The following is a 57671-nucleotide window of genomic DNA, read 5'->3' on the forward strand; positions in this document are numbered from 1 at the left end:
TATGTTAGGAATCATTATTTCTTGCTTATTCTTGCTTCATACAGAACCACATATTCCGCTGTTTCTATGTGTTATCATGCTTTCAGCTGCCGGTTTATGGTTCGGTTTTTCCTGGAAGTCCTTAGAAAAAGGGATTACAGATGGGATCAAGAACAGCGTACAGCCAATTATCGTTCTGGCGCTGATCGGCATCTTAATCGGCGCTTGGATGTACAGCGGCGCAATACCGTCCGTAACGGTTTATGTCCTTTCCTTTATTGAACCCAGCCACCTTCTTTTGACTGCTTTGTTTTCCTGCATGATCATCAGCACGCTTGTCGGCTCAAGCCTGACAACTGTGAGCACGATTGGGGTCGCGCTGATCGGAGTGGCGAGCGCGGCCGGCGTTCCGCTTGAATGGACGGCAGGCGCGGTCATATGCGGCGCATGCTTTGGTGATAAAATGTCGCCGATGTCGGACACAACCAATTTTGCCGCCGGCATAGGCGAAATACCAATCTTTGAACACATTCGCCATATGATGGGCACTACTATTCCGGCTTTGCTCATCACCGTCGTACTGTTTTACTTTCTCGGTTTATCTGTGTCAGCGGACACTGCTTCAACCGATGATATTCAACATGTCATAACCGGAATCAAGGATGCCGCAAACGTAACGCCGTGGGCGCTTCTTTCACCGCTCTTAGTCGTTTTGCTGGCGGTTAGGCGTGTGCCCGTGATTCCCGTGCTGACTGCCGGAATTATTTCCTCGGGAATTTTGACTGCTATTTTTGTACCTGACAGCAGCCTGCAGGCGTTTATGACAGCTTTGCAAAATGGCACGACGTTCGAAACTGACAATGAGGCCGCCGCTAAAATTATCAACAGAGGCGGACTGCAATCCATGATGGGCTCAGTCTCGCTCATTATGATTGCTTTTGCACTCGGCGGGCTGATGGAGAAAATCGGATTGATTTCCGCGCTATTGGAAGGTGTTATGAAAGGCATCCGCTCAAAAGGCCAGCTGATTGCGGCAACTGTCTGTTCAAGCATCGGCATCAATTTGGCAACCGGAGAACAGTATCTTTCAATATTAATACCGGGACAATCATTTAAAACCTTATACGACAAACAAAACATCCAGCGAAAATTTCTTTCCAGATCCTTAGAGGACGGCGGGACATTAATGAATCCGTTGATCCCTTGGGGAGTATGCGGTGCTTTTATGGCGAGCGCACTTGGTGTTCCCGTCATAGACTATATCCCGTTTACGTTCTTCCTCTATATATCGCCGATGATCTCAATTTTGGTTGGATTTATTAAAAAATAAAAAGAGCTCCGCGTGCAAAGCGGGCTCTTTTTTTATGTTTCATTATGAAATGCTTGCTGAATGCTGAATGCTTTCTTGAAAAGCAGCCTGAAGCTGTTTTGTCACCGGTCCGGGTTCACCGCTTCCGACCGATTCTCCATCTAGCGTCACGACTGGAATGATCTCTGCCGTCGTTGACGAAATAAAGATCTCTTCCGCCTGTCTCAGTTCTTCCTCACTGACAGGCGTCTCTTCAAGCTCGATCCCGTTCTTTTTAATAAGCCCTAAAATATTCATCCGTGTAATTCCATTGAGAATGAGCCGATTAGCTGGATGCGTTCGCACCGTCCCATTGATCACAACATAAACGTTAGAGGATGTACCTTCCGTAACAGTGCCGTCTCTTAGTAAAATCGTTTCAAATGCTCCTGCTTCATAGGCTTTTTGCTTGGTCATAACATTATACAGTAAATTCAGACTCTTAATGTCGCATCTCAGCCAGCGAAGATCCTCATCTGTAATGGCTGCCACTCCGTATGCCTGCTCTTGCTCCGGTTTTTTCACGGTAAATGTGTAAGCAGTAGTCTGCGGCTTAAGTCCAGATTCATACTGGTGTTTTCGCGGCGCCACACCTCTTGTTGTCTGAATGTATACCGCTCCCTCACTAACCGCATTCTCCTGTACAAGCTTTTGCAGGTCCCACTCTAAATCTTCTATACTGAACGGCAGTGACATTCCGATTTCAGCCGCACTTCTGAAAAAACGCTCCGCATGCTCGCGCAAGCCAAACAATACCCCTTTGTACACCCTGATAACCTCATAGATACCGTCACCAAACTGATAACCGCGATCTTCCAAATCGATCGAAGCTTCGCTGCGTTCGATCAGCTGGCCGTTGACTAAAACCTTCATAATAGCCCTCCCTTTTCGAGATTTCCCTGATGTTTTTCTAGCTGTCATTGTCACTTATTCTACCATATTGGACTAGCTGAAAAACAGAAAGATCCAAGAGATCTATAGCGGGAAGGAGTTTATTTTTTCCTTAAAATCTGATATTTCGACAAATTTTCTATGTTCTTTCCAGTTTTATTCCTGTATACTTGACTGGTAATACATAGGTTGTAAACATATGGCATCTTCATAAGCTGCCTGCTGTACAGCAGTATGTAGAGATTTTATGCCAATGGAGAGATTGTTATGCGACAAACAAGAGGAGACGCTTCTCCTTCTGCAGTTTCGCTTGCTTTTAAATTTGCAAGTTTAGCAGTTTTATGTGTGCTGCTTTTGCTTATGGTGATTCTGGGGTATTCCAACAGCTCATCGAAAGCAAAGGAAGTCACTGTCACTACAAACGGCCAGCTTCGCAATGAGAAGGAAAGCCTGAAGCTGAAAAACGACTCCCCCGATCTTCTGATCAAACATCTGCAGACAAAGCAGAACATGGGAGATAAGACGGTTTACTTAACCTTCGATGATGGCCCGTCAGCCTATACAACCCGCTTGCTCGACGTACTGAAAAGCGCTGATGTAAAAGCGACATTTTTTATGCTGTCACCGCGGATGAACGAATTCAAACAAGCGGTGAAAAGGGCAGAAAAGGAAGGCCACGCCCTCGGTTTACACGGCGTCACCCATAATAACAAATTGTTCTATCAAACACCGACATCTCCGTTAAAAGAAATGCAGGAGGCGCGTGACACGCTGCAAGACATTACAGGATATAAAACCGATCTTGTCAGAACGCCATACGGGAGCAAGCCGTCACTGACCGCTTCACAAATCCGCAATCTTGAGAAAGACGGTTTTGTGTACTGGGATTGGACGATTGACAGCATGGACTGGAAATACCGGAATTCAAAATATGTGACGGCAGTATTACAGCAGCTTGAGAATATGGAACACAGCCATTCAAGCAGGCCGTATGTCATTCTCATGCATGATCTTCCCGCTACCGTAAACGCGCTGCCGGCATTAATCAATAAACTAAAAGAAAAAGGCTATTCCTTCGGAGTGTTAGAGGACACCATGGTTCCTGTTCATGAATAAAAAAGTGAGGCGCACGCATATGGCGGCCTCACTTTTTTATGCCCAAACTTTGGGCAAACTCCCCAATTTTTTGATGGATAACCATGTCAAACAAGCTGTCGCAATACGTCGGCTCGAGGTTAATGATGACTTTCTTCAGGCCGGGAATCCGGCTTGCGTCCTCAGGCACAAATCTCGCCGGAGCAACTTCGAGAGACGTGCCGATGACCAATAAAAGATCTGCTTGATCCAGCTTTTCATAAAGGGTGTCAAAGTGCAAGACGGCATCGCCAAAGAGAACAACATCGGTTTTTAATACCGTTCTGCAAATGTCACCATCTTTTCCGGGCGCCGTGCACTCTGGCACCTCCCGCTCCAGCAAATGAGGGAGCTCATAACGGGCGCCGCATGCCGGACAAGCTGCTGTCTGGATAGAGCCATGCAGTTCGTAAACATGTCTGCTCCCGGCTTTTTTATGGAGACCGTCAATGTTTTGCGTAAAAATATCGACCTGCTTCCCTTCTTTCTCCAACTCAGCTAAAAGCAAGTGCCCTTCATTCGGTTCAAAGCTGCCGCTCATTTTCATCTGGAACAATTCTTTGAATTTAGGCCAAAACAGACGCGGATGGTGTATAAAGTAATCAAGGCTCATCGCTTCCATTCTTGAGGCATCCTCCGTCCAAATGCCCCCGGCTGAACGAAAGTCGGGAATCCCTGATTCTGTGCTCATCCCCGCTCCGGTCAGCACGATAATTCGCTGCGCTTCATTTAAAATATTTCTGAATGCTTCCAACTCAACACCGCCTTTTTTCTCTTATTTTACCACGAAAAAAACTCCGCCTCTGTCAGACGAAGTCTTTCCCTTTTAAGCCCGTTCCTTTTCCTCTTTATTCAGATTGACTTGGAACGGATCGTTTTGGTGCTTTTGCTTTACAAAAACCATTTGGCCGGGGTATGCAAACTCAACACCTTCTGCGGCGAGAATTTCAATAATTTTATAGTTGATATCCTCTCTAACATCAAGGTTTTCAGCCCAAACCGTTGTTTTTGTATAGAAGTTGAAAAATAAATTGTAGTAGCTGTCGGCAAACGTATCAAAGTTGACCATGATCGTTTCATTATCAACGCCCTCATGTTCTAAGAGCATGGTTCTGAGAGAACGAATGGAGCGTTCAAGGTTCTCAATCGGCGTTGCATAGGACACATGGATGGAAAACGTGATCTGGCGTTTGGTCATTCTCGTCCAGTTCGTGATCGCTTCCATCGACAGCGTAGAGTTCGGCACCGTTACAAGCGCCCCCTGTGCTGTTCTGAATCTCGTGCTCCTGAAGGTAATATCTTCTACTGATCCGGTTACTGTCGACGTCTCCACCCAGTCACCGATGGTAAACGGCTTTTCAGTAATGATAATGATACCGCCGAAGAAGTTGCTGATGGTATCCTTCGCTGCAAGCGCAAAAGCCAGCCCGCCAAGACCTAGGCCCGCCACAAACCCGTTGACATCATAATTGAATTCCTGAGCGATCACACTGACACTGAGCGCAATGATGACAAAACGGAGCAATTTGGATAAAAACGGCGCCAGAATGTCATCCATGTCCAGCTCGAAGCGCTGATTCACCTTATGGAAAATAAACGACGACGCTGCGGTCAAATTACAAAGCCCCCAGCACAATAACGCAACAATCAGTGAGCGATATATTTTGCTGATGACCGGCATTTGTTCGTCTAAAAACGGTGAATACCGGATCGCTAAAAACAGCCCTAAGGCAACAAAAAACCATCTGGCCGGCTTTTCAAACGCCAGAACCACCTGTTTGAAAATTTCTGTTTTCGGCCGGTTTGTCAAATTAAAAAGCAGGTTAAAGAAATATCTTGTGAACAATTTTCTGAGTATAAGAAACACCAGCAAAATCGCCAAGCTGATGCCGATTTGTATGATTTTATCAAGCGTGAAATATTGCTGCAGATAATCTGGCATGACAGTCTCCCTTCTATTTAAATCGAATGTTTATTATACTAAAAGATTCGTAAAGATGCTCTTCTAAATGTCTTTTTACAGCACAAAACCCCGGCGTTCCGCCGGGGTCATTTCTCAATTCATCTATCAGCCAGATTCAATAGGGACAGTCACTTACTTTTTTTCGTTTGTGTCTGATCAAGGAGAGTTGCTTTTTGCATTTCAGCATCCGTTTCGGCTTTAATTCTTTCCTCCACTCTGATTCTCCCTTTTCCCATGATCTCGCCTCCTTTTTTGCTATTATAAAGTAACAGAATGTTTTGTGAATATGTCGAAAGGCCTAATTTCCTGGCGAAATATGTTCTGATGCGCTGAGTGTCTTTTTTTAGTTATACGCAGCCCTCAGCCCGGACCATTCCGATTATGGCAGAAAAAATTCACCAGTTTGTATCGCCGCGCATATATGGATTTGATACAATAACAGAAATGCCCATACGAGGAGCTGACTTAGCTTGTACACCATTGCCCATCGCGGAGCATCAGGTTACGCTCCGGAAAATACGTTTGCCGCATTTGACCTTGCGGCGAAAAAGAATGCAGATATGATCGAACTGGATGTCCAGCTTACAAAAGACAGGCAGATTGTTGTGATACACGATGACAGGGTTGACCGAACAACAAACGGCTCGGGTTTTGTTAAGGATTTTACATTGGAGGAATTGCAAAAGCTCGATGCAGGAAGCTGGTACGGCCCCGCTTTTCAGGGAGAGCGCATTCCAACCTTGGAAGCGGTACTTAGGCGCTACCATAAAAAAATCGGCCTTTTAATTGAATTAAAAGGCCATCCATCTCAAGTCGGAATTGAAGAAGAAGTGGGACAGCTGTTAGAGCAATTTTCTTTTTCTATCAACAATATTGTCCAATCCTTTCAATTCCGCTCCGTCCAGAGGTTCCGTGAGCTTTATCCATCGATTCCGACAGCAGTCATTACAAGGCCCAATTTTGGCATGCTGTCCAGAAATCAGCTGAAGGCCTGCCAATCTATCGCAAACTATGTCAATATAAAATACACACGACTCAACCGGCTGATGATCGCTTCCGCCCATAAAAATGGCTTAAAAGTATTCGCATGGACTGTCAAGAATCAAAAGATAGCAGCAAAATTACAAGCCATGGGTGTGGACGGCATCGTAACAGACTACCCGGATTTCATCAAAAAGGATGGAAAACATGAAAATATATAGCGCAGTTTTTATCGGAGGCGCGTTTGGCGCCTGCCTCCGATACGGATTAAACATGTGGATACACACCGATCAATTCCCGGCAGCAACCTGGCTGGAAAACGCGGCAGGCAGCCTTCTATTAGGCATTCTGACCGGTTTTTTTATGATCAGGGCAAAACGGCCTCTGCTGTCGGCTTTTTTAGGCACCGGCTTTTGCGGCGGATTTACGACAATGTCTACGTTTTCTAAAGAAACGGTGATGCTATTGCAAGCACAATCCTCACTGGCTGTTTTGTATATGGCAGTCTCACTGATATCGGGAATCGTTCTTGCACTGATTGGCGTTCTGGCGGGACGGCGCATAGCAGGCATTCTGCTAAGAAAGGGGCTGCAGGAAAGATGACACTAGCGGGTATCTTCATAGCGGGCGGTCTTGGCGCGATGCTGCGCTTCTGGGTTGGCAATGTCATAACCGCCAAATCCAAAGGTCTCAGCCTGCCCATCGGCATAGTAACAGTCAATATTCTCGGAGCTCTCGGGCTTGGAATATTCACAGGGCTTCACGTTACAAATGCTTCGGCCTCCCTCATCATCGGCACGGGTTTTTTTGGCGCCTTCACGACCTTTTCCACTTTCAGCGTTGAAAGTGTTCAGCTCCTGCTGGCCAAACGCGTAATGGAAAGCATCCTGTACATCGCCCTGACGATTTGCGGGTCGCTTTTGGCATTTTGGTGCGGCTGGACAATTGCAACGTAAAAAAACCTTGAGCTTATTTCTCGCTCAAGGTTGCACTGTTCAGCATCACAGGTTCGGGCATTGGCAGCGTGTGGTGCGCCGTAATCCCGGTTGTGTTGCCAGCTTCTTCTTTTATATCGATTTGTTTGATTAATCGGCCGTCCATCTTCAGCACCTTTATCGTATATGAACCGATGCGGATGGATTCACCAGCCTCAATATCGATGTTTTCTTTTAATATCAGTCCGCCGATCGTATCGACGTCCTCTTGAATGGATGCGCCAAGAAGGCTGTTCACCTGATCGATCCGAACCTTTCCGTCCATCACATAATGGCGGTCGCCAAGCTTTTGGATCAGCGGCTGTTCATCTTCGTCAAATTCATCTCTGATCTCGCCGACAATTTCCTCAAGAATATCCTCTGTCGTCACAAGTCCCGAGGTTCCTCCGTATTCATCAGACAATATGGCCATATGAATACGTTCGCGCTGCATTTTAATCAGCAAGTCATGAACCGGGATGGTTTCCATCACTTCGATTACGGGCCGCACATACGGATGGATCGTCATCTTCATTCGTTCCTCTTCTGTCATAAACAGCAAATCGGAAAACAAATGCTTCGTATTAACCAAACCGATGACACTGTCTTTGTCCCCATCTGTGACAGGCCAGCGCGTGTATTTTTCCTTCAGCATGACTTCAAGCATCTCGGCCATTGTCATCTCTGTTGACACAGCTGCCATTTCCTTCCGCGGTATCATAATTTCTTTGGCGATCCGATTATCAAATTCGAAAATTTTATTTACATATTTATATTCAGACGGATTAATCTCTCCGTTTTTTAAACTCTCAGACAACAGCATTCTGAGTTCTTCCTCAGAATGGGAACCGTCATGTTCTGACGCAGGCTTTAAACCGAACATGCCGCATAAAAACCGCGCCGATCCATTGAGGATCCAAATAAACGGAAACAGGAGCAAATAGAATAAACGCAATGGACCCGCTATCAGCAAGGTCAGCTGTTCAGCCTTTTGAATCGCGACCGTTTTCGGGGCAAGCTCACCTACAACAACGTGCAGGAATGTAATCAAGCCATATGCGACCGCAAATGAGATCGCATGAGAAACCGATTCCGGCAGGCCGAGCGGTTCAAACAATGGATGCAGCAGCCGTTCAAATGCCGGCTCCCCCAACACGCCAAGCCCGATTGATGTCAATGTAATGCCCAGCTGGGATGCGGATAAATATTCATCCAAATCTGTAATGACACGCTTTGCGAGTATCGCCCGTTTGTTTCCTTCCGTTATAAGCTGATCTATTCTGGATCTCCTTACTCTAACAATCGCAAACTCGCTCGCAACGAAAAACGCGGTTAAAGCAATGAGCACGCCAATTAAAATCAGACTGTCAATATCGTCCATTTAACCTTATCCCCCTCATGGAAAGGATAAGGAGTCACCTCCTGATATAATCATTTTTCCTTAACATTGAGGTACGCGGTGTATTGTAGCCTAAGCAGAGGGCCCCATCATACCACCTCCAAGTCAAAGTTTGATTATAATTTGTATATTTTATTGTAACACAACTCATTCCAAAAATGATTTTTAATTTTTAGACTTTTGTCAGGCACAGCCTGTCAATTCTATTGCCTGTTTGGATTGGAAGAGGAAGGGTTTTGTGAATAAAAAAGAAAACAGCATTTAAAGCCGTTTTCTTTTTCTTTGCTTTCCTAAGCAAAATCCCTATATAAGGATATGAAAATATCCCGTGAGTTTTTAATCTGCTCGGTCGGCACGCTGAAGGATAAACGGAAGTGCCCTTTCATTCCAAAACCGCTGCTCGGCACGATTAATAGTTTGTATTTTTGGGCGGCATGCACGCAAAATGCGACTTCATCCTCAATTGGCGATTTCGGAAAAACAAAGAAGCCACCCTTTGGCATTTCAAATTCAAAACCGGCTTCCTTTAAAATGCCGACCATTAAATCCCTGCGCTCTTTATAAGCGCTTGCGTCTACTCTTAAATCACCCATTCTTGCCACAGCCCGCTGCATCATGACAGGCGCATTCACAAATCCAAGCGTTCGATTACAGTACACAAAAGCGTTGATCAAAAGGCCGGCATCCGGCATCTTGCTGTCTAAACCGATATACCCGAGCCGCTCCCCGGCTATACCAAGATCCTTACTGAATGAGCTCGCCAAGATCACACGATGATACGATTGAAACGGATTTGCCAGCTCTTCATCATAGATTAATTGACTGTACGGTTCATCAAACAGCACATAAATCGTCTGGCCGCTCTTCTCTTCTGTTTCTTTTAATAAATCGCCTAAATCATCTATATTTTTCTGGCTGAGTACGGTACCTGTCGGGTTATGAGGTGTATTGAGAATCAGCCCTTTCGTCTTTGGAGTGATCGATTGCCTTACCGCTTCTATATCGATCTCGAACCGGGACGTCAACGGGCAGCTGACAGCCTTTCCTCCGTAGTTCTCAATATACAATTTATACTCGGCAAAATAAGGTGTGAGAATAATGACCTCTTCTCCCGGGTTTACGATACTTTTTAACGCGACATTTAATGCGCCGCCCGCGCCCACCGTCATGACGACGCGTTCCGCCGAGAACTCTGCTTCAAAACGGGAAGCCAGAAATTGCGCGACTTTTTCTCTCGCTGCCGGAAGCCCTTGGTTTTGTATGTATCCGTGATGGCCTTTTTCAGCTTCCTCTATTAACGCTCTTTTAAAAGCTTCAGGCGGTTCAACAATCGGGTTGCCGAGTGAAAAATCAAATACCTGGTCATCCCCGAACTCTTTCTTCAGCCTTGCGCCTTCATCAAACAGCTTGCGAATCCATGAGCCTTTATTTAAGTTTTCTTCAATTTCCCGGGATAACCCAGCCAATATCATCTGTCCCTTCCTCATATAAAAGTTTGAAAATTCTATCTTTCTATGTTACTTCAATCAGATGATGAATTCCACAACTTCCAGTTCCCGTCTGGAAAAAAACAATAAACTTGTGCAAGACACCATTCATATATTAAACTATTCTCATAACTATAACGTGATGGTTGGGAGGGATATAGATGGGGCTGAGACTTATCGCATCAGTGAACTAGCGGCACTTGCCGGAGTAACGAAACGAACAGTTGATTATTATACGAATATCGGTCTGCTTACGCCGGCCAGATCCTGTTCAAATTACCGTTACTACGACGAAAATGCACTCAAACGGCTTATATTTATTGTAGATTGTAAGAAGCAGCGATTGGCCCTGTCCGATATTAAAGATCGACTGGAGAACCAGTTTCCCTCTTCAGCTAAACTTGATGATGAAATTGGAAATCTGGCATTAGAAATTGATCATATGAATCAAAACATCTCCGGAATCTTGCATCGGTTTGAACGGCTGAAGCCCGAGGATCGTGACAAGCTGAAAAGCAAGCTCCCGCCCGAAAAGCTCGCCGTGTTCCAATCATTTATGCTGCTGTTAAGTTAAAACCATTCTATCTAACAGGAGGTGTTACCTTCATTCTCATTGCTAGAATGAAGGTTCTAATTGGACATAGTGAATTTGATTTTAGTTGCTGTTTTAATCGCCCTGACGGCATTTTTCGTGGCATCTGAGTTTGCCATTATCAGAATCAGAGGCTCACGGATCGATCAGCTGATCGCGGAAGGAAATAAAGCAGCAATAGCCGCAAAAAAAGTGACCACGCATCTTGATGAATATTTATCTGCGTGTCAGCTCGGAATTACATTGACTTCCATCGGATTAGGGGTTTTAGGTGAATCAACGATTGAAAGGATGCTTCACCCGCTTTTCGTACAATTGAACGTTCCAGGTTCCCTTTCACATGTCATATCGTTTATTTTTGCGTATGCCATTATCACGTTCCTGCACGTTGTTGTCGGAGAACTTGCACCTAAGACAGTCGCTATCCAAAAGGCGGAAGCAGTGTCTATGCTGTTTGCGAAACCGTTGATTTGGTTTTACCGCATTATGTTCCCGTTCATTTGGCTTTTGAACAATTCCGCACGGTTATTGACAAAAGCATTTGGCCTGGAGACCGTTTCAGAAAACGAACTCGCTCACTCTGAAGAAGAGCTGCGAATCATTCTGTCTGAAAGCTATAAAAGCGGTGAAATTAACCAGTCAGAGTTTAAATATGTGAATAAAATCTTTGAATTTGATGACAGGCTCGCGAAAGAAATTATGATTCCGCGGACCGAAATTGTCAGCCTTCCGCATGATATCAAGATTTCTGAAATGATGGACATCATTCAGATTGAAAAATATACCCGCTACCCTGTAGAAGAGGGCGATAAGGATAACATTATCGGGGTTATTAATATTAAAGAAGTGCTGACCGCCTGCATCAGCGGCGAGGTATCTGTTGATTCCACCATTTCTCAATTCGTCAACCCGATCATTCATGTCATTGAATCTGCGCCGATCCAAGATCTGCTTGTCAAAATGCAAAAAGAAAGGGTCCACATGGCCATCCTGTCTGATGAATACGGCGGGACTGCCGGGCTCGTGACGGTTGAAGACATTATCGAAGAAATCGTCGGCGAAATCCGCGATGAATTTGATATTGATGAAATCAACGAAATCCGCAAAATCGGCGAAGGCCATTATATTCTTGACGGAAAAGTGTTGATCGATCAAGTAAACGACCTGCTCGGCATCCATTTAGAGAACGAAGAAGTCGATACAATCGGCGGCTGGTTCCTTACCCAAAAATACGATGTTGAAAAAGGCGATTCTATCATCGAAGAAGGCTGCGAATTTATCATCAACGAAATTGACGGTCACCACGTCGCTTATATTGAAGTTAAAAAGCTTGCGGCTGAAGAGCTGGTCGAAGCTGGAGAACCGAAAGAAGCATAATGTGAAAAGACACCTTTTATTGAGGTGTCTTTTTTATTATGTTTTGTTTTAGCCTCCCCATTCTGCTCCTATGAAAACTGTTGCTAATAAAACGCTAATCCTCGGGAAGTCTAATCAGGGGGTTCGATCTCATTTAAAACAAGAAAAAGGAGTGAAAACATGAAAGTAGTGGTAACTGGGGCAGCAGGCAAAATAGGACGGTGGGCCGTAAGAACAATATTGGAGGCCGGCCACGATGTGACAGCGTCAGATCGATTATTAAGAGAAGAATCAGCATCGAAAAAATTTATTCAAGCAGATTTGCGGGATTATGGCCAGGTATGCCAGCTTATTATGGGCTGTGATGCTGTGGTCCACCTCGGGAATATCCCGACCGATGTCAGGAATACATCCCAGGCGATATTTGAAAATAATATGCTCGTTAATTTTAATGTCTTGGAAGCCTGTAAAGATTTTAAAATCCCTAAGCTGGTATGGGCCTCAAGTGAAACGGTGCTGGGATATCCGTTTGTCCCGAAAGAGCTCAGCTACCTTCCTGTAGACGAGGAGCACCCGACGATCGTAAAATCATCGTATGCCATGGCAAAACGGCTGACTGAAATTCTCTCAGATATGTATTCAAAGCTTACCAAAACACAAATTGTCACTCTCCGTTTTGCGAATATATATGAGCCTGATGAGTACGAAAAAATCCCTGGCATGCACTGGAACGAGCAGCAAAAAGAGATACAAAAGAAAAATGCATGGGCGTATTGCGATGTAAGAGATGCAGCACACGCTTGCCTCCTTGCAGTCGAAAAAAATAATCTCGGGAACGATGTCTTCCATATTACTGCGCCGGACACCATCATGAAAGAACCGAGTGAAGACTTAGTTAAGCGGTTTTTCCCGGATGTCTCTTTAAAAAGAGATATAAAAGGATATGAAACGCTGATGGCAATCGATAAAGCGAAAAAGATCCTTGGTTATGAACCGCGTTATACATGGCGTTCTGTATTAAACAATGACGGCTCACTCAAAGCACTGCCAGAGGATCAGCTTTCATTATCCAAAATATAAAAACAAAAAGCAGCAGATGTTCAATGAACGTCTGCTGCTTTTTTTATATCATAATCTTCTAAATTGATGTCTACATCCATTTTGAGAGCCAGCTTTGCCAGCTGCAGCCCCATATAGGGCCCCATTGTCAAACCTGACGATCCAAGGCCATTTGCTGCTATGATCCCATCCCAGCCGGGAAGGGGTCCGATCACCGGCACATCACCTGGTGTAAAGGGGCGTAAACCGACTCTTGCTTCTTGAAAGGTGCTATTTGCTAAACCAGGAGCCATTTCTAAACCTTTGTTCAACAATTCCTGCAGCCCGCCGGCCGTTATCCGTACATCATGTCCTTCTATGTCATCTTCACGAGTTGCTCCGATGGCTATTCTCTTGTCAGCATAAGCTAACAGATATTCCTTAGAAGGCGGCATCACAGCCGGCCAGCTGTCCATATCATTTGCGGCCGGAACCTGCACATATACGATTTGCGCTTTTTGCACGCTTACTTTGAAGCGAATGCCCAAAGGTTCCAGCAATTGCTCTGCCCATACACCTGCACAAACAATCACCTCATCAGCAGCATAACGTTCATCACTCACGGTTACTCCTGTCACTCGTTTCGCATGATATTTAAGCTTGGCATCGCCTGTTAAAAAAACGGCGCCCATTCTTTGAGCTGAACGCACTAATGCATCTCTCAGTACTTCGCCATCCACTCGGGCAGCTCCGCTTATATGAATGGAATGGTATCGTTTAGCCAGCAGCGGAAACATGCCAGCGGTTTTCATTTCAGATAGAAAGGAAATCTCTCCGATTTCCGGGGCATCTTGTTTGCGTTCCTGCACCCGTTTTTCAATTTTCTCTACCTTTTCTTTCTCGTGATGGATACTAAGAGCACCAACAGGAGCATAACCCGTTTCTTTCTCGCCTTCTTTTCTAAGCTCCTCTATGAAGCTGGGGTAAAAGTGTGCTCCTGCCTTTGCCATTCTGTACCACGCCTGATTTTGCCTGGGTGACAGCCACGGACAAATAATACCTTTCGCCGCATGGGTGGCCTGTCCCTTATCTTTCCGATCTATAACAAGAACCTCAGCCCCCATTTTGGCTAACTGATATGCAGTTGACGCTCCCAGAATTCCAGCTCCGACTACGATGATTTTTTTCATTTTCCGTAACCTTTCCCAATAGTCAATTCCTCAATTAGTATAGCTAATTGCCGAGGAACTTATAAACAATCGGGAAATTAGTGAGTAGAAGTACTGATGGTTTATAACTGCTCAAGCTTCTTTTCAAGTTCTTTAATACTGTTATTCAAAGCCTCTGTCATAGCTGCAAGTCTTTCCTTTGACGGCAGGTGGGCAAAATCAGCCTGCTGAAGAGGCTCACCGATAATAAGCTTCATTTTTCCTTTTTTGAACAATTCCTTTCCGCTTGAGGGCCCTTTATAAGCAGCGGGAACGAGCGGCGCTTTCCCCATTTGCGCAATCGTCACCGCACCTCTTTTCAAAGGCACGTCCTCAGAGGTTCTTGTTCCGCTTGGGAAGATACCGACGATCTCTCCTTCTTTCAGCAACTTAATCGGTGTTTTAATACTGCTTGGCCCGGGATTTTCCCGATCTACCGGAAAGGCATGAATTTTCTGCAGAAACGAACCGATCCATTTATTTTGAAAAAGCTCTTTTTTCGCCATGTAGTGTATTTGATAAGGAAGAATCCCGACTCCGAGTGTGATCACATCAACCCAGCCGGAGTGTGTACACGCGATGACAAAACCTGAATCGGCCGGAAGGTTTTCTTTGTTATACACCTTCACTCCTCCGCGAAGAGAAAGAATAACTTTTAAAGCATTTGCACAAAACTTATACATATCGCACTTCCTTTGTCGTAATCAATGATTCTTACTGTTACTTATTATAACAACATTTTTTATTACCTGGTACTAATTTTTATGATTTCTCCGGTTAAAACGCTAAAAAGCTGAGGATTCACCCTCAGCTTTTGTTATATTTCCTCCCTGGTCGGCGGTGCCATAAACTCCGGCCCGACCGGGTCTGATATCGTATTTTCTAATATGGCATTGATGTTGTTATAATCTTCACTGCTCAGCGTCCAATCTGTAATCTCTGATACCGCCTCAACCTGCTCAGGCTTTCTTGCTCCCCAAAGAGCAATATCCGCTCCCGGCTGATCTAAGATCCATCTGACGGCCAAGTGAATCACTGATTTTCCATAACGTGTCTTCGCCAGCTCATCCAATTGTTTGACAGCGGAAAGATACTCTTTAAAGCGGGGCTTCTGGAATTTCGGATCGTGATTTCGCAGATCGTCGCCCTCAAATGGATACTCTTCGGTCATTTTTCCTGTTAACAGCCCTCTGCATAAACTGCCGTATAATAACGTTGTGATCTGTTTGTCTTTCGCATACGGAAGAACATTCTCTTCGATTTCTCTTTCAAACAGATTATATGGAGGCTGTACCGTATGAAGCGGTGCAGCGGCGCGAAATGTATCCATTTGCTCAACTGAAAAATTACTGACGCCAATCGCCCGGATTTTCCCCGCATCATATAATTCCTTCATTACTTCTGCCGTTTCTTCAATTGGCACAAGCGGATCAGGCCAATGCACCTGATAAAGATCAATATAATCCGTTTGAAGCCGCTTCAAAGAAGCCTCGACTTCCTCTATGATTCTCGCTCTGTTCGCGTGACGGAACAGCTGGTTGTTCTTCCAGTCCAGAGCCGTTTTCGTTGCGAGAATCACCTGATCTCTTTTGCCGTGCTCCTTGATCGCCTTGCCGACGATTTCCTCGGACTGCCCGAAGCCATAAGCCGGCGCGGTGTCAATCAGTGTAATCCCCTGATCAAGAGCGGCGCGGATTGTTTTGATGGATGTTTTTTCGTCAGTGCCTCCCCACATCGTTCCGCCAATCGCCCATGTACCGAGGCCGATTCTGGAGGCTTTGATTCCTGTATCTGCAATACTGGTATATTCCATTATGCCACTCCTTCACTTTTTCACTATCTTTTCCCCTCTGGCAAAAATGTTAAACATTTCTCGGTACTATCTTTCGCGGCCATTTTTGGTTACTATATAGGAATGGTGTTTGATTAGGTATAAAAAAGCCGTTTGCACGTAATGTGCAACTTTAAACCTTTCTTATGCGTGTATAAGATAGAGGGGAGAAAAGGCAGTGACGATCGATGAAATTTACCAAATGTACATGAATGATGTTTATAGGTTCCTGCTCTCCATGACTAAAGACAAGCATCTTGCCGAAGACTTGCTGCAGGAAACCTTTATGCGGGCATACATACACATTCACTCCTATGATCACAGCAAAGTAAAGCCCTGGCTTTTTCAAGTGGCGCGAAACGCCTTCATTGATTACGTCAGAAAGCATAAGAAAGAAGTAACCATATCTGATGACTTGATCGGGAGCCTCTTTCAAAATGCTGTTCAGAGCCCTGCCCATCAGGTAGAGATAAAGGAAGTGCTGACTGGTTATATGTCCGAGCTCCCCGATAATTATCGGGAGGCCTTAACGCTATATTATTTAAAAGAGTTAAATTACAAAGAAGCATCCCATATTATGAATATTTCAGAGGCGAATTTTAAAAGTGTTTTATTTCGCGCCAGACAGCGGCTGAAAGCACTTTATAATAGAGGTGTTAATGATGAATGAAGAATTTAAAAAGCGTTTTGATCAATATAAAAATGGGGAAATGAGCGACCAGGAAATGACCGCATTTGAGGAAGAACTTGAGAAGCTAGAAGTGTATCAGGAACTGATTGACAGCGAGCTAGAGGACGATAACGATTGGGATGTCAGCATCAGTCCTGAAAAACAAAAAGCGATTTTAGCCTACGGCAAACGCAAGTCTTATTTGCGAATTTCTGTACTTGCCGTCATTTCGACATTGATGATTTTGCCGCTTTGTACGCTGGGAAGCTACCTCTATTACGGAATGGGAGGAAAACACAGCACTGGCAATGAGTTTATGGAAACCGCCGCAGTCACTGTAGCCCTGACCATGCCGAATGTTCTTGTCGATACATCCGGACTGAAAAGCCAGGTAAAGCTGTTTGGCATGAATACGGAATTCCCGCTGCAAAAGCAAATCGGCACGAAGACAGCTGCCGTAGGGAATGAACGGGTTGAAATGTTTTATGATAAAGTGAAAGCGCCGGCCGTTAACTACTATGACTTAGAAGTGAATAAAACCGGCCATTACTTTACACACCCATCAAATGCATCAGAACAAACAACTGCAAAAGCAGAAAAAACGTTAAAGACATTACCTGAAGGAACGGTTTCCGAGGTCTATCTTTCATATGACCGTGCATACCCGACAAAAGAAGTGTATAACAAGTTCAAAGGCTATGATGTGAGCTTCTTGTGGAATGCAATTGAAACAGAGAAAAATACAAATGAGACAGTGTACACAGAACCTCTTGGCTATCCTGGGAAGGATTCAAAGTTCTTGGCCGCACTTAATACAAAAGGCAAGTCAAATGGCGATCAGTTTATCAACGCCCTGAAATTCATGTCCAAGCACGAAAAATGGGCGCAGGTCATTTCAAAACGAAAAGACCTGAATGTGGATAACCGATTGGATTATGTCGAGAAAAACGGTGTCAATGTATACGGTTCGGTCGTTACAGGACCAACCAAGGAAATCCAGCGCATGCTGAAAAACAAATCTGTAAAATCAGCGAATGTCGGCGAGGTGGAATTATGGAACTGGTAAGAATTTTTAAAGAACACAATGTATTCGGCTGGATCTCTGTCGGGACAGCGGTTCTGTCCCTGCTCTTACTGAATTTGGCGATTATCAGCAACGTCACATTTTATTCCTATCAAATGCTTCCGTTCGCCATGGCTGCCGTTCCGTTTGGCGTTATTGAACTCTTCATCAAGAGAGGACGCACAGGCCCCGGCCTGCTCGGCGTCATCTTGAATCTCTTTGTGATCATTTGTGTGTATACCATTGTATCTGTAGATACCAATTTACAGTTTGGCTTTTAAAAGAAAAAGATGCCTCTTCAGGCGTCTTTTTTTAATTACACCTGCTTTCGAAACAGGTAGCTTTCTATAGTAAAACCCATTTTGTCTGTATAAAACCGGTGTGCGTCTTTACGCTGAAGGCCAGATGAAAGACTGACAAAGCCAAATCCGGCTTTTCTCGCCCAGTCTGCGGCATAATCTAAAAGCATTTTGCCGTATCCCTTTGATCGGCAAGGCGCGGTTGTCACAAGATCCGCAATCCATAAGTGCTCCCCTTTATGAATGGAAACTCTCGGCAGCGCGCCGCACAGCGCCCTGATTGCTGTATCCTCATATAAGGCAAACAGCATATACGATTCTTTCTGCACACAGGCTTCAAGCCTTTGTAAATATGTCTCTTCATCCAGTTCTGTTCTCAATTCACTCATTACCGGATACGACTCGGCCCATTCTTCTTTCGTGGTTAGTTGTTTCATATGAATCATCTTCTCAATCCCCTTTCCTTTCGTTACAATGATCATAGCGAATAAATGGCATTTGCCAAATAGCCAATATTAGAAAAGTTGACCATGCCAGATACAAAGGAGATATGAGATGGATATCACGCCGTTTCTTGATAAAAAAAGCAAAACACCGCTGTATGAGCAGCTTTATACCTTTTTCAAACAAGAAATTTCACATGCGCGAATCACGAAGGGAACAAAGCTTCCGTCAAAACGCAGGCTCTCCGGCTCGCTCGGTGTCAGTACGGCAACAATCGAACGTGCTTACGAGCAATTAACTGCTGAAGGCTATGTCAAAAGCAAGCCAAAAATCGGCTGGTTCGCGGCGGGAGTAGAAGCAGACTTCCCGGCGGCTCCTGACCATTTTCAGCAGTCTATGCGACAGGTCATACATGAAAATAAAGCACCTGCTATTGACTTTCATCAAGGCAATGTTGATCATGTCCACTTCCCCTTTAACGCCTGGAGAAAAAGTACGGCAAAAAGTCTGGATCGCTATTCCGGATCGTTCCACACCTCTGGCGACCCACAAGGAGAACCTGAACTCAGGCACATGATTGCCCGTTTCGTCAGAATGTCACGAGGTGTAAATTGTGAGCCCGAACAGATCATTATTGGCGCAGGAACAACCGTGCTTCTGCAAATTCTTTGCCTTACGATTGAACCAGGAACAAAAATCGGTTTTGAAGAACCGGGTTTTCACCGGTCAAGAAGGATGTTTGAAGCAAATCGCATGAATGTCATTCCGATTTGTTCTGATGAAGAAGGCGTCCTGTTGGGTGAGCTTAAACGCCACAATCCGTATCTCATGTATACGACTCCTTCGCATCAGTTCCCGCTTGGGACCATTATGACGATAACCCGCAGACAGGAGCTGCTGGCATGGGCAAAAGAAGCAAACTCGTTCATTATAGAGGATGATTACGATGGAGAATTTCGTTACAGCGGCCAGCCTATTCCGTCTTTGCAGGGTCTTGATCCGAATGGCAGAGTCATATATCTCGGCACTTTTTCAAAATCACTTTTGCCCTCCTTGCGGCTCAGCTACATGATTCTGCCCCCTGCACTCATGGAACCGGTCAGAAACAACGCTCTATTAATGAAGCAAACGGTCTCTTTCCACTCGCAAATGGCACTGGCAGACTTCATCGAAAGCGGAGAGTGGCAAAAGCACGTAAATAGAATGAGAGCCTTATACCGAAAAAAACATGCTGTTCTGTTAGATGCCATACGCTCTGAACTGGGAAACAGCGTTGAGATTCTCGGTAAAAACTCCGGGCTTCACATCCTGCTGCGGCTTTTGTTTCCAGTCAGTGAAGAAGAAGCGATTAAAGCTGCCGCCGACAACGGCGTAACCATCTATCCCGTATCCCCCTCATATAAAGGACAGCCGCCATTTGTTTCTGTCTTAATCGGTTATGGCGGTTTGTCAGAAGGGGACATCAGGCTCGGTATCGAAAAACTGAAAACGGCATGGGCACCGTTGATATCGTCTTATTAAATAAAAAACAAGCTCCGGAAACGGAGCTTGTTTTTTAAAAGGATAAAATCCCGATTAAATTTAAGAATACAATAATAATGGCTAATGGCACGATAAAACGAAGCAAATAAAACCATGTGTAAAAGAATGCTTTACCTGCATTTGATCCGTTTCTCATTTCTTCCCAGAGCTCGCGCTTCGAAATTTTGAGCGGGATAAAAAGAGAAATTAACAGAGCCCCTAATGGCATTAAAACATTGCTGACGGTAAAATCGGCAATGTCAAAAAACGTTTTACCAAATATGTGGACATCGCTCAATACACCATACGACAAGCAGCAAGGGATTCCGACCAAGAAAATCAAAAGCCCGCTCGCCCATGACAGTTTTTTTCTCTTCTTTTCGTTCCCTTTTCCGATTGTGGCGACAATAATTTCAACCATCGAAAACGCTGAGGTTAAGGCTGCAAATAAAAACGCAACGAGAAAGCCGATAAAAAACAGTGTGCCGAACGGAAGCTGTTCAAATACGGCCGGAAGCACTGTAAATAGCAGTGTCGGACCTTCATTTGGCTGAAAGCCGAATGAGAAAACTGCCGGAAAAATGGCCAAACCCGCCAAGAGTGTCACAATGATATTCATCACGACAATGGAGGCTGCCGAACGAGGGACATTTTGTGTTTTCGGCAAGTAAGAGCTGTAAGTCACCATCACCGAAACCCCCAGTGTTAACGTAAAGAAGGCCTGTCCCAGCGCGAATAATATGGATTCCGGAGTCAGATCGCCGAAATGAGGCACAAGCAAAAATTTCACGCCTTCCATCGCACCATTAAGTGTGAGAGACCGAAGAACGAGAAGAATAAACAATATAAACAAAATCGGCATGATCACCGCGCTGACCCGTTCAATCCCTTTTTGAACCCCTCTGGCGACTACCAAGACAGTCAGCACCATAAATACAAACTGAGCCGCGAGCGTCTGCACCGGATTTTGGATAATAGAAGCAAAAAGGGTGCCATACTGCGCTTGAGAAAGTCCGGACAGTGAACCTGATGCTGTCTTCAAGATATACAGCAAAATCCATCCTCCGATTACACTGTAAAACGACAGTACTAAGAAACATGCGGCTACGCCGACCCACCCTGTAAGAAACCAAGCTGTTCGCGGCGCTTCTTTTTTATATGCATCAATGGCATTCGTCTGGTTCCGTCTTCCAAAAAGAAATTCCCCCACTAAAAGCGGATAGCCTAAGAGGATGGTAAATAACACAAAGATAAGAAAAAAGGCTCCTCCTCCATTGGTTCCCGCTACATAAGGGAACTTCCATATCGCGCCCAAGCCGATGGCCGAGCCGGCGGCTGCCATGACGAAACCGATTTTCGAAGCCCATTGGACTGGTTTTTGCTCAGACAATAAACGTCACTTCCTTTCCAGCCTATATTATCTCTTATTTTTGTCTTCATTTCTATATATTCATGATCAAGAATATAAAAGAGAGCGGCCTGAATCACCGCTCTCTTTTATCGAAAGATTATTGATTTAATTTTGAATGCTTTCTTGAATACAGGAAATAGATTGCCAAGCCGATTAACAGCCACACAAGGAAGCGTACAATCGTCACCCATCCAAGATTTAAAATTAAGAACAGGCAGAACAGAATCGCCAGGCCTGGGATCACTGGAACCCCTGGGCATTTAAAGGCTCTCGGAAGATCCGGCTGTTTCTTTCTCAAAACGATAACTGCCACAGAAATCAGCACAAACGCTGACAGCGTCCCGATGTTTACCAGCTTTGCAAGTTCATCCAGCGGAACAAGTGAGCCGAGAAGCGCCGACATCGTTCCGAAAAACCAAGTGGCCACATAAGGTGTTTTGTGCTTTGGGTGTACTTTAGAAAGTGAGCCAGGCACCAGTCCGTCACGCGACATGGCAAACATGACGCGTGTCTGTCCATAAAGCATCACGAGCATAACGGTTGTCATTCCCAAAACGGCGCCAATATCAATGATGCCTGCCACCCAGTTTTGCCCGGCGCTTTGAAGAACGAGAGAAACCGGATGATCCACACCCGCAAACTGAGCAAACGGGATAACCCCTGTCATGATCGCTGATACGGTGACATATAAAATCGTGCAAACCAATAAAGAGAATATGATGCCTTTAGGCAGATCCTTCGCAGGATTTTTCGTCTCTTCCGCAGCAGAGGATACAGCATCAAATCCGATAAAAGCAAAGAATACGAGCGCAGCTGCACTGAATACGCCGCCAAAGCCCATCGGCATAAACGGCTGCCAGTTATGCGGCTTCACGTAAACGGCTGCCACAGCGATAAACAGCAGAACGACGAGCACTTTCAAGATGACCATGATGTTGTTGACTCTTTTTGATTCTTTAATGCCTAAATAAAGCAAAAACGTTATCGCCATTACAATGACGAATGCAGGCAGATTAAACATGGTAAAGGTGCCTTTCACTGCCCCCGGTGCCGCTGTTAAAGCAACCGGAAGATGAATGCCGAGCCCTGATAAAAACGATTGGAAATAACCAGACCAGCCGACTGACACTGCACTTACCGCCAGCATGTATTCCAAAATTAAATCCCACCCGATAATAAAGGCCATGAGCTCACCCAATGTCGCATAAGTGAATGTATACACCGAACCTGAAACAGGTACACTTGAAGCAAATTCTGCGTAAGACAGGGCGGCGAATAAACAAGCCAGCGCCGCCACAACAAATGAAATGGTCAGCCCAGGACCGGCCGTGACTGCACCTGTTCCCGTCAGCACAAAAATCCCTGTGCCAATAATGGCTCCGATTCCAAGCAATGTTAAATCGAATGCCCCTAATTCTCTTTTTAAAGATTTTTCACCACTCGTCGCAGCAATTAAATCCTGAATGCTTTTCTTCCTAAATACGCTCCCTTTCATTCCCCTTCAACTCCTAGACTAATGATCTATTTTTATATATTTTATTTGAATTTTCTGAATTCATGAGCGACATTGGTCATTTTTCTTTTTTTCTACTCTATTTGTACCGGTCGCAAATCATTCCTTTCTCCTATTCAATATTATATATAAAATCACAAAAATGAAAACAGAATTGTTAGAAAAATCGACATTTTTTTTATTTTTAAATTTCTCCTAACATAAAAAAACCAGCCATCATGCTGGTTTTCGTTGATTATGATGAAATAAAACGGCCGCCATTCACATGAATGGTCTGCCCTGTCATATAGGAAGATTCGTCAGATGCCAGCAGGACATAGGCGCCTGCATGCTCAACCGGCTGTCCCGGCCTTCCCATTGGGGTATCCAAACCGTGCTGTTTCACTTTTTCCTCAGGGAATGTCGCCGGAATAAGCGGTGTCCAAATCGGGCCGGGCGCTACCGCATTCACTCTGATGCCTTTATCCGCAAGCGACATTGCCATGGATCGCGTAAAGGAGACAATCGCACCCTTTGTGCTGGAGTAATCAATTAACGCCGTATTCCCTTCATAAGCGGTAATCGAAGTCGTATTAATAATTGCACTCCCCTCTTTCAAGTGAGGCAAAGCTTTCTTCGTCATATGAAACATGGAAAAAATATTTGTGCGAAATGTTTTTTCCAGCTGTTCTGTTGAAATATTGAGAATGCTGTCCTGCGGATGCTGTTCAGCGGCGTTGTTCACCAATATATCAAGTTTGCCAAAATGGTCTACGGTTTGCTGCACAGCTTGTTCACAATGGTTCTCGTCCCCGACATCTCCCGGGATAAGCAGACAGCGGACATTTTCCTTTTCGATCCGTTTACGCGTTTCTTCTGCGTCCGAATGCTCATCTAAGTATAGAATGGAGACATCAGCCCCTTCTTTAGCAAACGCAATAGCAGCTGCTCTCCCTATTCCGCTGTCGCCCCCGGTAATGATCGCGACTTTTCCTTTCAGCTTTCCGCTCCCTTGATAGTCCTCGTCCTCTGACAGAGGCAGCGGGTTCATTTCTGACTCAATGCCCGGCTGTCTGTCCTGATGCTGCGGCGCTTGCCCTTCTGTTTGTCTGTCCATTGGGTTCATATTCATCACTCCTAGACATGTGGTTGATACTGAACGTTACCACGCCATAGAAGCGAATAAACGACAAAATATGTTAAGAAAGAACTTCTTCAGGAATGAAGCCTGTATATTTCGCTGATGGACGGAAGATCATGTTGTTTTCTGCCTGCTCCAACACATGGGCACACCATCCTACCATTCTGCTTGCTGAAAAGGTCGGTGTAAACAATTCATCCTCAAAATCAATCGCCTTCATGACAGCCGCCGCATAAAATTCAACATTTGTATACAGCTTACGTCCCGGTTTGTAGATTTCAAGCAAACGAATCGCTGCTGCTTCTACATGCAGCGCAAGATCAAGATCGCGGTCATTACCGGCCACCTCTTCTGCTTTTTGCCGCAAAGCTTCTGCCCGCGGGTCCTTCGTCTTGTACACCCTATGGCCAAATCCCATCAGGCGCTCTCCTTTTTCGAGTTTTTCTGTCATATATGCTTCAGCATTTTCTTTTTCTCCAATGTCTTCAAGCATTTTTGTTACCGCAGAAGGAGCGCCTCCGTGCAGCGGGCCTTTCATCGTGCCGAGAGCAGCAGTGACGGCAGACACTAAATCACTCTCTGTGGATAATGTGACCCGTGCCGAAAAAGTGGATGCGTTCATGCCGTGCTCCATGGCCAGGATCATATATGATTCAAGCGCTTTCTTTTTTGCCTCTGAAGGCTGTTCACCTGTGAGCATATAATAGTAGTTTTCGACATGTCCGTACTGGGAAGATGGCGCAATTGCCTGTTCACCGCGCGTCCATCGTTTTCTGTACGCAATGATAGAAGGCGTGATTGCAATCAGCCGAATCGCTTCTTCAGTTTTTGGTTGAAACGAGTATGCATTTTCCCCCAATGCTGAAACAACCGTTCTCAGCACCGACATGTCGTCCATTTTGTTTGGCAGTGACTGAATCAAGCGCTCGATGTGTTCCGGCAGGTGCCGCTCCGCAGCCAGCTTATCTTCAAATGTATGCAACTCTTCAGGTGACGGCAGTTTTCCAAATAAAATCAAATAAGCGGCTTCTTCAAAGCTATGATTCAGCGCGATGTCTTTTGCATGATGACCTCTGTAAATCAGACGGCCTTTTTCACCATCAATATGGCTGATAGATGTCTCCACACATGTAATTCCCTTTAATCCGTAATGTACCATTTGTATTCCCCCTATCCTTTTCTGTTATTATAGTAAATATAATATTTAAAAAATATTGAATATTTTAAAGGGAATTAATTAAAAATATTAATCAGAGGGAGAATAGAAATGGATTTCAAATGGCTTCACACCTTTGTGACCGCTGCGAAATATGAAAACTTCCGAAAAACAGCGGAAACGCTTTTTTTATCTCAGCCCACTGTGACCGTACATATCAAGCAATTAGAAAAAGAAATCAGCTGCAAGCTGTTCGAGCGAAAAGGCAGGCAGATCCAGCTGACTGATGAAGGCAGGGCTTATTTGCCGTATGCGCTGCGGCTTCTCGATGATTACGAAAACAGCATGGCAGAGCTTCACAGAGTGAGACAAGGCTACTCTCAAACCTTACAGCTCGCGGTTTCTCCGCTTATCGCAGATACTGTGCTTCCTTCTGTCATGAAGCGGTACACAGCGATGAATACGGAAACAGAAATGGCAGTTACGATTTTCGAATCAGCAGAAATCGCGTCGCAGATTAAAGCCGGGGAAGCAGATATCGGACTGAGCTGTTTAAAGGTACAGTCTTCCTCTTTAACCTGCCACTGTTTATATAAAGACCCTGTTGTCCTTGTTGCCCCCCCTGATCAGCGTTTCATAGATGACAAAGAAATTGATGCCAAAGAGGTGCTCGAGCAGTACCTGCTTTTGACCCACAATCATCCTGATTACTGGGACGACTTGCTCCGTCAAGTCAGAGTGACATTTCCATTTGTGAGAACAATGAAAGTGACACAAACACATATAACGAAACGGTTTATCAAGGAAGGACTTGGAGTTTCATTTCTGCCCTTATCTACAGTAAAGCGTGAATTGGCAGAGAAACAGATGATCAGAATCCCTTATCAATCAATACAGTTGCCCTATGCCGGCGCTTACGCAATCGCCCTTTATGAAAATAAGAAAGAAAAAAAATTCTTGGATTTTCTATCACATTTTCATTTTTAGGAGCAACCAACACGGATGTGCTCCGTCTAATGAAAAAACCCGTTCCAATGAACGGGTTTCCTTTAAAATTAGAATCTTTTCGCACCGAGGTAACGAGGCTTCCAGTAGCTGTTGTCCAGGCTGCTGATTTGTACGCCGTCAGATCCTGCATGTACGAAACTGTTGTTCCCGACATAAATTCCCATGTGGGAAGGGCCGGATTTATATGTTGTGAAGAAGACAAAATCTCCGACAGACGGGCTGGAAATGCTCTTCATAGAACTCCAGTATCCCGCAGTGCTTGTTCTGCCCACACTTGTTTGTTTATTCAGCACGTACCAAATGAATCCGCTGCAGTCAAAGCCGGAAGTTGTCGTTCCGCCCCATTTGTATGGCGTTCCGATTAACGCTTTGGCATCAGAAACCAGCTTGCTCACATTAAGTGATGTGGTAGATGATGCTTTACTGCTTGAAGATGATGAAGAACTGGAAGAAGCAGGTTTTGAGCTTGTGCTTGTTCCTTTTACTTTCAACACTTGGTTGACATAGATTACATCTGATTTTAAGCCGTTTAAGCTTTTTAATTTGCTAACGGTCGTGCCGTATTGCTTTGCGATTTTAGACAGACTGTCCCCGCGCTTCACTTTATAAGTTGAAGTTGAACTTGAAGATGTTGATACGCTTGATGAGCTTGAGCTGCTTGAACTTGCTGAACCTTTCAGTTTCAGGACTTGTCCGATACGAAGCAAGTCTGACTTTAAGCCATTCAGTTTTTTCAGTTCATTGACTGTCATGCCGTATTTTTTCGAAATTTTCCAAAGGCTGTCCCCGCTCTTTACTGTGTATGTAGAAGATGATGAAGAACTGCTGCTTTTTGAACTTGTAGATTTGCCGTTAATCGATAAAGTCTGCCCTACATAAATGATGTCTGAGCGAAGGTTGTTCTCTGATTTAATTTTACTGATCGTAGTGTCATATTTTCTTGAAAGATCCCATAAAGTGTCGCCTTTTTTCACCTTGATGCTTTGTGCAGATGCCGCTCCTGCAAATAATGTCGATCCTAAAACAACTGCTGTCGTAGCTGTAATGATTTGCTTTTTCATATTTTCCTCCCCAAATGTTAAATCTATATATATGTATCTCTTTTTTTAAATTAATCTTATTGTTTTCTATTATAAGGATAGATTCCCAACAGAAATAGTCTTGACTTCATGCGACAAATTTCTTAATTATTCGTTCCTAAAAAAAGTTTTTAAGGGTATTAAATATTTCATTTTCATTTCAAAGGTGACAAAAAACGAGTGCTTTTGTCATGTTTTTTGGGATGTTTTTCAATATAAAGGAAATAAATGAAAAGCTTTCGGGGTCCACTCACTTATGGAAGAATGTGTGATAAAGAATATACGAGGAAAGCTGCGGTTATCCGCAGTTTTTTTATTTAAACAAACATATCATGCAAGGACAGAGAGGTAAAGATTTTTCTGAAAAATGAATGCTTTGAACCAACTAAGGCAAAATAACGAAACGACGTTTTTCATTTCCTTACAATGCTTTACTTAATGTTTACACGATCAACAGCCGCGTTTAACAAAATTTCCCTAACATGATAAACAGAATACATTAAAGGAGGCATGCAAAAAATGAATTTGTTTCAAAACATGAAATCAAAACTTTTGCCAATCGCCGCTGTTTCTGTCCTTACAGCTGGGATCTTTGCCGGAGCCGAGCTGCAGCAAACCGAAACGGCTAGCGCCAAAAAACAAGACAAAGCCGAGATCAGAAATGTCATTGTGATGATCGGTGACGGCATGGGGACTCCTTACATAAACGCCTACCGTTCCCTAAAAAATAACGGTGAAACACCGAATAACCCGAAGTTAACGGAGTTTGACCGGAACCTGACAGGCATGATGATGACGCACCCGGATGACCCTGACTATAATATTACAGATTCAGCAGCTGCCGGAACAGCATTAGCGACAGGCGTTAAGACATATAACAATGCAATTGGCGTCGATAAAAACGGGAAAAAAGTAAAATCAGTACTTGAAGAGGCCAAACAGCAAGGCAAGTCAACAGGGCTTGTCGCAACGTCTGAAATTAACCACGCCACTCCAGCCGCATATGGCGCCCACAATGAATCACGGAAAAACATGGACCAAATCGCCAATAGCTATATGGATGACAAAATAAAAGGCAAACAAAAAATAGACGTTTTGCTTGGCGGCGGAAAATCGTATTTTAACCGCAAGGACAGAAATTTGACGAAGGAATTCAAACAAGCCGGCTATAGCTATGTAACAACAAAACAAGCACTGAAGAAAAATAAAGATCAGAAGGTGCTCGGGCTTTTCGCAGACGGAGGGCTTGCTAAAGCACTCGACCGTGACAGCAAAACACCATCTCTCAAAGACATGACGGTTTCAGCAATTGACCGCCTGAACCAAAATAAAAAAGGATTTTTCTTGATGGTCGAAGGCAGCCAAATTGACTGGGCGGCCCATGACAATGATACAGTAGGAGCCATGAGCGAGGTTAAAGATTTTGAACAGGCCTATAAAGCCGCGATTGATTTTGCGAAAAAAGATAAACATACACTTGTCATCGCAACTGCTGACCATACAACCGGCGGCTTTGCCATTGGTGCAAACGGCGAAAAGAATTGGCACGCGGAGCCGATTCTCTCCGCGAAAAAAACGCCTGAATTTATGGCCAAAAAAATCAGTGAAGGCAAACCGGTCAAAGATGTGCTCGCCCGCTATACAAATCTGAAATTTACATCAGAAGAAATCAAAAGTGTTGAAGCTGCTGCACAGGCTGACAAAAGCAAAGGCGCCTACAAAGCCATCATCAAGATTTTTAACACACGATCTAACAGCGGCTGGACGAGTACCGATCATACCGGCGAAGAAGTACCAGTATACGCGTATGGCCCCGGAAAAGAAAAATTCCGCGGACTGATTAACAATACCGATCAGGCACACATCATATTTAAGATGTTAAAAACAGGAAAATAAAGAGGATGCAGAACGCTGCATCCTCTTTTTTTATAAATACCTGCGGTGAACACCTTTTCCATCGTACGAAAACATGACCTCCTTATCCTCAAGCACAGACTCGATGTGTACGCTTCTTCCCCAAAGCTGAAATAAATAAGGGAGCACTTTCTCCAAATATTTCAAATCCAGCTCTATGCCTTCATACCAATGCTTAATATAGAGCTCGTTATTTTTCATGTAATCGCCGTCGTTTACTGTCAAATATGGAAACCCGCCGTTTACCCGCATGCTCACGAGCTGGTCGCGTACCGATTTCCATTCTTTGTCGACGATTTTATAATCTCTGCCCTGTTTTTGAAACAAATAAAGATCCTCGCGCATAACTAAGTCTTTTGTTAAGTAATTGCGGATGAAAGAGATATCGGATTCAATTTCCCTGACCTCAAACATTTTCTCCCTGCCTGAGTCAGGCTTCACGCCCATTTTCTTCATTTCTTCCGTCGGGTTGTTGTACCGCTCCTCAATGTCTTCAAATATTTTCAGCCCTAAATAATAAGGATTGATGCCTGTTTTGGACGGCTGAACGACACCTGCATTCAGCTTGGCGAACTCTATCGCTTCATCAGAGGTTAAATCAAGCTCACGTATAATTCGCTGGTGCCAATAGGAAGCCCAGCCCTCATTCATAATCTTTGTTTCCAGCTGAGGCCAGAAATAAAGCATTTCCTCTCTCATCATCGTTAAAATATCACGCTGCCACGGCTCTAGCTCCCGGGAGTGCTCCTCGATAAAAAGCAGAATATCTTTTTCCGGCCGCGGCGGGAAAGGTTTTTTCGATTTTTTGACTTGTTTTTTCGGTTTCTTTTCATCCAAAGACCATAGATCATCGTATGGCGTCGCTGCCTCTTCAATATCCTCTTCCTCATCATCCACACTCCATAGGAGCTTCGGACGGACCAAAGACGGATCGATATGCTCCTGAATCGAAAGGATTGCGTCTAAAAAAGCTTCTACTTCTTTTATCCCGTGAACCTGTTCATAATGTTTAATCCGCTCGGCCGTTGCCGCCATACTTTCCACCATATCGCGCTTCGTGTTTTGGAATCGGCAGTTGTTTTTGAAGAAATCACAATGGGCCAGAACGTGAGCGACAATCAATTTATTTTGGATCAGTGAGTTGCTGTCCAGCAAAAAAGCGTAGCATGGATCTGAGTTAATGACCAGCTCATAAATCTTGCTTAATCCAAGATCATAATGCAGCTTCATTTTGTGAAATTGCTTCCCGAAGCTCCAGTGGCTGAATCTTGTCGGCATCCCGTACGCGCCGAATGTATAAATAATTTCAGCCGGGCAGATTTCATATCTCATCGGGTAGAAATCAAGGCCGAATCCTTTTGCAATTTCGGTAATTTCCTCAATTGCCCGCTGTAATCCCTTCTTCTCCTCCGCGTTCAACCGAATCCCCCCTACTTGGACTTATCTATAATGTATGAGCCCGCCTGACAAAAGATGATAGCCTCGCTTGGGCAGAAAAAAATTCGCTCGGCACATTCAGCTGTTTGCCGATTGTGCCAGTGGGTAAAAACACACCATATTACGAAAAAAAGGAGCGATACCAATTGAATGTAGCAGACATGCTTTCTTCTTATCTCAGTAAGCTGCCAAACTTAATCATTGCTTTACTCGTCTTATTAATCGGATGGGCTATCGCTAAAATCATTGAAAAGGCGGTTTACAAAGGGCTCAGAAAAACAAAAATTGACGACAAGCTCTTTGCTGGGAAAAAGCCATCACGCTATTCCTCAGAAAAAGTCATAAGCAAGGTCGTTTATTTTATCGCATTGATTATCGTCTTTATTTTATTCTTTAACATTTTGCACCTGACATCAGTGGCGTCACCGTTTGTCAGCATGCTTTCCGCAATTACAGCAGCTATCCCGAGTGTGCTAAAGGCTGGACTCATTTTGCTGTTAGGATGGGCTGCAGCCTCTGTATTGAGCTTCCTTGTTAAAAAAATCGGGATGAAGCTGAACACGAGTGACAAGCTGCGCAAGTGGAATTTGGTGTCTGAAGGAAAAGATATTCATCAGGCAGTCAATGCCGCTTCGCAAATTGTCTTTTATCTCGTGTTGCTTGTTTTCCTGCCAGGGGTTTTATCTTCTTTGAAAATCAGTGGCATTTCAGGTCCGTTTACAAATATGATGGAAAGCGTGCTTGCTTTTCTGCCGAAATTATTTGCCGCCGCGCTTATCGTTTTAATCGGCTGGCTTGTTGCCCGTCTTGTACGTGACATCATTACGAATTTCCTTGCAAGCATCGGTACGGAAAGATTCGCCGCACGTATGGGTTTATCTATTTACTTAAAAGATACAAGTCTTTCTGCAGTCATCGGAACAATCGCTTATGTGCTGATTTTAATACCAGTTGTCATTTCAGCGCTTGACCAGCTGGATGTCGCCGGCATTTCGAAACCGGCTGTCTCTATGCTGAATACCATTTTAAACATGCTTCCGAACATCATCATTGCCATCGTGCTTGTTTTAGCGGGTATGTGGGCAGGAAAATGGGTAAACACCATGGTGTCCGGACTCCTCCATCGCGCAGGCTTTGATTCTGTATTAGGAAAAATGGGCATGGAAACAGGAACGCCTGCCAAGCTGTCCCTGTCTCAAGTTGTCGGTATGATTGCGCAAATCATTGTCATTCTGCTGTTTACAGCCGAGGCGCTGCAAATTGTTCAGCTGCACTTTCTCGTAGAGATTGCGACTGGCATCATCGCGTATCTGCCGAATGTCCTTGTCGCTGTATTCATTCTCGGCATCGGCCTTTACGCCGGGGAATTGGTGCGAAAAGTGCTCGCAAGCACAATCAAAGGCCAGGAATTCAAGTCTTTAGCGGCGATTGCTAAATATACGGTTATCGCACTTGCTTTCTTTATGGCCCTTGACCAGCTTGGTGTCGCTGCCACAATCGTCAATTCCGCGTTCATCATCGTGCTTAGCGGCTTCGCACTCGCCTTCGGTTTATCCTTTGGCCTTGGCGGAAAGGATTTTGCATCGCGTTATCTGTCTGCATTTGAACGTAAAATGCAAAACACCGAAATTGACAAGAACCGTAAAAACCAAAATCCGCCGAATAACATGTAATCAAAAACGTGTACCCAGCAGGGTACACGTTTTTTAATGGAAAATTCCTTTTTTTTCATTTTTCAATCGATTATGATAAGATATAGAAAATGTCTTATTACGAGGTCTTATTATGAAGTTAACAAATTATACAGATTACTCATTAAGAGTGTTGATTTTTCTGGCTGCAGAACGTCCCGGAGAACTTTCGAATATAAAACAGATTGCCGAAACGTATTCTATTTCAAAAAATCATCTCATGAAAGTGATATACAGGCTCGGCCAGCTCGGCTATGTAGAAACAATACGCGGACGAGGCGGCGGTATCCGCTTAGGCATGGACCCTGAAGACATCAACATCGGTGAGGTTGTCAGAAAAACGGAAGACGATTTTAATATTGTTGAATGTTTTGATGTAAACAAGAATCTCTGCGTTATTTCCCCGGTGTGCGGCTTAAAACATGTGCTGAATGAAGCGCTTATGGCCTATCTTGCGGTTTTGGACAACTATACACTGCGCGACCTTGTCAAAAACAAAGAAGACATCATGAAGCTTTTAGGAATGAAGGAATGATCATGATTCCTTCTTTTTTTATGCCCTTTTTCCCCCTTTTTGTTAAGATAATATGGCTGTTTTTCAAAAAAGGCAAAACGATGGGGCGAACCTGCCGATATAAAAAAGAAACAGCATATTCATAATCATTGGGGGAAAAAGGAGAGCTCAGATGAAAAAGAAATTAGCAGCAGGGCTGACAGCATCTGCGATTGTCAGTACAACTTTAGCAGTGACACCAGCTGAAGCAGCAACGATTAAGGTCAAAAGCGGAGATTCTTTATGGAAACTGGCCCAAAACTACAACACAAGTGTGGCGGCTATCACATCCGCCAACCATCTTTCGACTACTGTTCTGTCTATCGGCCAGACGCTTACCATTCCGGACAGCAATTCAGGCACTTCATCTACTTCAAGCTCAACAACCAAGAAGAGCGGAAGTTCTGTTTACACAGTGAAAAGCGGAGATTCACTTTGGCTGATCGCAAATGAGTATAAAATGACGGTGCAGGAACTGAAAAAATTAAACGGACTAAGCAGCGACATGATTCGTGCAGGTCAGAAATTAAAGGTAGCCGGTACGGTTTCTTCAAGCTCAAGCTCTAGTTCCAGTACAAAAAGCAGTTCCAATAAGAGCTCAAGCTCTTCATCTTCTACCGGAACATACAAGGTGCAGCTTGGAGATTCGCTTTGGAAAATTGCAAACAAAGTCAATATGTCCGTCGCTGAATTGAAGGTCTTGAACAACTTAAAATCAGACACCATTTATGTGAATCAAGTGTTGAAAACAAAATCAAGCGGCTCTAATACGTCTTCCAAAGACACTTCATCCAATTCGAGCCAAACTTCAGCAACAAAGAATTATACTGTAAAAAGCGGAGATTCACTTTGGAAAATTGCAAACAACTATAACCTGACTGTACAGCAAATCCGAAACAGCAATAATCTGAAATCAGACATGCTGTACGTCGGGCAAGTGCTGAAGCTGACAGGTCAAGCATCTTCAGGCACTTCATCATCATCGTCTTCTTCGTCAAATGCTAGCTCAAGCACGACGACTACATACACGGTGAAAAGCGGCGATTCCTTATGGGTGATTGCTCAAAAGTTTAATGTAACAGCTCAGCAGATTCGGGAGAAAAACAATTTAAAAACAGATGTCTTGCAGGTTGGCCAAAAGCTGGTCATTACCGGAAAAGCTTCATCTTCATCCTCTTCTTCATCCGGTTCTTCAAGCACTTCCAGCTCAACAAGCGCGAAGATTAACACAATGATTGCCGCCGCTAAAGAGCAGCTTGGGGTTCCGTATCGCTGGGGAGGCACGACACCGGCCGGGTTTGACTGCAGCGGATTCATTTACTATGCACTGAACAAAGTTACATCCGTATCTAGATTAACGGCAGCCGGATATTGGAACACAATGAAATCTGTCAGCCAGCCTGCTGTCGGAGACTTCGTTTTCTTTACAACATATAAAGCCGGCCCTTCCCACGTCGGAATTTATCTTGGAAACGGGGAATTCATTAATGCCAACGATTCCGGAGTTGTCATTTCCAGTATGAACAACTCTTACTGGAAACAGCGCTATCTTGGTGCAAAACGATATTTCTAAAAACAGAAACTGTATGGCCTTAGCGGCTGTACAGTTTTTTTGATTAGAGCCTAAAGACGTTGATGCTGATCATATGCTTTGTCACCGGATGAAAATAGACTTCGGCCCGAACAGAAAAGGTATCAGCTTTCTGTCTGACCGTCACCCGAAAAACATCTTTCGTCTGCTCATCATTCACCTCGGTCCGCCCCATATAAGCGTAATCAGAAAATGAAGCGCCCTTATATTCATCCTGAATTTTGCTCCAGGCGAGCTGTTCCCACTTTTGAACGGACTCGTCTGTGTCCGCTGAATGTCCTTTTGCGGCCATTGACAAGATGATCAATCCGCAAAAAAGAAGCGCAATGGTATACGGCAGAGATTTCATGTTTTCAGTCTCCTGTACCCAGATTATGTTCTATCATAGGTTTTCCAAAAGCGACAGCTTCATTCAGGCATTTTGATTTTATGTCTCCCTCATATTGCTATCCCTGTACTGCCGCAGACGCCAAGTTTTGCCCCGTCAATAACATGGGATGCGGCATAAACTAATCATGAACTTCTCACACAAGAAAGGAGAAGCGATTCATGGATTATGCCGATTACGATAAAGCGCTGTATTACACCCATCGTTCTCAATGGGATAATTTATTAATTTTAATGGTGCGTACAGAGGATGATTTGTTATCAAAACGAATCGAACATTTTCTGCATGCGTATCATTTTGAACAGGATTACGCCGTTCTTGAAAAGATGCTGTATTCCCTTCTCCGTTATATTGATCATGCCACAGAGCTGACCTACGAAGATCAATTAGCCTTGCTCACATAAACAAATCCCGGCGTTCAGACGCCGGGATTTCCTGCTTTTGCGAACATGCTGAGTTCTTCGACAAGCTCTTTTATGCTGACCTTTATTTTTTCCGTCACTTCAGCATTTTCAATATCAAAGTGCACGGGATCAAGCACGAGCTGCTTCGGAATGACATTGGCGTAGACACCCCGCATTACCGTTCTCATATTATTCAGCGCGTTGATGCCGCCTTTTCCGCCTCCCGCCACTGCCAATAATGCCACGGGCTTATATTTGAATTGATCGCTGCTTAGAAAATCCAGCGCATTTTTTAAAGCGCCGCTCATGCCGCTGTGATATTCAGGAGATAATAAGACAATTGCATCCGCTTTAGTGACGCGCTGCTTAAGCTCCTGTACCTGCAAAAGTGCAGATTGCTCCGCTTCTCCGTTAAAAATCGGCAATATAAACTCGCTTAGATCAATTAAGTCCGTGTGATACAGCGCTGAAATATAGGATGCGGCAATTCTCGTTCTTCCATGTTTTCTAGGCGTACCGTTTATGACTAACATGTTCATTTCGTAATCTCTCCATTCAAGTTATATTTCACTGCGAAAAGCGCTGCTTGCGTGCGGTCTGCCACTTCAAGCTTTGCTAAAAGATTTGACACATGGGTTTTCACTGTTTTTTCTGAAATAAACAAGGCTGCCGCGATTTCTTTATTGCTTTTCCCGTTCGCAATTTCGTTCAGAACGTCCTTTTCCCTGCGTGTTAATTGATAAAATTTTTCTTTTTCCGAACCATGCTGATTTCTCATATGTGTGAGCACATGGGGCATAATAGCTGAAGAAAGCTTGTATTGGCCGGCATGCACTTGTCTTAGTGTTTTCACCAATTCCTCGGGCTCCGTATCCTTTAATTGATACGCCTTCGCACCTGCCTGAAGCGCGGGGATGACGTGCTCCTGATCGGAGTAGCTCGTCAGCACAATGATATTGATCCCCGGAAATTGCTGTACTGCTTTTTTTATGGCTTGAATGCCGTCCATCTCAGGCATAGACAGATCCATCAGCACAAGATCAGGTTTTGTCTCTTCGATGACACGAAGAGCTTCTGTTCCGGTTGCCGCCTCGCCTGCAACTTCAATATCACCCTGGGTGGCAAAGAAAAAGCGAAGCCCTCTTCTGACAACATGGTGGTCATCCGCAATTACAATTTTCATTGCACTGTCCTTCCTTTCTGATTGGTAAGCGGGAGCCTAATGGACAGCTTTGTCCCCGCTCCAAGTTCTGACTCAATCAAAAACTCCGCCCCTGCTTTTTCCGCCCGTTCTTTCATACCCTTGATGCCGAGTGAAGGCAGACCTTCATGCGCTTCATAGCAAAACCCTGCCCCATGATCGATGATACTCAGCTCCGCATGGCACGAAGAAGCAGTCAGACTGACATACGCCGTACCAGTTCCGGCGTGCTTTTTGCAGTTATTTAAAGCTTCCTGAACAACACGCCATAGCATATGCTCCTGCTCATCGGTAAGAACAGGACAGCCTTTTTGTGTAAAAATGACATTCAATCCAATGAGCGCGCCATAGCTTTTAATGGCTTCAGACAGCCCTTTTTCCAATCCTCCGGGGCGAAGCTGCCAAATTAACGCTTTCATTTCTGCGAGCGCGTCTTGTGATAGGTTTTGAATGAAATCAATCATCTGCTGCAAATTCTCATCTTTTGTCAGTATTTTTGCCGCTCTGGCAGTTAAACTGACGGAAAACAGCATTTGATTGACAGAATCGTGAAGCTCCTGAGCGAGGCGGTTGCGTTCCATTAAAAGAACATTTTTTTGTTTATATTCAGAAAGCTTCATGCGCTGAATTGCCGTTCCGATCTGAAAGGCAACAGATTCGAGTAAATGCAGCTCTTCCTCATCAAACATGGTTTTTCCGGCCGACGCTACATTTAACAACCCGAATCTCCTGTCCCCGTCTTCTAAGGGCACAGTTGCATGATGGGTAATCCCTTCTGTGTCAAAACAGTGCAGTTCCTTGGCTGATTCTATGCGCTTGCAGTTCATGATATTAGCCGCCCTTCTAAGCCCTCCGTTATTGAATTTTGTCAGGCAGTAGCACTCCCCTTCGCACATCAGCACTTTTTCCTTACGGCTTAAAGCCGGGGGCAGATAAGCGTCGGCCGCTAACGTATAGGACCCGTCTTCTTCGATCAGAAAAATCCAGCCGGATTGAAGGTTCGTCAGACTCAGCAATTCTTTTAAAACCTCATCCAGTGTTGCTTTGACATCGTGCCCTTGATTTAAGGTTTCCGCAATCGTTTTCAGCGTTTTTAATTTTTCCATCCTCGTTTTGCTCACATTTCTCACTCCGGCATTGGTCTTGTTATTTTAGATTATACCAGTTTTTTGTATGTCTCTACTTCGCTTGAGGGAGGATTTTCTTTCAGACTTTTGAATGAGAAGAAGAAAAAAGCCGGATCATTTACAATGATCCAGCTTATACTCGAATTATTTTGCTGTAGCCTCTACAATGTCATCTACCGTCTTCATTACATCGTCAGAAAGAGCGGCAAGACGCTTTTCACTGTCTTCTAAAGAGGTTCCTTTTACGGCGAAATAGAATTTGACCTTCGGCTCAGTTCCGGAAGGACGAAGGCAGAACCAAGACCCGTCTTCCAGGAAGTATTTCAGTACATTTGATTTTGGCAAGTCGATCGCTTCTTCTTTGTTTTCCTTCAAAAGCATCCGTTTGCTTACAGCGTAATCTTCGGCTGTCACAACCTGTTTGCCGGCCATTTTTCGCGGCGGATTTTGTCTGAAGGAAGCAAGGATCGCTTCAATTTGCTCTGCCCCCTGTTTTCCTTTCAGCGTCAGGGATCTCAGCCCTTCACGGTAAAAGCCGTACTCGTTAAAGAGGTTGATGAGCGCTTCATACAATGACATTCCTTGTTTTTTATAAAAGGCGCAAACCTCAACTGCCAAAAGCGCCGCCTGAATGGCATCCTTGTCGCGGGCAAAATCCCCAATTAAGTAACCGTAACTCTCTTCATAACCGAATTGGAAGGTATACTGGCCTGATGCCTCGTATTCCTTAATCTTTTCACCGATAAACTTAAAGCCTGTCAGCGTATCAATCGTATCAAGACCGAATGAAGAAGCGACCGCACGCCCAATTTCACTTGTGACGATTGTTTTGAGAACGACACCGTTGTCAGGAAGGATGCCTTGTTTTTTCTTTTCAGAAAGCAAGTAATGAAGCAGCAGCGCACCGGTTTGGTTTCCTGTCAGTACTGTATATTGGCCTTGTTCGTTTTTCACTGCTATACCGAGACGGTCAGCGTCAGGATCTGTTGCGATGAGAATATCTGCGTTCTGTTCCTCCCCGAGCTTAATGGCATATTCGAATGCCGCATGCTCTTCCGGGTTTGGAGAGGTAACAGTAGAGAAGTCTGAATCCGGCAGCTCCTGTTCTTTAACAACCGTTACATTTTTGTAACCAAGTGCTTCAAGACCGCGTCTGACCGGTTTATTTGCAGTTCCATGCAGCGGTGTAAAAACAACGTTTACATCTACTTCTCCGGATAATTCAGGATGAACGGAAATGGACGTTAATTTTTCTGTATAGACTTTATCAATGTCTTCACCGATGATCTTGATTAAGCCCTTTTCTTTTAACGCATTTTCATCGTCGACTGTGATCGTCAGCTCATTTTCAATCGCGTTTACCTGCTCAATGACGATGTCCGCTTCCTTTGGAGGCAGCTGGCCGCCGTCATCCCCGTATACTTTGTAGCCGTTATATTCAGGCGGGTTATGGCTTGCCGTTACCACAATTCCCCCATAGGCGTTCAGCTGTCTGACAGCGAATGACAGCTCCGGCGTCGGGCGAAGCTCATCAAAGACGTATGTTTGGATGCCTTGTGTCGCAAGTGTTTTTGCCGCTTCCATCGCGAACTCCGGCGATTTATGGCGGGAATCATAAGCAATGACAACGCCCCGTTTTTTCGCTTCCTCACCTTGCTGCGAGATGTATGCCGCAAACCCGGCTGATGCTTTGCGCACAGTGTAAATATTCATCCGATTCGTCCCGGCGCCGATTTCTCCGCGCATTCCGCCGGTACCGAATTCAAGGTTTTTATAGAAGCAGTCCTCAAGAGCCTGTTCATTCCCCTCTAATTCAGTGAGGCGCTCTTTAAGTTCCGGATCTAAATTTTCTGTCTGTTTCCAACGTTCATAGCTCTTTCTCCAAGTCATATTCGTCCTCCTATGTATCAGCTTATGCCATTATTTTATATGAAGCGGGTGCCTCTGTCACTTGTTAACCTGAGGTCTGGCACTTTCGGCACGTAAAAAGAAATAACGGGCTGAGAGACAGCCCGTTATGATTTATTGTTCGAGCGGTACAACCGCATCGTGTAAAAGCTTGTTGAGGTTTTCTGTATGTTTGTTTTTTGCCTGCTCATCCCATTGGAATCGCTCGCTCATAAAATCAATAACGGCATCTTTATATGTTCTTACCCAATTGATATCAAAAAATAAACGTCCCGTTCTGCGGACAAAGAAGTCAGCAGGTGTTGCGGTCATCTCTTCTTCTATACTGTATTCTGCCTCAGCAAGAATATGAACCGGAATGTGGCGTTTCGCGGCCTCATCTTTCAATGCTTCCACGCGATTAAATACACGCTCTACATTGGAGCCGTATCTGATCGCCAGCTGTTTTGCGTCTTTTTCTGATAAGCCGGCTGCGATTCCTTCTTTTGTTTTCGTTGTAACGAAGGACATAAGATTTTTCGAACCACCGACGTGCCCTCCTGAGATTGGCATGTTTTTCGTTTTACATGGACCGAAATCCTTTTCGCCTTCTTCTTTTAAGCGATCGCGCACAAGATCGACGATGTGCTCCGCCATTTTTCTGTATCCTGTCAGCTTCCCGCCGGCGATGGTGATCAAGCCTGAGTCAGATGTCCAAATCTCGTCTTTCCTTGAAATTTCAGAAGGGTCTTTGCCTTCTTCATGAATCAGCGGACGCAGCCCCGCCCAGCTGGATTCGATGTCATTCGCAGTGATATTCAGTTCCGGGAACATGTAATTGATTGAATTGATGACGTAATCACGATCCTCCGTTGTCATTCTCGGATGCTCCAGCGCCTCTTTATAAACAGTGTCTGTTGTTCCCACGTATGTTTTGCCTTCACGAGGAATCGCAAATACCATACGGCCGTCAGGTGTATCGAAATATACTGCCTGTTTCAGCGGAAAGACAGACTGGTCAAATACAAGGTGAATGCCTTTTGTATGCTGCAAATGCTTTCCGTTTTTTGAATGGTCTTTTTCTCTGAGCTGGTCGACCCAAGGGCCTGTCGCATTGACAATTTTTTTCGCGTACACTTTATATTCTTTCTTTGTCAGCATATCTTCAATTAATACGCCAACTGCTTTGCCTTTTTCGTAAAGGAGCTCCTTCACTTTTGAATAATTCACAGGCTCTGCCCCGAATTTGACTGCTTCCTTCATGACCTCGATTGTCAGTCTTGCATCGTCAGTACGGTATTCCACATAGTACCCGCCGCCTTTTAAGCCGTCTTTTTTCACCAATGGCTCTTTTTGCAGCGTTTCTTTTGCTGAAAGCATGCTTCTTCGTTCTGATTTTTTCACACCTGCTAAGAAGTCATAAACTCTTAAACCGATAGAGGTTGTGAATGAACCGAATGTACCGCCTTTATGAAACGGAAGCAGCATCCATTCCGGGGTAGTGACGTGCGGGCCGTTTTCATAAACAATCGCCCGCTCTTTCCCTACTTCAGCAACCATTTTCACTTCAAATTGTTTTAAATAGCGCAAGCCGCCATGAACCAATTTAGTTGATCGGCTTGATGTTCCCGCCGCGAAATCCTGCATTTCGCTAAGCGCAACTTTCATTCCCCTTGATGCCGCGTCAAGAGCTGTTCCCGCTCCTGTAATTCCTCCTCCGATAATAAATAGATCATAGGTTTTTTTCGTCATGTCTGTCAGCATGCGATCTCTTTCAAGACTTGAAAATTGATGTTTCATTATTGCTCCTCCTTGTTGTCACGGTTTGTAAATAGAAAAAGAGACCACAACAGCCAAAGTGCATGCTTACACTTTGGTGCTGTGGTCTCTCCTCATCTCAGGACCGTTCTTATTAACTTGTAACCATTATATCATAGTATGATTTTATTTAAAAGCCATAGCTGCTTTGACGGCTTTTTGCCAGCCTTTATACAGCTCATTTCGTTTTTCTTCTTCTAATTCAGGTTCAAACCGTTTATCCAGGTTCCACTGGTTCGCGATTTCAGAACGGTCCTTCCAGAATCCCACAGCAATACCTGCCAAATAGGCTGCGCCAAGCGCAGTTGTTTCATTAATTTCCGGACGCTCCACAGGAACATTCAGAAGATCTCCCTGGAACTGCATCAAGAAATTATTTTTCACAGCCCCTCCGTCTACACGAAGCGTCTTTAATGAAATGTTTGAATCTGCTTCCATTGCGTCAAGCACATCTTTTGTCTGATAAGCCAATGACTCCAGTGTCGCACGAATAAAGTGCTCTTTTGTTGTCCCTCTTGTCAGACCGAAAACCGAACCGCGCACGTCGCTGTCCCAGTAAGGCGTTCCCAATCCGACAAATGCCGGAACAACATATACGCCGTCAGTCGAATCCACTTTCTCTGCATAAGTTTCGCTAAGCGATGAATCTTGGAACATTCTCAATCCGTCTCTCAGCCACTGGATGGCAGAGCCTGCAACAAAAATGCTTCCTTCTAACGCATAGTTAACTTTTCCGTCAATGCCCCAAGCGATTGTCGTCAAAAGCCCGTGTTCGGACTTAATTGCTTTTTCCCCTGTATTCATCAGCATGAAACATCCAGTGCCGTATGTGTTTTTCCCCATGCCTTCTTCAAAGCACGCCTGGCCGAACAATGCGGACTGCTGGTCGCCTGCCGCTCCCGCAATCGGGATATTTTTTCCGAAAAAGTGATAATCAACAGTCTCCGCATACACATGGGAAGACGGCTTCACTTCAGGAAGCATGGATTTCGGTACGCCTAGAATGTCGAGCAGTTCATCGTCCCATTTTAAATCGTAAATATTAAACATCAGCGTTCTGGAGGCATTGGAGTAATCAGTCACATGCGCTTTTCCGCCTGACATTTTCCAAATGAGCCATGTATCAATCGTTCCAAACAGCAGCTCGCCTTTTTCCGCTTTTTCTCTTGCACCTTCTACATTATCTAAAATCCACTTCACCTTCGTGCCGGAAAAGTATGGATCGATTAAAAGCCCAGTTTTTTCTCTGAATTTATCATTATATCCTTTTTCACGAAGTTCCTCACAAATGCCGGACGTCTGTCTGGACTGCCAAACGATTGCATTATAGACAGGCTTTCCTGTATCCTTATCCCACACAACCGTCGTCTCACGCTGGTTCGTAATACCGATGCCGGCAATTTGAGAAGCGCTGATTCCCGATTCAGAAATGACTGATGCAATAACAGCGAGCACTGATCCCCAAATTTCATTCGCATTATGCTCAACCCAGCCTGGCTGCGGGAAGTATTGTGTAAATTCCTTTTGAGCGGAGTGAACGATTTTGCCTTCTTTGTTAAACAGAATCGCTCTTGAACTTGTCGTCCCCTGATCTAAGGATAAAATGTACGTTTCCATAAGGTGTCTCCCCTTTGATTAAATATATTTTGAATTTGATAATGTTTTAGCAGAATGTGATTTCGTATAGATATATAGCCCTAACAATACCACAACCAATATAACGCTTACAATCCAGAAGCTGCTTGTGATGTGCCCCTTAAATGCAGCGTTGTAAAATACGCCGCCGAATGATCCGCCCAAGATCGGGCCGACTACCGGAACCCATGCGTATTTCCAGTTTGATGATCCCTTGCCCGGAATCGGAAGAAACGCGTGTGCAATCCGCGGACCTAAGTCGCGGGCAGGATTAATCGCATAGCCGGTGGTGCCTCCTAGAGAAATACCGATCGCTACAATGAGGAAACCGACGATTAAAGGATTAAGCCCTTCTGTAAATTGATTTGCCCCAATGGCCAAGATTCCAAGCACAAGGACAAATGTCCCAATGACTTCACTTAAAACGTTTGCAAATGTATGCGGAATGCTGGGACCTGTTGAGAAAACACCCAGCTTGGCAGCGGGATCATCCGTTGACTTCCAATGCGGCAGGTAATGCAGATAAATAATCACCGCACCGATGATCGCTCCGATCATTTGCGCCGCAATATAAACCGGAACCTCTTTCCATGGAAAATCTCCCACAAATGCAAGCGCTATCGTTAGCGCCGGATTCAAATGGGCTCCGCTGATGCCGCCAACTGCATAAGCGCCCATGGCAACACCCAATCCCCACCCAAATACAACAACAATCCAGCCAGACTGGAATGAAAGCGATTTCTTTAAATTGACACCTGCACAAACACCTGCCCCAAAAATGATAAGCAGCATCGTACCGATGACTTCTCCCCAAAATGCTGTCATAGCACATTCCTCCTAAAGTCACGATTAAGAAGTATGATAGAGAAGAAGAGAATAAAAAACCACAACAAACCGCTTTACGGGTGCATAAACATTTACCGTAAAGAGCTGCTGTGGTCTCCGAGTTCTCCATCACAATGTATTAACCTAGTGCAATTGTATCAGTGGATGAAAGCGGTGTCAATCATTTTCCGTTCAAAAAGTTTTCATATTTCTTCCATAATTTAGTATTTGATGTTGTAACAGCAACAGCCCCCGCTTTTAAGGCCTGTTCTACATCCTCTTCCGTACGGATGAAACCGCCAGCAAAGATGGGAATCCCCGTTTTCTCTTTAATTTCTTGAATGAGTGACGGAACGATGCCTGGGAGCACTTCAATGAAGTCTGGCTTATGCTTGCCGACAAACTCCATGCTTTTCTCCATCGCGCTTGTATCAAGCAGAAATAGGCGCTGAATGGCATAAATTTTCTTCTGCTTCGCTTTGGCAATCACGTTCGATCTTGTGGAAATAATCCCGGCGGGCTTGATGTCCTGGCAAATAAACTCCGCTCCGTACTCGTCATGCTTGATCCCTTGAATGAGATCGACGTGCACCATCATGTTCTTTCCATGCTTTTGTGCCTCTCTGATCACGCCCTTCAGCTGGCCGAGATGAATATCAAGAATAACACCGTAGGAAAATGAACTGTTCAAAAACTCATCAAATTGCTTCATATTGCGAATAGCCGGTAAAATGGGCTGGTTGTGAAAACTCATTGTGTGCTCCTTTAACAAATCACTTTTATATTAAATCGTCTGAAAGCTATCTTTCACCGTTTTCACGATAAAGGAAAGGTCCTCTTCTGTCAGGCAAAATGGCGGGGCGAGCTGGATGACGTTGTTGTAGCCGGCGACTGTATCGCCGTTTTTGCCGATGATCAGCCCTTTTTCTTTGCACGCCGCAACCACTTGGTTTACTTTATCGGCATCAGCCGGCTCTTTTGTCAATTTATCTTTGACGAGCTCGATTCCGATCAGCAGTCCTTTTCCTCTAACATCTCCGACTGCCGGGTGTTCTCTTAGGGCCTGAAGCTCACCTAAAAGCGTTGCTCCCAGGTCGCGGGATCGCTGAATCAGCTGTTCGTCCTCCATAATTTGCAGGTTTTTCAACGCCAATGCACAGGCAGCCGGGCTTCCGCCGAATGTGTTCACGTGGCGGAAACGGTCATAGGGAGCTTCACCTTGATACGCTTCGAAAATGTCCCGTTTAACAGCAGTCGCTGACAATGGCAAATACGCGCTGGTGATTCCCTTTGCCATCGTAATGATATCAGGCTTCACGCCATAATGCATAAATCCGAATGGCTCGCCTGTCCGTCCAAACCCGCAGATGACTTCATCGCAAATCAAAAGAGCTCCGTGACGGCGGCAAATGTCCTCCACCTTCTTCATATATCCGTCCGGCGGCATTAAGATGCCTCCGCCAGTAATGATGGGTTCCATGATGACCCCGGCAATCGTTTCGCTTAATTCCCATGTCATGATGCGGTCAATTTCATTTGCGCTTTCTAGCGTGTCGGCATCCTCAGGATTCCGGTATACATCTGGAGGAGCTGCATGCAGAAACCCCTGGCTTAAAGGCTCATATTTATATTTTCGCTGCGCCTGGCCGGTAGCTGAGAGCGCTCCCAATGTGTTGCCGTGATATGCTCTGTATCTTGAGATGAATTTATAACGGCTGTGGTCGCCGTTTTGCAGATGGTACTGGCGGGCGATTTTAAAAGCAGTTTCGTTTGCTTCCGATCCGCTGTTGGAAAAAAAGATGACATAATCGCCGCCAAGCCATTCATTCAGCTTTTCCGCCAGTTGAATCGCCGGTGCGTGACTTTGCGTTAGCGGGTAGTAAGGCAGCTCCTTTAATTGCTCATAGGCAGCCTCCGCAAGCTCCTTTCTCCCGTAACCAACATTGACACACCACAAACCGGACATCGCATCCAAATAGCGGCGTCCATCTATATCGGTCACCCAGGCCCCTTCGGCCTTTTGGGCAATCAGGCTGTCCGCTTGATGCGCTCCCTTCATGGCATGCCACACAAATTGCTCATCTTTTTGCTTTAATCCCTGATTTTGCTGAATGTTTTCCATCCCCATCATCTCCATTTCATTAGCGTTCACTAAAGTGCCAATTCAATTGAAACAGACCTTCTCTTATGTGATGTCTTGGTGATGATTTCCCTGCCTTCAATATAAAGCCAGACGGAGTTAGAGTCAATAAACCCCGGAAATAATAAAACATCCTCTTTCTCAAGAAGAAAGGGGATGCAGCATCCAAAGCAGAACAGGCAAAGTGACAATACTCAGCATCGTGCTGATAAAGGTCGCGCTCGAAACGACTTCCGGCCTTGTATTAAACTGGACAGCCATTAAAGTCGTGTTAGCAGCTGTCGGCATGGCGGCGACGAGAATCATGATTTGTTTTGTCATGTCATCCACCGGCAATATCAATGTGAAGCCTAGCGCAATCACCGGAGATACCATCAGCTTCAAAAGCAATGAATAAGAAATTTTTCTGTATTCAATATGCTTAAAAGAAATCAATGCAAGCTGCATGCCTAGAATGATCATAATCGTAGGAATGGCTGCATTTCCGACCAGCTCAATTCCTGTCATTAACTCTTTAGGAATTGAAATATGCATAAGCTGAAGTATTGCGCCTAAAAGTGCCCCGTACGCAACAGGCATACGGATAACCCGGGTCATGACCATTTTAAATCCGCCTTCCTCCGAACCTCCTTTTGCCGCATAATACAAGCCGATCGTGCTCATGATTAACTGCTGCAGCACCATTAACACAACGGCCGTGTCCAGGCCGGCTGTCCCAAACACCAGCAGGACAACAGGCGTTCCGTAATTGCCGTTATTCATAAAAGCGGATGACAGGATCATGGCACAGCGATCTTGGTTCGGATACTTATGAAAAAAAGATAAAAAGTAGACAAATAGAACAAGAACCAGGCAAAGCCCCAGCACAAAAATAGAGAGATAGACATAATCCATCGTCAGCTTGTTAGTATAAAACGTATCAAATGCCAGAAAAGGAGACATTAAGTATAAGGACATTTTGGACAGCGTTTGAATATCAAAGCCGAGCGTTTTCTGTCCGATATAACCAATTGCGAAAATTCCGAAAATAGGAACTAAAACAAGCAGAAACTCCATAAGGCACCTTCTTTTCCGATATACAATTTACTTTTATTTTAAAGAAAGCGCGTAATCGTTTCAATTCCGTTTTTAATAAAAAAACCCGCCATTTTCAGGCGGGTTTCGGGATTATTTTTTATATTGAATATGATAAACATCACGCCGTCTGTCTTTTAGCTGGCGCACTGTACCGTTTTGGCGCTGTCTTCTGAGAATTTCCAGGTCAACATCGCCGATGACGACCATTTCAATATTCGGGTTTGTTTCGCCGACAATGCCGTCTCGGGCGAATTCAAAATCAGACGGGGCAAAGATGCCTGACTGGGCGTATTGGATATCCATGTTTTCCGTTTGCGGAAGGTTTCCAACCGTTCCTGAGATAACCGTATAAATTTGATTTTCAACCGCTCTAGCCTGCGAACAGTATCTGACACGCAGATAGCCTTGGCGGTCTTCTGTACAAAATGGCGTAAAGATGATTTTGGCCCCTTTATCCGCCGCAATCCGGGCAAGCTCAGGAAACTCAATGTCATAACAGATTTGAATCGCGATTTTTCCGCAGTCCGTATCAAACACGCGAACCTGATCTCCGGCGCTGATTCCCCACCATTTGCGTTCATTCGGCGTAATATGGAGTTTATATTGCTTCTCGATCGTTCCGTCCCGTCTGAACAGGTAAGCGATATTATAAATCTTGCCTTCCTCTTCAACGAAATGAGATCCGCCGATAATGTTGACGTTATACTTCACAGCCAAATCAGTAAACAGGCTGATGTAATCTTCCGTATACTCGGTAATTCTCTGTACCGCCAAGCTCGGTGACCGTTCCTCAAGGAAAGACATGAGCTGGGTTGTGAAAATTTCCGGGAACACCGCAAAATCAGATCTCGCGTCAGAAGCGACATCGACATAGTATTCTACTTGATTCGCAAATTCCTCAAAGGAATAAATTTTCTTCATTTCATATTGGATCACACAGATTCTCACAGGGAACGCCGATTTATAATAACGTTTTGTCTGCTGCGGAAGATAATCGACATTGTTCCATTCCATCAGCGTCGCATACTTGATCGAAGCTGTATCATCCGGGAGATAATTCGGATTAATTCGCATAAGGGTAAAGCCGTTCATCAGCTGAAAAGATAGGACCGGATCGTAAATTTGGTGGCGAGTCACCTGTTCAACATACTCTCTCGCCGTCATTTCTTCTGCATATTTATGATAGTTCGGGATCCGTCCGCCTATGATAATGCTTTTCAGATTTAAGCGTCTGGCCAAGTCCTTTCTCGCCTCGTACAAACGGTGGCCGATCTTCATTCGTCTGTATTTCGGATGCACCATGACCTCAATTCCGTACATATTCAAGCCGTCCGGATTATGGTTGGTGATATAACCATCATCTGTAATGTCCTGCCACGTATGGCGGTCATCATATTCATCAAAATTAATCAGGAGACTTGAGCACGAACCGATAATTTCACCTTCGAATTCTGCACAAAACTGCCCTTCGGGAAAATGTTCCAGATGGCTGATTAAATGCTCCCGCTTCCAAGGCTCCATTCCCGGAAAGCAGTCCTTTTGAAGATCGATAATCTTGTCGATGTCTTTCTCTTCGATATTGCGAATGACCATTTTCTTTTCAAAACGGGTCAAATCTAATTTCTCAGACAATCTACTCGCTCCTTTCTATTATTGTTTATTCAGATGATCAAGCAATAGGGCGAGTTCCATCTCCGCCATTGATTCAAGCCTGTGATCATAATCTTCAAACATCAAGGTGCTTGTTACTTTATTCGGGACGATGACACACTTCATCCCCGCTCTTTTCGCAGCAATCGAACCATTGACAGAATCCTCAAACGCGAGACATTCTGATGGTGATACGCCAAGATTGTTTGCGGCCAATAAATATAGTTCAGGATTCGGCTTCACCTCTTCCACATCATCCGCCGTTTGAATGACCTCAAAATCATCAAACAGGCCGATTTGCTTCAAATGGCCCGATACCCATTTATAATCAGAGCTGGAGGCAAGGCCTACTTTTAAGCCTAAATCCTTTGCCGCATTCAGATACGCCTCGACACCCGGTCTTGCTTTTTCTGTTTCCATGCGTTTCGCAAACCGTTCTCTTCGCAATGTTGTCAGCTCTTCATGGTTCAGCTTTTTGCCGATCTGCTCTTCTAAATATTCAAACGGCCGAAATCCCGCGGCTGTTCCAATGACCTTTCCCCAGACGGATAACGGAAGGACTGAGCCGTGTTCCTCAAATATTTCCTGAAGGACTTCATATTCGTGTGTTTCTGTATCAAGAATAAGTCCGTCAAAATCAAAAATTAACGCTTTAATCACTGCGTACAACTCCTTTAGTCCAAATTGAGACATATGTATACACTCACTATACCCCGAAACATGTCTGCTTTCAAAAAGTAAGATTTATGTGAAGAAAGAGCCTGCACACCGCAAGCTCTTTCTTATTAATGAATGTTTTGATGAGAAATGTTTGTCAGCGCTTCTCCAGCAGACTCGTTCGACATCTGATTGACTGCCAGGTCTCCAAGCGCAACGATCCCGACTAGATTGTTTTGATCTACAATAGGAAGGCGGCGGATTTGGTGCTGGGCCATCAGCTGCGACGCGTCTTCCAGACTCATATTAGGATTTCCCGATACGAGGTCTGTTGACATCACTTCTGAAACGGGTGTCTGGCCATCTCGGCCCTGAGCTGTAGTTCTTAATGCAATGTCACGGTCAGTCAGCATTCCTTTTAAAACACCTTGCTCTACAACGGGAATTACCCCGACGTTATGCTGTTTCATGAGAGAAGCCGCTTCCTGAATCGTTTGATTCGGAGAAACGGTTGCCACCTGCGTTGTCATTGTATTTCTTACTGAACTCATTGTCAGCACCCCTTTCAATCATTAGTATGTTCAGACACGTGCCGATTAAAAAGGGAGTTAAAGGAAAGGTTTTATGATATGATTTCTCTGATACAAAAAAGAGCTTTTCTGAAAATGGAAAAGCTCTTGCTGCCTGATTATATCAGCCTTCTGTGACCGAAAAAGGCTTTGTTTGTCTTCGTTTGAAAGTCAGAAAAAGCAAACGGAAAATAAATCCCAAAATCATTCAGCATCTTGCTGTTTTTTTCAAAAATCGCCTGATCATTCAAATCAGTGTGCGGCGAAGGCTTTGTCAGGATAATATGTATCATTTGCAGACAAGCCATAATTTGAAATGCTTCTTTTAATGTTCCTTGGTAATAATGGTTATTTAAAGACAGAACGCCTTTCTTTTTAAAGCGCTGAATGTCCAGTTCGGAGAAATAAAGAGGAAATACATCATGGATCAGCTCCATTGACAGCTCCTTGATAAAGCTCTCCTGTTCTGTAGTTGCTGCGTTCACAATTCTCACGTCAATCACCTTTCTTGCCATCGAATATCCTAAGTCTTAATCAAGAATAGCACAGAAAAAAACACGAAAGCTAAGGTAAGTGTTTCCTATGAGAAACAGCAGCCTTCCGCATCGAAAAGGAGCCATTTAACATGAAACAAAAAGGCAGAGGGCTTGAGCTCCTCATCAATGAAAAACAAGATGGCCAATGGCTGTTTTCTGTACTGAAAACAGCGCTTAAAGCCTCTAAACCCGTGATTCAAGACTGGATGTCCCATCATCGGGTAAAGGTCAATCACGAATCCGTCATAAATAATGTTATCGTCAAAAAAGGAGACCGTGTGTTCATTAATCTTCAGGAAAGTGAAGAATCCTCCGTCATACCAGAGTATGGAGAGCTTGATATTTTATTTGAGGACAATCATATGCTTATCGTCAATAAACCTGCAGGCATAGCGACCCATCCGAATGAGGATGGCCAAACCGGCACACTGGCTAATTTGATCGCATACCATTATCAGGTGAATGGGGAAATATGCAAGGTGCGCCACGTCCATCGTCTTGATCAGGATACATCTGGCGCAATCGTTTTTGCCAAGCATCGTTTGGCACACGCCATCCTGGATCAGCAGTTAGAGAAAAAGACGCTAAAACGAACGTATACCGCCATCGCTGAAGGACAGCTAAAGTCAAAAAAAGGTACAATTGATTCACCGATTGGCAGAGACAGATCACATCCGACAAGACGCCGGGTTTCACCAGGCGGACAAACAGCCGTCACGCATTTCAAGGTGATTGCCAGCAATGCGAAAGAGCGGCTGACGCTCGTGGAATTAGAGCTGGAAACAGGAAGAACACACCAAATTCGTGTTCATATGGCGAGCATCGGCCATCCGCTGACAGGAGACTCGCTTTATGGAGGCGGGAGCAAGCTGCTAAACAGACAGGCGCTCCACGCCAAAAAGGTACAAGCCGTTCACCCGATAACCAGCGAGCAGATTGTTGCCGAAGCGCCTTTCCCAGCTGATATAGAAAACCTTTGCGACACATATTTTTCATGATGAAAAGCCGCAGGACTTGACTGCGGCTTTTTAAGTGACTCGTTTTCCGTATATAATATAACGCTTCGGGGCGTTTCCGACATATGAAAACGGATAGCAGGTCGTCAGAATGAGCTCTTCCTTTTCATGCTGGAGCGTAATAATGGATGTGTCATCTTTATCGACAATTTTTGTTTTCACAATTTCATATGTGAAATCTCCATATGACAGGAGTATACGAAGCAGATCCCCCTTTTCCAGCTCTCCCGTCCTGCGAAAAACGGTATCCCGATGTCCCGACAGCACAATTTGCCCATTTTCATCAGGATAATAGCTGTCCTTGTAATGCCCGACACCTTTTTCTAAATCATCTGCATCGGTGCCCTCCACGATCGGAAGCTCCGCGTTGATTTTAGGTATTTCTAAAATGCCGCTCGCTTGGCCGGTCTCAGGTTTAAATGATGCTTTGTTCTCTGCATGACCTGCGCTTTGTTTTGTGCCCGAGCCTTCCTGCGGCTTTTCAGCCGCCAGTTTTGCTTCTTTTAATGTCTGTTCGGTCTTCATATTCGTATCGATCAATTTAAGGCCCCCATAGCCTGTGATCAAAAGACCGACCGCAATAATGACGAGTGGAATAACCTTTTTCACGTTCTGGAGGCGCTCCTTTTTCTTCTGACATATAGATAAGTTCCAGACAGTGTCACCGCCGCACCGATTACCATAAAGTTATAGTAGCCCGCTGATGTATCCGGAAGCTGATGATCAGACCCGCCTTTCGCAGTTCCATTTTGTAAAGGCAATGTGCTGATCTTGCCGGCTGTGTCAGTATATTTTTCACCGCTCGGCATTTCACCTAATCTCAAAATGTCTGTAGGCTTCAGCTGATGAACCGGCACAGTACCTGGAGTCTCTTTTAAATCATTCTGGTCTTCCCCAGGCTCTGGATCCTCTTTAACCGGCGGCTCCGTTCCCGGGGCATCTCCCGGCTCATCCGTAACTGGGTCTTCTGTTACAGGGTCTTCAATGTCACTCGCTTCAGCAAGCTTAATTCTTCCCTCTTTTGTATAAGCAATTGGCTCATCAAAGCTCTTCACATAAGCAACTGTCGCTTCCAAATCCTCAGGCCCTGTCACCGGATTTTTCCCAAGCAATCCGATTGGCTGGTATTTGGTTCCTGTCGCCGTCGCCATAAAATTGTTGACGGTTAATGTATATGTGGCTTCGGGCTGTATCTCGGTGCCATCTGCCAATTTTATATCGACAGCTTTTCCGGTTTCTTTGTCCCACGTATACGTAAACCCGCTGATGCTGTAGTCAGGACCAAAAACCGGCGAGATTTGCGCATTGATAATCTCTCTTAAATCTTTTCCTTTAATCTCAAGCTTCGTTAACACATTTCCGAACGGCTGGATATTGTAAAGATCTCCCCACGTAATGGGACCCTTCTTCAGCGCTTCCCGTATTCCGCCGCCATTCATAAGAGCAAAATCCGTTTTCATGGCCGCTCGCATACCATCCGCAATCAGGTTTCCAAGAGGCGTATCACCGTCATTCGAATACCCCCCTTCCATATCAACAGCCGCTTCGCCGACAACCTCGCTGATAATCGGCTCAGCAAGTGTTTGGTATTTCTTTAAAATGGCTGACGCACTGGCATCCGGTTTTATTTTACTTTGGTCGACATATACGATGTCCGCTGACTTTTTGACAATGTCTTTTGTCGTTTTATCGAGCTCTACATCAACAACACCTATCGCTTTTCCATATTCAAACGCCTGAACAATCAGTTTTCCATTCACTTCACCGTTAACAACCTTATGATTATGCGCTGCAAAAATGACGTCGATTTCAGAATCTGTTTTGTTTGCAAGATCAGCAGATTCACCGGTAATTACGGCACCGTTTTGTTCGGCTGACATATGCGCGAGAACCGCGATAGCCTTCACGCCTTTTTTCTTCAGCTCTTCGGCCGCCTCATTCACCGCTGTTACTTCATCTGTAAACTCGATGTTTTTTATTCCGTCAGGCATGACCATGCCCGCGGCCGACTGTGTGACAACCCCGATAAAAGCAACGGGTATGCCCTCCACATTTATGATGTCATATGCCGGCAAAAAGGGCTCTCCTGTAGATTTCATTTTACAATTGGCGCATACAAGGGGAAAGTTCTGTCCATCATATCCGCTCGTGCCTTTCGGGTGTTCTCCGCCATTTAAGATCCTCAGCAGTTCATCCGTACCTTCATCGAACTCGTGGTTGCCGACAGTTCCGACATCAAATCCGATGTCCTCCATCAGCTCTACAGTCGGTTCATCTTGAAGAAGAGATGAAACTGGAGAGCTGCCTCCTATCATATCTCCCGCGTGCACAATCAGCGTGTTTTTCTTTTCGGCCTTTTTCTCTTTCAAATATGCGGCGGCATAGTCCATGCGTCCAAAAGTGCCGTCTGCAGTTCCGTTCCCATCGAGATCAAGCTCATATTGCTGGTCGATCTTGCCATGCAAATCATTCATGCTGAGAATTCTAAGCGGCACACTTTCTTGAGGTGCCGTTTGCCTCTTTTTATATCCTGCGTTCTCCGCTTCACTTACTGAGGCGAAGAAAATTCTGTTTTCCACAGCTACCTGCTTCCAGTCAGCTGGCTGCACATATGTTTTATTTGATGAATCTCCCACATATCTTGTCAGGCCTTTCCCCTGCTCTCTGGCTCTAAATTCAAACGGCATTTCCAAGAGGGGATCGTCTTCATTCCAAATTCCTTTTTGCTCTTTTTTCGCAGCAGCTACGGCAGCTTGAAACTGCTGATAATCCTCTTCATTCTCAACCGGCCAAATAAAATACGTCGGAGCATAGCCATTTTTCACAAGCTCTAAGTTCACGTTTGAACCCGATTCGGTTATGACCTGCCCAAGAAGTCTGCCATAGTTATCCTTGGCTTCACTTCCGACCTTAACAGTTATTTTATCTCCTGGAGACAGAACCGTTTTTAGATAGTCAGATGCTTTTTTGCCAAATCTTAATTGATTTTCGTCCGCTTCATTTTTGGGTGTGTGATACGTTTCAGGTGTATCTACATTTACAAACCTGATTTTTGTCGTTCCTAGTACTGGAGTTTTAAGATGAATGGTATCGCCGTCAACAACCCGGTCAACAATACCTTCATATTCACCCTCCGCAGACGGAGGTGCGGGCTGTTCTTTAAGCAGCTTCAGGTCAGACGATTTTCGCGGTAGCAGCTGAAAGGATTGGTATCTGCTTAACACACCGGTAAATTCATACCATTTGCCCTCATCAAGTTCGTCTATCGCCCCTGTTTCATTCATAACCCGGAGCGTCATCGCATGATGGTCTTCATCTACCATCGTTACATTATAACCCCCGCCGGCAGGAGAATTTGGAATTGAGGAAACAAATGCTTTTAGTGTCACAAGGCGGCCTTCAAACTGATCACCAAGACTGCTGTTAATCAGTTCATTTATTGTTAAATGTTTAGGAGACGGGATAGGTTGATTTGACTTGTTGATTTTGATGCCTGATGAGTTTGGAACGATTTCTGTCAGCCCTTGGTATGTCGTGATTTTCCCTGTTACCGTGACATCCATGCCTTCTTTTAATTCGGGAAATTGTTTAGGGGAAGGCGAATAAATGTTAATGCCTCCGGTTTTATCCTGCATAAAGGTCGACAGCTTCCCGCCTCCGATCGCGCTTTGATCAGCAGTGACGATCCCTTTTATCGTTACTTCTTCATTCAGTCGTCCCCGCGCTTCATTTATCGTCATTGGCTGTTCAGCCGGCGGAGTTTTCGCGTCGTCAGTTAAGTCCATCGACTGAACGTTCTTAAGTCCTGTCGTGTTAAAGTAATTTTCAAGCTTTCCTTGAACAGTTATCTTTTTTCCAAGAAGAAGCGGATTGGTTTGCAGCCCAAATTGGCTTCTGAAGGCGGAGGGGATTTGCACGGGAAGGATGTGATCGGACGATGTCTCGTTTTTACTGTCTGCCAGCGCGACATTATAATCATTTGAAAAAGGGCTTGTCAGCTTATAGTTCTGCGGGGAAACAGCCTGGCCCACAGCATATCCTTCGACAAGCGCCTGTCCTTCTTTTTGCTGTATCGCCTTATCAACCGATATCGGCTGTTGCGGTTCAGCTGCCTTTACAGCTTCGCACGTGTACATTACATGTAAGAACATCAATGCCGTGATCAACACAATATGCAGAATACGCCTCATCATTTTTCCTCCCTTAAGATACACATTATGACAACGACTTTGTCTGCTTATCATTTCGACAGACAGCATATAATTCCTTTCAAGCTTCTGCATAAATCGCGGCAGACTGACACAAAATACAGCTGATCTGAAAAAAAAGGAGGAATTCGGTTTGGATCAGTTAAATCAGCAGCAACAATCCCAAATGAACAAAGGTATTCCTGGCAAGCCGCATAAAAATCACGGCGGACATGAAATGTTTGATATGCACGAGGTGCTTTCCGGAACACTTACTGTACTTGATCAGTTTATGATGCTGAGACAATTTTGTAAGGATCAGGAATTATTAAACATCCTTGATCGTCAACATCAATTCATTACGTCTCAATATAACTTAACTGCAGAATGCTTCAAAACAGGAAGCGAACCTTCACAAAAAACAGCAACTTATATGATGAAGGAAGACAACCAGACTGTTTACGGCATGCAGCCGTCACAGCCTAAAAAACCTGTTCAATCCATGAATGATATTGATGACAGCATCATCAGCCGACAAATGCTTTGCGCAGTTAAAGCACAGGCTTCTATGCTGACGATGGCTTCTCTGGAAATGACAAACCCAGCCGTAAGACGCGTACTATCTGCGCAAATTCAGCAGTATGTTGAAATGGCTTTTGAAATTTTCCTATACCAAAACAAACACGGCTATTACCAAGTTCCTCAGCTAGATGCGCAGGATATGGAACAATTGAGAAATTCATTTGCTCCGGCACAAGGACAAATGCCTCCAACTCAAGGCGGTATGGGCCAGCAAGGACTTCATTAATAACAAAGGCATTGGATAAATACTATCCAATGCCGCACTGTTTTCTTCAAATGTTTTCTTAAAATCTTTTTCAAACTGATCAAGACTTTCCTTTGTTGCCGATTGAAATCCTTTTTTAAAGTCCCCTTTTTTTGCCGTTTGCTTTATCAGTTCAGAAATAATGTCTTTCCCGTATCTGTCCGTCAGCTCATTGACCATATAAAAGCTTTGCAAATAGACATCAGTGTCATATTCAGCTCGGGCTTTCTGCCAATCTTGATCTGTCTGCAAACGGTCAAAGGGCACGACAGAAAACGTGATCGGATCTATGAGCAATTCATAGTTCGCGATCCACTCGCTTAACCCTTCGTGAAACCATAACGGAAACTCATCGGGAGCTGCTTCAAGCTCCTTCAATTTCTGGTGAAACGCATGGTGCGTGTATTCATGAATCAACAATCTCTGGTACAAATAAACCGCTACTTCCTCACCTTCTAAAAGTTTCTTTTTCTCTTCAGGCAACAATCCGATCAGCTGCTCCCTTTCAGAATAAAAACCGACGACATCCAGTAAACCGGAGTAAGCCTCCATCTGTTTTTCATTAGGAAAAAAAATAATATCAATAGGCTTTTGGTTCGAATATCCAATTATAATCTGATTAATACTGACCGCATATTCAAGTGTATCTTTCGTCAATGGCAGTAAGGACTTTTCCTTAGAAGTGTAATAAATATCGGCCTGTTTGAATGACTCTTTCTTCATGTGCTTCGTCACTTGTTCTTTTGTTATACCAGATGCCTGCCCTGGCAAAGACAGTATATACATCGTGCTTGATACGATGGCCGAGCTTACAGCCAGCATCACAAGGACTCCGCACAGGAATAGAGCGGATGCCGCACGCTTTCCTATGCCATCCCGCAAACGTCTCCCTCCCTGAGCCGGTCCGTCTTGTACCTTTTATTTTTACTCTATGCAGCCTGCATTCGCGGTGTGTCATTAACGCAAAGAAAAAGCCGCACAAATTATGCGGCTTTTTTCATTTATTCAGCTTGCGGGAATATACGCTGTACAGTTTCACTGAATTCATCAAAGAATCCTGCAATCGGATCGCCATTT

55 protein-coding genes (1 of these 55 running past the window's edge) are annotated in these 57671 nt (G+C 44.6%); 20 read left to right on the forward strand and 35 right to left on the reverse strand.

Annotated elements, in window-relative coordinates; genetic code table 11:
- Position 1 precedes the first annotated feature (1 nt).
- Positions 2–1309: a Na+/H+ antiporter NhaC gene (nhaC, locus tag RAC86_RS05100; protein WP_377885424.1), complete on the forward strand. Its 1308-nt coding sequence runs from the start codon at positions 2–4 to the stop codon at positions 1307–1309.
- A gap of 42 nt (positions 1310–1351) precedes the next feature.
- Here the strand turns inward: nhaC and dat are convergent, their stop codons facing one another.
- A complete protein-coding gene (gene dat / locus RAC86_RS05105) occupies positions 1352–2200 on the reverse strand; it encodes a D-amino-acid transaminase (protein ID WP_072566011.1) in 849 nt (282 codons plus the stop codon).
- 285 nt (positions 2201–2485) lie between these two features.
- On the opposite strand from dat, the gene RAC86_RS05110 reads away from it, so the two are divergent.
- Positions 2486–3334 (forward strand): polysaccharide deacetylase family protein, encoded by an 849-nt coding sequence (locus RAC86_RS05110; RefSeq protein ID WP_014113205.1) that lies wholly within the window; start codon positions 2486–2488, stop codon positions 3332–3334.
- Positions 3335–3362: 28 nt separating this feature from the next.
- Here RAC86_RS05110 and RAC86_RS05115 read toward each other — a convergent pair whose 3' ends face one another.
- The 3 genes from RAC86_RS05115 to RAC86_RS05125 form a co-directional block, all read right to left on the reverse strand.
- Complete coding sequence (locus RAC86_RS05115) at positions 3363–4106, reverse strand: NAD-dependent protein deacylase (RefSeq protein ID WP_072566010.1); 744 nt, start codon at positions 4104–4106, stop codon at positions 3363–3365.
- A gap of 72 nt (positions 4107–4178) precedes the next feature.
- Positions 4179–5294 carry a small-conductance mechanosensitive channel protein MscY gene (gene mscY / locus RAC86_RS05120; protein WP_014113203.1) on the reverse strand — a complete coding sequence of 372 codons (1116 nt, stop codon included), beginning with the start codon at positions 5292–5294 and terminating at the stop codon, positions 4179–4181.
- Positions 5295–5443: 149 nt separating this feature from the next.
- Entirely contained in the window at positions 5444–5551 is a 108-nt protein-coding gene (locus tag RAC86_RS05125) for a YhdX family protein (protein WP_003224203.1), read from the reverse strand.
- Positions 5552–5785: 234 nt separating this feature from the next.
- Between RAC86_RS05125 and RAC86_RS05130 the strand changes: the two genes are divergently transcribed.
- Genes RAC86_RS05130 through crcB form a run of 3 tightly spaced genes read left to right on the forward strand, consistent with a single transcriptional unit; the run spans position 5786 to position 7252 of the window.
- Positions 5786–6517 carry a glycerophosphodiester phosphodiesterase gene (locus RAC86_RS05130; RefSeq protein WP_072566009.1) on the forward strand — a complete coding sequence of 244 codons (732 nt, stop codon included), beginning with the start codon at positions 5786–5788 and terminating at the stop codon, positions 6515–6517.
- Positions 6504–6899 (forward strand): fluoride efflux transporter FluC, encoded by a 396-nt coding sequence (locus tag RAC86_RS05135; RefSeq protein WP_072566008.1) that lies wholly within the window; start codon positions 6504–6506, stop codon positions 6897–6899. The genes RAC86_RS05130 and RAC86_RS05135 overlap by 14 nt, the downstream gene beginning before the upstream one ends.
- Complete coding sequence (crcB, locus tag RAC86_RS05140) at positions 6896–7252, forward strand: fluoride efflux transporter CrcB (protein WP_061188269.1); 357 nt, start codon at positions 6896–6898, stop codon at positions 7250–7252. Before RAC86_RS05135 ends, crcB begins: the two co-directional genes overlap by 4 nt.
- 13 nt (positions 7253–7265) lie before the next feature.
- On the opposite strand, the gene RAC86_RS05145 is transcribed toward crcB, so the two are convergent.
- Together RAC86_RS05145 and RAC86_RS05150 are read right to left on the reverse strand one after the other, a co-directional pair.
- Positions 7266–8651, reverse strand: a complete 1386-nt coding sequence (locus RAC86_RS05145) for a hemolysin family protein (protein ID WP_014113198.1) — start codon at positions 8649–8651, stop codon at positions 7266–7268.
- A gap of 308 nt (positions 8652–8959) precedes the next feature.
- Positions 8960–10141: a pyridoxal phosphate-dependent aminotransferase gene (locus RAC86_RS05150; protein ID WP_072566007.1), complete on the reverse strand. Its 1182-nt coding sequence runs from the start codon at positions 10139–10141 to the stop codon at positions 8960–8962.
- A 157-nt stretch (positions 10142–10298) separates the two neighbouring features.
- Here RAC86_RS05150 and cueR point away from each other — a divergent pair, with 157 nt between their 5' ends.
- The 3 genes from cueR to RAC86_RS05165 all read left to right on the forward strand — a co-directional run bounded on the left by cueR (position 10299) and on the right by RAC86_RS05165 (position 13184).
- Positions 10299–10730 carry a Cu(I)-responsive transcriptional regulator gene (gene cueR / locus RAC86_RS05155; protein ID WP_032727347.1) on the forward strand — a complete coding sequence of 144 codons (432 nt, stop codon included), beginning with the start codon at positions 10299–10301 and terminating at the stop codon, positions 10728–10730.
- 60 nt (positions 10731–10790) lie between these two features.
- Positions 10791–12125 carry a hemolysin family protein gene (locus RAC86_RS05160; RefSeq protein WP_041520908.1) on the forward strand — a complete coding sequence of 445 codons (1335 nt, stop codon included), beginning with the start codon at positions 10791–10793 and terminating at the stop codon, positions 12123–12125.
- A gap of 159 nt (positions 12126–12284) precedes the next feature.
- Positions 12285–13184, forward strand: a complete 900-nt coding sequence (locus RAC86_RS05165; protein ID WP_003224186.1) for an NAD-dependent epimerase/dehydratase family protein — start codon at positions 12285–12287, stop codon at positions 13182–13184.
- A gap of 20 nt (positions 13185–13204) precedes the next feature.
- Here the strand turns inward: RAC86_RS05165 and RAC86_RS05170 are convergent, their stop codons facing one another.
- The 3 genes from RAC86_RS05170 to RAC86_RS05180 form a co-directional block, all read right to left on the reverse strand.
- Entirely contained in the window at positions 13205–14332 is a 1128-nt protein-coding gene (locus RAC86_RS05170) for an NAD(P)/FAD-dependent oxidoreductase (protein WP_072566006.1), read from the reverse strand.
- 101 nt (positions 14333–14433) lie between these two features.
- On the reverse strand, positions 14434–15033 hold the full coding sequence (locus RAC86_RS05175) for a 1-acylglycerol-3-phosphate O-acyltransferase (RefSeq protein ID WP_003224182.1): 600 nt from the start codon (positions 15031–15033) through the stop codon (positions 14434–14436).
- Between the two features lie 134 nt (positions 15034–15167).
- Positions 15168–16163 (reverse strand): aldo/keto reductase, encoded by a 996-nt coding sequence (locus tag RAC86_RS05180; protein ID WP_014113192.1) that lies wholly within the window; start codon positions 16161–16163, stop codon positions 15168–15170.
- A gap of 196 nt (positions 16164–16359) precedes the next feature.
- Between RAC86_RS05180 and sigM the strand changes: the two genes are divergently transcribed.
- The 3 genes from sigM to RAC86_RS05195 are packed head-to-tail and all read left to right on the forward strand — an operon-like array spanning position 16360 to position 18195.
- Positions 16360–16851: an RNA polymerase sigma factor SigM gene (gene sigM / locus RAC86_RS05185; protein ID WP_003224177.1), complete on the forward strand. Its 492-nt coding sequence runs from the start codon at positions 16360–16362 to the stop codon at positions 16849–16851.
- Positions 16841–17917, forward strand: coding sequence for an anti-sigma factor (locus tag RAC86_RS05190; RefSeq protein WP_072183560.1), 1077 nt, complete (start codon positions 16841–16843; stop codon positions 17915–17917). The genes sigM and RAC86_RS05190 overlap by 11 nt, the downstream gene beginning before the upstream one ends.
- Positions 17905–18195 (forward strand): anti-sigma-M factor, encoded by a 291-nt coding sequence (locus RAC86_RS05195; protein WP_003224169.1) that lies wholly within the window; start codon positions 17905–17907, stop codon positions 18193–18195. The genes RAC86_RS05190 and RAC86_RS05195 overlap by 13 nt, the downstream gene beginning before the upstream one ends.
- 35 nt (positions 18196–18230) lie before the next feature.
- Here the strand turns inward: RAC86_RS05195 and RAC86_RS05200 are convergent, their stop codons facing one another.
- A complete protein-coding gene (locus tag RAC86_RS05200; RefSeq protein WP_061188265.1) occupies positions 18231–18659 on the reverse strand; it encodes a GNAT family N-acetyltransferase in 429 nt (142 codons plus the stop codon).
- Between the two features lie 109 nt (positions 18660–18768).
- On the opposite strand from RAC86_RS05200, the gene pdxR reads away from it, so the two are divergent.
- Positions 18769–20178, forward strand: coding sequence for a MocR-like pyridoxine biosynthesis transcription factor PdxR (gene pdxR / locus RAC86_RS05205; RefSeq protein WP_072566005.1), 1410 nt, complete (start codon positions 18769–18771; stop codon positions 20176–20178).
- A gap of 34 nt (positions 20179–20212) precedes the next feature.
- On the opposite strand, the gene RAC86_RS05210 is transcribed toward pdxR, so the two are convergent.
- The 4 genes from RAC86_RS05210 to citA all read right to left on the reverse strand — a co-directional run bounded on the left by RAC86_RS05210 (position 20213) and on the right by citA (position 25381).
- Positions 20213–21568: a sodium-dependent transporter gene (locus RAC86_RS05210; protein ID WP_061188263.1), complete on the reverse strand. Its 1356-nt coding sequence runs from the start codon at positions 21566–21568 to the stop codon at positions 20213–20215.
- Between the two features lie 118 nt (positions 21569–21686).
- Positions 21687–23084 (reverse strand): branched-chain amino acid transporter BcaP, encoded by a 1398-nt coding sequence (gene bcaP, locus RAC86_RS05215; RefSeq protein WP_014113186.1) that lies wholly within the window; start codon positions 23082–23084, stop codon positions 21687–21689.
- A gap of 253 nt (positions 23085–23337) precedes the next feature.
- Positions 23338–24207, reverse strand: coding sequence for an SDR family oxidoreductase (locus tag RAC86_RS05220; protein ID WP_014113185.1), 870 nt, complete (start codon positions 24205–24207; stop codon positions 23338–23340).
- A 73-nt stretch (positions 24208–24280) separates the two neighbouring features.
- Positions 24281–25381 (reverse strand): citrate synthase CitA, encoded by a 1101-nt coding sequence (citA, locus tag RAC86_RS05225; RefSeq protein ID WP_072566004.1) that lies wholly within the window; start codon positions 25379–25381, stop codon positions 24281–24283.
- 108 nt (positions 25382–25489) lie between these two features.
- On the opposite strand from citA, the gene citR reads away from it, so the two are divergent.
- Positions 25490–26365 carry a transcriptional regulator CitR gene (gene citR, locus RAC86_RS05230; protein ID WP_014113183.1) on the forward strand — a complete coding sequence of 292 codons (876 nt, stop codon included), beginning with the start codon at positions 25490–25492 and terminating at the stop codon, positions 26363–26365.
- 68 nt (positions 26366–26433) lie between these two features.
- Here citR and lytE read toward each other — a convergent pair whose 3' ends face one another.
- Positions 26434–27447, reverse strand: a complete 1014-nt coding sequence (gene lytE / locus RAC86_RS05235) for a peptidoglycan endopeptidase LytE (protein ID WP_014113182.1) — start codon at positions 27445–27447, stop codon at positions 26434–26436.
- Positions 27448–27975: 528 nt separating this feature from the next.
- Here lytE and phoA point away from each other — a divergent pair.
- The gene (phoA, locus tag RAC86_RS05240) at positions 27976–29361 is read left to right on the forward strand and encodes an alkaline phosphatase PhoA (RefSeq protein WP_072566003.1); all 1386 of its coding nucleotides are present in this window, start codon (positions 27976–27978) and stop codon (positions 29359–29361) included.
- A 30-nt stretch (positions 29362–29391) separates the two neighbouring features.
- Here phoA and spoVR read toward each other — a convergent pair whose 3' ends face one another.
- Positions 29392–30798, reverse strand: coding sequence for a stage V sporulation protein SpoVR (gene spoVR / locus RAC86_RS05245; protein ID WP_041520906.1), 1407 nt, complete (start codon positions 30796–30798; stop codon positions 29392–29394).
- A gap of 164 nt (positions 30799–30962) precedes the next feature.
- On the opposite strand from spoVR, the gene RAC86_RS05250 reads away from it, so the two are divergent.
- The 3 genes from RAC86_RS05250 to lytF all read left to right on the forward strand — a co-directional run bounded on the left by RAC86_RS05250 (position 30963) and on the right by lytF (position 34633).
- Positions 30963–32489: a mechanosensitive ion channel gene (locus tag RAC86_RS05250; RefSeq protein WP_072566002.1), complete on the forward strand. Its 1527-nt coding sequence runs from the start codon at positions 30963–30965 to the stop codon at positions 32487–32489.
- 112 nt (positions 32490–32601) lie between these two features.
- Positions 32602–33042, forward strand: a complete 441-nt coding sequence (nsrR, locus tag RAC86_RS05255) for a nitric oxide-sensing transcriptional repressor NsrR (RefSeq protein ID WP_072566001.1) — start codon at positions 32602–32604, stop codon at positions 33040–33042.
- Between the two features lie 151 nt (positions 33043–33193).
- Entirely contained in the window at positions 33194–34633 is a 1440-nt protein-coding gene (lytF, locus tag RAC86_RS05260) for a peptidoglycan endopeptidase LytF (protein ID WP_072566000.1), read from the forward strand.
- Positions 34634–34676: 43 nt separating this feature from the next.
- On the opposite strand, the gene RAC86_RS05265 is transcribed toward lytF, so the two are convergent.
- Positions 34677–35000, reverse strand: a complete 324-nt coding sequence (locus RAC86_RS05265) for a YqzG/YhdC family protein (RefSeq protein ID WP_014113177.1) — start codon at positions 34998–35000, stop codon at positions 34677–34679.
- 200 nt (positions 35001–35200) lie between these two features.
- Here RAC86_RS05265 and RAC86_RS05270 point away from each other — a divergent pair, with 200 nt between their 5' ends.
- Positions 35201–35443 carry a YhdB family protein gene (locus tag RAC86_RS05270; RefSeq protein WP_003224139.1) on the forward strand — a complete coding sequence of 81 codons (243 nt, stop codon included), beginning with the start codon at positions 35201–35203 and terminating at the stop codon, positions 35441–35443.
- A 14-nt stretch (positions 35444–35457) separates the two neighbouring features.
- Here RAC86_RS05270 and RAC86_RS05275 read toward each other — a convergent pair whose 3' ends face one another.
- The 14 genes from RAC86_RS05275 to RAC86_RS05340 all read right to left on the reverse strand — a co-directional run bounded on the left by RAC86_RS05275 (position 35458) and on the right by RAC86_RS05340 (position 50544).
- Positions 35458–35982 carry an NADPH-dependent FMN reductase gene (locus RAC86_RS05275; RefSeq protein WP_014113176.1) on the reverse strand — a complete coding sequence of 175 codons (525 nt, stop codon included), beginning with the start codon at positions 35980–35982 and terminating at the stop codon, positions 35458–35460.
- Entirely contained in the window at positions 35979–36626 is a 648-nt protein-coding gene (locus tag RAC86_RS05280) for a response regulator (protein WP_072565999.1), read from the reverse strand. The genes RAC86_RS05275 and RAC86_RS05280 overlap by 4 nt, the downstream gene beginning before the upstream one ends.
- Positions 36623–37765: a GAF domain-containing sensor histidine kinase gene (locus RAC86_RS05285; RefSeq protein ID WP_072565998.1), complete on the reverse strand. Its 1143-nt coding sequence runs from the start codon at positions 37763–37765 to the stop codon at positions 36623–36625. The genes RAC86_RS05280 and RAC86_RS05285 overlap by 4 nt, the downstream gene beginning before the upstream one ends.
- Before the next feature lie 150 nt (positions 37766–37915).
- Positions 37916–39661 carry a phospho-sugar mutase gene (locus RAC86_RS05290; RefSeq protein WP_072565997.1) on the reverse strand — a complete coding sequence of 582 codons (1746 nt, stop codon included), beginning with the start codon at positions 39659–39661 and terminating at the stop codon, positions 37916–37918.
- Between the two features lie 132 nt (positions 39662–39793).
- Positions 39794–41461 carry a glycerol-3-phosphate dehydrogenase gene (gene glpD / locus RAC86_RS05295; protein ID WP_072182529.1) on the reverse strand — a complete coding sequence of 556 codons (1668 nt, stop codon included), beginning with the start codon at positions 41459–41461 and terminating at the stop codon, positions 39794–39796.
- Between the two features lie 141 nt (positions 41462–41602).
- Positions 41603–43093: a glycerol kinase GlpK gene (gene glpK, locus RAC86_RS05300; protein ID WP_072565996.1), complete on the reverse strand. Its 1491-nt coding sequence runs from the start codon at positions 43091–43093 to the stop codon at positions 41603–41605.
- Positions 43094–43111: 18 nt separating this feature from the next.
- Positions 43112–43936 carry a glycerol uptake facilitator protein GlpF gene (glpF, locus tag RAC86_RS05305; RefSeq protein ID WP_014113170.1) on the reverse strand — a complete coding sequence of 275 codons (825 nt, stop codon included), beginning with the start codon at positions 43934–43936 and terminating at the stop codon, positions 43112–43114.
- Between the two features lie 181 nt (positions 43937–44117).
- Complete coding sequence (gene glpP, locus RAC86_RS05310; protein ID WP_014113169.1) at positions 44118–44690, reverse strand: glycerol uptake operon antiterminator GlpP; 573 nt, start codon at positions 44688–44690, stop codon at positions 44118–44120.
- 30 nt (positions 44691–44720) lie between these two features.
- A complete protein-coding gene (locus RAC86_RS05315; RefSeq protein WP_072182540.1) occupies positions 44721–46073 on the reverse strand; it encodes an aspartate aminotransferase family protein in 1353 nt (450 codons plus the stop codon).
- 144 nt (positions 46074–46217) lie between these two features.
- The gene (locus RAC86_RS05320) at positions 46218–47132 is read right to left on the reverse strand and encodes an AEC family transporter (protein WP_072565995.1); all 915 of its coding nucleotides are present in this window, start codon (positions 47130–47132) and stop codon (positions 46218–46220) included.
- A gap of 111 nt (positions 47133–47243) precedes the next feature.
- Positions 47244–48785: a bifunctional GNAT family N-acetyltransferase/carbon-nitrogen hydrolase family protein gene (locus RAC86_RS05325; protein WP_072565994.1), complete on the reverse strand. Its 1542-nt coding sequence runs from the start codon at positions 48783–48785 to the stop codon at positions 47244–47246.
- A gap of 18 nt (positions 48786–48803) precedes the next feature.
- Positions 48804–49463: an HAD family hydrolase gene (locus RAC86_RS05330; RefSeq protein ID WP_072565993.1), complete on the reverse strand. Its 660-nt coding sequence runs from the start codon at positions 49461–49463 to the stop codon at positions 48804–48806.
- Positions 49464–49588: 125 nt separating this feature from the next.
- Positions 49589–50011, reverse strand: a complete 423-nt coding sequence (locus RAC86_RS05335) for a CBS domain-containing protein (protein WP_014113165.1) — start codon at positions 50009–50011, stop codon at positions 49589–49591.
- A gap of 137 nt (positions 50012–50148) precedes the next feature.
- Positions 50149–50544 (reverse strand): YhcU family protein, encoded by a 396-nt coding sequence (locus RAC86_RS05340; RefSeq protein WP_014113164.1) that lies wholly within the window; start codon positions 50542–50544, stop codon positions 50149–50151.
- Positions 50545–50654: 110 nt separating this feature from the next.
- Between RAC86_RS05340 and RAC86_RS05345 the strand changes: the two genes are divergently transcribed.
- Positions 50655–51563: an RluA family pseudouridine synthase gene (locus RAC86_RS05345; RefSeq protein WP_072565992.1), complete on the forward strand. Its 909-nt coding sequence runs from the start codon at positions 50655–50657 to the stop codon at positions 51561–51563.
- A 30-nt stretch (positions 51564–51593) separates the two neighbouring features.
- Here RAC86_RS05345 and srtA read toward each other — a convergent pair whose 3' ends face one another.
- Both srtA and yhcR read right to left on the reverse strand, forming a co-directional pair.
- Positions 51594–52190 (reverse strand): sortase SrtA, encoded by a 597-nt coding sequence (srtA, locus tag RAC86_RS05350; RefSeq protein ID WP_014113162.1) that lies wholly within the window; start codon positions 52188–52190, stop codon positions 51594–51596.
- Complete coding sequence (gene yhcR / locus RAC86_RS05355; RefSeq protein WP_483861759.1) at positions 52187–55771, reverse strand: sortase-dependent nonspecific endonuclease YhcR; 3585 nt, start codon at positions 55769–55771, stop codon at positions 52187–52189. The genes srtA and yhcR overlap by 4 nt, the downstream gene beginning before the upstream one ends.
- A gap of 151 nt (positions 55772–55922) precedes the next feature.
- Here yhcR and RAC86_RS05360 point away from each other — a divergent pair, with 151 nt between their 5' ends.
- A complete protein-coding gene (locus RAC86_RS05360) occupies positions 55923–56576 on the forward strand; it encodes a spore coat protein (RefSeq protein WP_041520902.1) in 654 nt (217 codons plus the stop codon).
- Here RAC86_RS05360 and RAC86_RS05365 read toward each other — a convergent pair.
- Both RAC86_RS05365 and RAC86_RS05370 read right to left on the reverse strand, forming a co-directional pair.
- A complete protein-coding gene (locus tag RAC86_RS05365; RefSeq protein ID WP_072565990.1) occupies positions 56508–57476 on the reverse strand; it encodes a gluzincin family metallopeptidase in 969 nt (322 codons plus the stop codon). The two genes, RAC86_RS05360 and RAC86_RS05365, sit on opposite strands and share 69 nt — an antisense overlap.
- A gap of 119 nt (positions 57477–57595) precedes the next feature.
- On the reverse strand, positions 57596–57671 hold the end of the coding sequence (locus tag RAC86_RS05370; RefSeq protein WP_014113158.1) for a YhcN/YlaJ family sporulation lipoprotein. Its footprint extends 506 nt past the window's final position; 76 of the gene's 582 nt are visible here — the last part of the coding sequence; its start codon lies off the right edge, out of view; the stop codon is at positions 57596–57598.

The sequence above is a fragment of the Bacillus sp. LR_5 genome (assembly GCF_042709275.1).

Excerpts from the sequence above, each read along its gene's own strand:
- RAC86_RS05290 (WP_072565997.1), bottom strand. The coding sequence starts at position 39,661 with ATGACTTGGAGAAAGAGCTATGAACGTTGGAAACAGACAGAAAATTTA.
- bcaP (WP_014113186.1), bottom strand. The coding sequence starts at position 23,084 with ATGAAAGGGAGCGTATTTAGGAAGAAAAGCATTCAGGATTTAATTGCT.
- glpP (WP_014113169.1), bottom strand. The coding sequence starts at position 44,690 with ATGAGTTTTCACAACCAGCCCATTTTACCGGCTATTCGCAATATGAAG.
- mscY (WP_014113203.1), bottom strand. The coding sequence starts at position 5,294 with ATGCCAGATTATCTGCAGCAATATTTCACGCTTGATAAAATCATACAA.
- RAC86_RS05125 (WP_003224203.1), bottom strand. The coding sequence starts at position 5,551 with ATGGGAAAAGGGAGAATCAGAGTGGAGGAAAGAATTAAAGCCGAAACG.
- RAC86_RS05340 (WP_014113164.1), bottom strand. The coding sequence starts at position 50,544 with ATGGCAAGAAAGGTGATTGACGTGAGAATTGTGAACGCAGCAACTACA.
- RAC86_RS05335 (WP_014113165.1), bottom strand. The coding sequence starts at position 50,011 with ATGAGTTCAGTAAGAAATACAATGACAACGCAGGTGGCAACCGTTTCT.
- nsrR (WP_072566001.1), top strand. The coding sequence starts at position 32,602 with ATGAAGTTAACAAATTATACAGATTACTCATTAAGAGTGTTGATTTTT.
- RAC86_RS05265 (WP_014113177.1), bottom strand. The coding sequence starts at position 35,000 with ATGAAATCTCTGCCGTATACCATTGCGCTTCTTTTTTGCGGATTGATC.
- RAC86_RS05175 (WP_003224182.1), bottom strand. The coding sequence starts at position 15,033 with ATGTATAAGTTTTGTGCAAATGCTTTAAAAGTTATTCTTTCTCTTCGC.
- glpF (WP_014113170.1), bottom strand. The coding sequence starts at position 43,936 with ATGACAGCATTTTGGGGAGAAGTCATCGGTACGATGCTGCTTATCATT.
- pdxR (WP_072566005.1), top strand. The coding sequence starts at position 18,769 with ATGGATATCACGCCGTTTCTTGATAAAAAAAGCAAAACACCGCTGTAT.
- RAC86_RS05275 (WP_014113176.1), bottom strand. The coding sequence starts at position 35,982 with ATGAACATGTTAGTCATAAACGGTACGCCTAGAAAACATGGAAGAACG.
- phoA (WP_072566003.1), top strand. The coding sequence starts at position 27,976 with ATGCAAAAAATGAATTTGTTTCAAAACATGAAATCAAAACTTTTGCCA.
- RAC86_RS05320 (WP_072565995.1), bottom strand. The coding sequence starts at position 47,132 with ATGGAGTTTCTGCTTGTTTTAGTTCCTATTTTCGGAATTTTCGCAATT.
- citA (WP_072566004.1), bottom strand. The coding sequence starts at position 25,381 with ATGGTACATTACGGATTAAAGGGAATTACATGTGTGGAGACATCTATC.
- cueR (WP_032727347.1), top strand. The coding sequence starts at position 10,299 with ATGGTTGGGAGGGATATAGATGGGGCTGAGACTTATCGCATCAGTGAA.
- RAC86_RS05135 (WP_072566008.1), top strand. The coding sequence starts at position 6,504 with ATGAAAATATATAGCGCAGTTTTTATCGGAGGCGCGTTTGGCGCCTGC.
- RAC86_RS05315 (WP_072182540.1), bottom strand. The coding sequence starts at position 46,073 with ATGGAGATGATGGGGATGGAAAACATTCAGCAAAATCAGGGATTAAAG.
- RAC86_RS05270 (WP_003224139.1), top strand. The coding sequence starts at position 35,201 with ATGGATTATGCCGATTACGATAAAGCGCTGTATTACACCCATCGTTCT.
- lytF (WP_072566000.1), top strand. The coding sequence starts at position 33,194 with ATGAAAAAGAAATTAGCAGCAGGGCTGACAGCATCTGCGATTGTCAGT.
- glpK (WP_072565996.1), bottom strand. The coding sequence starts at position 43,093 with ATGGAAACGTACATTTTATCCTTAGATCAGGGGACGACAAGTTCAAGA.
- RAC86_RS05180 (WP_014113192.1), bottom strand. The coding sequence starts at position 16,163 with ATGGAATATACCAGTATTGCAGATACAGGAATCAAAGCCTCCAGAATC.
- RAC86_RS05200 (WP_061188265.1), bottom strand. The coding sequence starts at position 18,659 with ATGATTCATATGAAACAACTAACCACGAAAGAAGAATGGGCCGAGTCG.
- RAC86_RS05170 (WP_072566006.1), bottom strand. The coding sequence starts at position 14,332 with ATGAAAAAAATCATCGTAGTCGGAGCTGGAATTCTGGGAGCGTCAACT.
- RAC86_RS05165 (WP_003224186.1), top strand. The coding sequence starts at position 12,285 with ATGAAAGTAGTGGTAACTGGGGCAGCAGGCAAAATAGGACGGTGGGCC.
- RAC86_RS05220 (WP_014113185.1), bottom strand. The coding sequence starts at position 24,207 with ATGAACCCAATGGACAGACAAACAGAAGGGCAAGCGCCGCAGCATCAG.
- nhaC (WP_377885424.1), top strand. The coding sequence starts at position 2 with ATGTTAGGAATCATTATTTCTTGCTTATTCTTGCTTCATACAGAACCA.
- dat (WP_072566011.1), bottom strand. The coding sequence starts at position 2,200 with ATGAAGGTTTTAGTCAACGGCCAGCTGATCGAACGCAGCGAAGCTTCG.
- lytE (WP_014113182.1), bottom strand. The coding sequence starts at position 27,447 with ATGAAAAAGCAAATCATTACAGCTACGACAGCAGTTGTTTTAGGATCG.
- RAC86_RS05145 (WP_014113198.1), bottom strand. The coding sequence starts at position 8,651 with ATGGACGATATTGACAGTCTGATTTTAATTGGCGTGCTCATTGCTTTA.
- citR (WP_014113183.1), top strand. The coding sequence starts at position 25,490 with ATGGATTTCAAATGGCTTCACACCTTTGTGACCGCTGCGAAATATGAA.
- RAC86_RS05280 (WP_072565999.1), bottom strand. The coding sequence starts at position 36,626 with ATGAAAATTGTAATTGCGGATGACCACCATGTTGTCAGAAGAGGGCTT.
- RAC86_RS05110 (WP_014113205.1), top strand. The coding sequence starts at position 2,486 with ATGCGACAAACAAGAGGAGACGCTTCTCCTTCTGCAGTTTCGCTTGCT.
- RAC86_RS05345 (WP_072565992.1), top strand. The coding sequence starts at position 50,655 with ATGAAACAAAAAGGCAGAGGGCTTGAGCTCCTCATCAATGAAAAACAA.
- yhcR (WP_483861759.1), bottom strand. The coding sequence starts at position 55,771 with ATGAGGCGTATTCTGCATATTGTGTTGATCACGGCATTGATGTTCTTA.
- RAC86_RS05190 (WP_072183560.1), top strand. The coding sequence starts at position 16,841 with ATGATGAATGAAGAATTTAAAAAGCGTTTTGATCAATATAAAAATGGG.
- RAC86_RS05195 (WP_003224169.1), top strand. The coding sequence starts at position 17,905 with ATGGAACTGGTAAGAATTTTTAAAGAACACAATGTATTCGGCTGGATC.
- RAC86_RS05150 (WP_072566007.1), bottom strand. The coding sequence starts at position 10,141 with ATGATATTGGCTGGGTTATCCCGGGAAATTGAAGAAAACTTAAATAAA.
- crcB (WP_061188269.1), top strand. The coding sequence starts at position 6,896 with ATGACACTAGCGGGTATCTTCATAGCGGGCGGTCTTGGCGCGATGCTG.